This is a genomic window from Streptomyces corynorhini (assembly GCF_003346515.1).
Classification (GTDB): Bacteria; Actinomycetota; Actinomycetes; order Streptomycetales; family Streptomycetaceae; genus Streptomyces; species Streptomyces corynorhini.
This window is the reverse complement of the sequence record NZ_QQNA01000015.1, coordinates 1-44,808: the sequence shown is the minus strand read 5'-3', so window position 1 is coordinate 44,808 and position 44,808 is coordinate 1. Positions and strand designations below refer to the sequence as shown.

Here is a 44,808-nt window from a genome sequence, read left to right as displayed (position 1 = left end):
TGATCGCCGGTCACGAGACCACCTCGGGGGCGCTCTCCTTCGCCCTCCACCACCTCGTCAAGGACCCGACCGCGCTGCGCCTGGTCCGGCGCGAGGTGGACGAGCTGTGGGGGGACACCGCCGACCCCGAGCCCAGTTACGAGGACGTCGGCCGACTGCGCCACACCCGCCAGGTCCTCAACGAGGCGCTGCGGCTGTGGCCCACCGCGCCCGGGTTCCAGCGGCAGGCACGCCGGGACACCGTGCTCGGCGGCCGGATCCCGCTGCGCGCCGGACAGGGCGCGCTGGTCGTCACACCGATGCTGCACCGCGATCCGGTGTGGGGCGACAACCCCGAGCTGTTCGACCCGGCGCGCTTCGCGCCCGAGGCGGAGGCCGGCCGCTCCCCGCACGCGTACAAGCCCTTCGGGACCGGTGAACGGGCCTGCATCGGACGGCAGTTCGCCCTGCACGAGGCCACCATGCTGCTCGGCATGCTGGTCCACAGGTACCGGCTGATCGACCAGGACGACTACCGGCTGAAGCTGAAGCAGACCCTCACCATCAAGCCCGAAGGACTCACCCTCACCCCGGTACGCCGCACCCCCGCCGACCGGGCGGCCGACCGGGCCGCGCTGTCGGCCACCATCGCGAGGACCGAGGCTCCGAGCGCCCCCGCACCCCACGCGGGAGACGCCCGGGAGCTGCCCTCCCGGGTGCGGAGCGGCACCGGACTGCTGCTCCTGCACGGCTCCAACTACGGCACGTGCCGCGACTTCGCCGCGCAACTGGCGGACACCGCCGACTCCCTGGGCTGCGCGAGCGCCATCGCCTCCCTCGACGAACACGCCGGGCGGCTGCCCACCGACCGGACCGTCGTGATCGTCGCGGCCTCGTACAACGGGCAGCCCACCGACGACGCCGCGGCCTTCCTGCGCTGGCTGGAGACGGCGGAAGCCGATGCGGTCCAGGGGGTCACCTACGCCGTGCTGGGCGTCGGCGACCGCAACTGGTCCGCCACCTACCAGCGCGTGCCGACCCTCATCGACGAACGGCTCGCCGCGCTCGGCGCGACCCGGCTGGTGGACCGCGCGGCGGCCGACGCCTCCGGTGATCTGCCCGCCGCGGTGGGCGAGTTCACCGCCTCGCTGCGCACCGCGCTGCTGGAGCGGCACGGCGACCCGGACGCCGTCGCCGGTCCGGTGGACCCGGCCGAGGCCGACGGACCCGCCCCCACCGTCACCGTCACGGAGATCACCGGCGGACCGCTGGCCGCGCTCGCCGCCCGCCACGGCATGGCGGAGATGACCGTCACGCGGACCGCCTCGCTCACCGATCCGGCACATCCGCGCGCCAAGCGTCTGGTACGGCTCGCGCTGCCGGAGGGGACGACGTACCGCACCGCCGACCATCTGACGGTGCTCCCCGCCAATGACACCGCGCTCGTCGCGCGCGCCGCCGAGGCGTTCGGCGCCCGCCTCGACACCGTTCTGAGCATCGCCCCGGCCCGTCCCGGCGGCGCCCGCGGCGCTCGTGGCGCCTGGCTCACCGTCGACCGGCCGCTGACCGTACGGGAGTTGCTGACCCACCACGTGGATCTCCAGGACCGGCCCACCGAGGGGCAGTTCGCCACCCTGGCCGCCCTCGACTCCTGCCCGCCCGAGCGCGCGGCGCTGGCGGCGCTGGCCGAGGACGCCCAGGCGCGCGACGCCGACCACCGCACCCTGCTCGACCTGGTCGAGGACCACCCCGCCCTGCGCGCGGCGCTGACCTGGCCCGTACTGCTGGACCTGCTGCCGCCGCTGCGGCCCCGGCACTACTCGGTCTCCTCGGCGCCGGTCGCCGACCCGCGCCACGCCGACCTGATGGTCTCGCTGCTGGACGCCCCCGCGCGCTCAGGGCGGGGGCGCCGCCGGGGCACCGGATCGGGCCATCTGCACACCGTACGAACCGGGGACACGGTGCTCGCCCGCGTCCAGCCGTGCCGCGAGGCATTCCGCGTCACTGCCGAGGAGCACACCTCCACCCCGCTGATCATGATCGCCGCCGGTACCGGTCTCGCGCCCTTCAGGGGCGTCGTCGCCGACCGGCGCGCGCTGGCCGACGGCGGGGCCCGACTCGCCCAGGCGCTCTGCTACTTCGGCTGCGACGGCCCGGACACCGACTACCTGCACGCCGAGGAGCTGCGCGCCGCCGAGCGCGCCGGAGCGGTCTCCATGCGGCCCGCCTTCAGCGCCTCGCCCACCGGCGGCGTGCGCTACGTCCAGCACCGGATCGCCGCCGAGGGCGAGGAGGTGTGGGCGCTGCTGGAGGCGGGCGCCCGGATCCAGGTCTGCGGCGACGGCGCCCGGATGGCGCCCGGCGTGCGGGAGACCCTGCGCGACCTCCATCGGCGCATGACCCCGGGCGCGGGTGAGGCGGCGTCCCGCGACTGGCTCCAGGCGCTGGCCGACCGGGGCCGGTATGTCGAGGACGTCTACGCGGGCTGACCGCGGGGCTGGGGCGGGCTCATTCGAGAAGGCTGCCCAGCCGTCCTTCGAGCAGGACCAGCAGCTCGCCGAGACCACCGGCGAGCTGCTCCTGACTCTCCGCGCCCAGGCCCTCCAACAGGGCTGCTTCGTAAGCCAGTTGCGCGGGCAGCAGCCGGTCGAGCAGGGTGCGGCCGGCGGCCGTCAGCGACAGATGGGACACCCGGCGGTCCCGGTCGTCGGGGCGCCTGCCGATGAGCCCGGCACTCTCCAGCCGACGCAGCCGTTTGGTGACGGCCGCTCCGGAGGCGAAGGTCTCGCGCGCGATCCGGCCCGGGGTCAGTTCGTGGTCCGTGCGGCGCAGGGTGCCCAGGATGTCGAACTCGGAGCGGGTCAGCCCCTCCCGCCGCAGCGGGGCGTCGGCGGCCTGCTGCAGCAGGGCGGAGCAGCGGTTGAGCCGTCCGATCACCGCCATCGGGGCGGTGTCCAACGCGGGCATCACCTGCTGCCACTGCCGCATCACCCCGGCGACGATGTCCTCGGCCACGCGCACTCTCCTCCATGTGTGGTGGATCAAGTGTCTACGGTACGGGGGCCACGGGCGCGGTACGCCGTACGAGCAGGGCCAGCGTGCGGTGGCCCTCCGATTCGGCGGCGGCGACCCGCTCCACGGGCAGGGCGCGCTGCCACCACTCGCCCGAGGCCACCTCGAAGGCGTCGCGCAGTTCCACCAGGCAGTGCGCGAGCCGGTCACGGGCCCGTCCGGCCTCCTCGGTCCACCCCGCCCCGGCCCCGTCCGCCAGGCGCAGCGCCGCCTGCCGCGCAGCCTCGACCGCCGCCAGCGCCCGGTCGGTGCGGTCCGCGGCCCGGCGGTTGGTGACCAGCACGCAGCACGCCAGCCCCACCGCGGCGCCGACCAGTGTGTCCACCATGCGGTCGTGGACCAGGGTGTGGGCCGGCAGCCCGCCGCCGAACTCGGTGAGCAGCAGCGCCATCGGGGTGACACACACCGAACCCAGCCAGTAGTTACGGGTGATGAGCGCCTCCGCGCCGATCTGGAAGGCGAGCGCGAGCAGCACCATCGCGAGGTGCCCGGTGCGGATCAGGGGCAGCAGCGCGAGGAAGAGGACCAGACCGAGGACGTTGCCGAGAACGCGCTGGACGGCCCGCTGCCAGGAGAGTGTGGTGTTGGCCTGGTACAGGGAGGCCGCGGTGACCACCGCCCAGTAGGGGTGCCCGACCCCGGCGGCCAGCGAGACCCACCCCGCGAGCGCGCACCCGGCCGCCACCCGCGCGCCGACGGGCAGCAGCGGGGACCCCGGCCGCAGCCGGTCCCGTACGGCCCTGATGCCCCGCGGCCCGTCCGGCGCGGGGCGGCGCGGTTGCCCCCGCGCGTGGCGCTCGGCGGCGACCCCGGCGGCCTCCTCGCTCTCCCGGGGCGTCAGGACGACGGTGGGCAGGGCCCGGCCCCGGCGCAGGGCACGGGCCAGGGCGGCGCACCGGTCGGCCTCGGCCGCGTGCGGCGCCCCGGCGGCGAGGGCCGACTCCGCGTGGACCAGCAGCCGTTCCAGCCCGGCCCGCTCCGGGCCGTCGCCCGGGACCAGGAAGAGCGTGTGCCACGCGGAGCCGACCGCACCGGCCGCCGCCCGGCGCGCGGGGAACACCGCGGGCTCCCGGGCCCGCCACAGCGCGGCGGACGCCTCCAGCCCCCGGGCGACGGCCACCCGTTCCGGCCCGTGCGGCCGGAACGGACGGGGCGCCATGCAGATGAGCCAGGCGAGCGCCCCGCCGCCGAGGGCCAGCGCGAGATGGAACGGAACGTCCGCGAGCCGCTGGGGCACGAAGAAGGCGGAGGAGGAGATGAACGTGAGGATCAGATTGCCCGGCGGCCCGATCCGGGTCGCGTCGCAGAGCACCTTGTGCGCGGCCGCGAGCAGCGCGGCGAGCGCCACCAGCAGGGCGGGCGAGGAGACCGAAGCCGCGCACAGGAGCGCCACCCCGAGACTCGCCACCATGCCGAGGACCACCAGGGCCAGGGCGCGGGCCCGCGCCGCGTACGGCCGGCCGTGCGCGTACAGGGCGCACATCGCGCCGGCCGAGGTGTACAGGACGAGATCGAGCCGGCCCAGCGCGAGCAGGGTCAGATCGGGGACGGCGAGCGCGCCCGCCGCGCTGAACGCGGCTTTGTGCCAGATGTCGACCGGCCGCCGCAGCCGGACCGTGCTCCGGATCGGGAGCGGGAGCGCGGGCGGCCGGGGGCGCGCCGTCGTACCCCGTGTGGTGTGCTTGCCCATCTCAACAGATTAACAGGTGTTTTACTCGTGAAATATTAATCACGCATGTCGGATATATAAGGGAAATCGACCTACACAAAACATAAAAAAGCGCGCAGAATGGAACGTGGCACGGTTCGGTGCCGTGCCTCTCGGTCCGTGACGTGCGTGAAAGAACGTGAAAGAAGGAGGCGAGTCGTATGGCCGACGTCTCACATCAGAGGGAGACGGGACAGGATCTGTCCGGCCATCCCGACGTTCCCGAGATGCGCGAGCGTTATGCCCGCATGCTCGGTGGACGCGGTATCACGGCGATGGCGGGGCCGGTCTTCCTCGTCGGCCTGTTCTGCGCCCTGTCGCCCTGGATCATCCACTTCACCAGCAGTCAGCCCGCGCTGGCGACCCACAACCTGATCATGGGGGTCGCGCTCGCCGTACTGGCGCTCGGCTTCTCCTTCGCGCCGGGAAGGATGACCGGACTGAGCCCGGCCATGTGCGCCATGGGCATCTGGCTGATCGTGGCTCCCTGGATCGTGGGGAGCGGCCCCGACAAGGGCGTCATCTGGGCGAACGCCGTCATCGGCGGCCTCACCTTCCTGCTGGGCCTGGCCTGCGCGGGCATGGCGATGCGACACAGCCGAAGGGGCGTGCGACGAGCGGCGTGACACGAGACGAGTGAACCGGAGGAAACTCCCAAGAGCGTGACGAACCAAGGGATTTCGCGAACGGGGGAGCAGCGGAAACGATCAGGCGGGCCCGCCGACCGCGGGCCCGCCCGCGTGTGTCCTGCGCACGCGCGGGCGAAAGAGGCCGCTTCGGGGGTGGAGACCCGCGGCCGGAACTGAGGTACGGTGCCTGCCATGGGACCGTACGTAAGCCACCGTGCAGCGGAGCCGCGACACAGCGGCCCCCACGGTGTGTGCGCGCCCCGCGGCCAGAGCTTCCTGCGCCGCCGCGGCCGGGTGGGTTCTCCCCCGGCCCGCCCCTGTCGCTGACCCGCGGTACGCACGGAGCGCCCCGGGCCCCTTCCGGGGCGCTCCGGCGCCCCGCCGCGCGACCCTCCCTTCCTCACTCCGGCCCGCTCCTGGGCCGTCCGCCCGCGTCCGCGGCCCCGCCCGGACCCGTTCACCAGAGGAGATCCGTGACCACCGCCACCGCCACCGCCTCCACGCCCCCGGTCGCCGCCGCCGTGCCGCGTCCGTACCGCATCCCCGCCGACGGCCTGTACGAGGGCCACCGCGAGCTGCGCCGGGTGCCGGAGGGATGGGAGGACCGCCGCTACGAGCTGTTCGAACTGGTCCCGCAGGCCCGCACGATCGGCGCCGAGATCCGGGGGCTCGACCTGGCCCAACCGCCGTCGCCCGCCCTGCGCGAGGAGATCAACCGCGCCCTGCTGGAGTGGAAGGTGCTCTTCTTCCGCGGGCAGCACCTGACTTCGGAGGCGCAGCGCGCCTTCGCCCGCAACTGGGGCGAGCTGGAGACCAATCCGCTGCTCGCCACCGGTGACGCGCCCGAGGTGGTGCGCTTCGACCGGTCCGCCGTCCCCAGCTTCGAGAACGTCTGGCACACGGACGTCACGTTCCGGGAGCGGCCGGCGCTCGGCGCGGTACTGCAACTGCGCGAGGTGCCACCGTCCGGCGGTGACACCATGTGGGCCGACATGGCGGTGGCGTACGACAACCTGCCCCAGGACGTGAAGGACCGCATCGACGGCGCGCGCGCCGTGCACGACTTCCTGCCCGGCTTCGCCCGCTTCACCCCCGCCGGTCAACTCGCCGCGTTCCAGGACCGGTTCCCCCCGGTGGAGCACCCGGTGGTACGGCGGCATCCGGAGACGGGCCGGCGGATGCTCTTCGTGAACACCTCCTTCACCACCCATCTCGTGGGATTCGAGCGGGCGGAGAGCGACCGGCTGCTGAGGCTGCTGTTCCAGCAGGCCCATGTGCCCGAGTTCCAGGTGCGGTTCCGCTGGCAGGCGGGCGACATCGCCTTCTGGGACAACCGCGCCACCCAGCACTACGCCGTCAACGACTACAGCCCGCACCGACGGGTCGCGGAGCGCGTCGCGATCGAGGGCGACCGCCCCTTCTGACGTCCGTCCCGCCGCCGCGGACATCCCACAGCACAGCACGGCGCAGCACAACGCAGCGCAGCACCACACCGCACGGCGCAGCACAACGCGGCACGGCGCCGCGTCCCGCCGCACCACCGCCGGGGCGCGGCGCAGTGCTGTGCCGTGCCGGGGGCGGCCCGTCGCTGGTGAGCGCGGTGTGGCCGCCTGTTCGCGCCGCCTTCACATCCGCTTCGTATCCCGTTGTACCCCTTGACAGTGTTCCCCCGGTCCGTTCAGGATGCCCGGGTGAACCTGTCAGACAGCCAGACAGCTGGCGATGTGCCCAGACGGATCAGCGCCATGGAGGCGGTACTGAACCATCTGCGCGGCGCGATCGAGCGGAGCGAGTACGCGGTGGGGGAGAAACTCCCCTCCGAGGCCGAACTCTGCCGTCGCCTCGAAGTCAGCAGGCCCGTGCTCCGTGAGGCGCTGCGTGCCCTGCAGACGATGGGGCTGACCGTCTCCCGGACCGGAAAGGGCACCTTCATCGTGTCCAACGGCCCGGTGGAGGATCCGGTCTTCGGCGACTACACCGCCAGCGACCTCCTGGAGGTCCGGCGGCACGTGGAGATCCCGGTGGCCGGGTACGCCGCGCTGCGCCGTACCCCCGAGGACCTCGATCACCTCGCCCATCTGCTGGAGCGGATGGAGCGCGAGACCGACACCACCGCCTGGGTGGCGATGGACACACTGTTCCACCTCGCTGTCGCACAGGCGGCCCAGAACCCGGTCTTCCGCCGGGTCATAGAGGAGATCCGCGACGCGCTGGCCCGCCAGTCCGCGTTCCTCAACGAGCTGGGCGGCCGCCGCGAGCAGTCGAACCAGGAACACCGCGCCATCGTCGAGGCCCTCGTCGACCGGTCGGAACAGGACGCGGTGGAGGCGATGACCCACCACCTCGCCCGCGTCGAATCGACCCTGACCACCATCGTGCGGCCCCCGCACTGTACGAAACCCCCACAAGAAGGCGAAGCCCACGCGTGAGCGAGCAACTCCAGCAGGCGGAACAGTACGAGGCGCCACGGCACGGGCAGGACGACACCCATGTCGACGCCGGTGACGCCGGGTACAGCAAGACCCTGAAGTCCCGGCACGTCAACATGATCGCCATCGGCGGCGCCATCGGCACCGGGCTCTTCCTCGGCGCCGGCGGCCGGCTTGCCAGCGCCGGTCCCTCCCTGGCCATCGCGTACGCGGTCTGCGGCGTCTTCGCCTTCCTCGTGGTCCGTGCCCTCGGCGAGCTGGTCCTGCACCGGCCGTCCTCCGGCGCCTTCGTCTCGTACGCCCGCGAGTTCATGGGGGAGAAGGGCGCCTTCGTCGCGGGCTGGATGTACTTCCTGAACTGGGCGACCACCGGGATCGCGGACATCACGGCGGTCGCCACCTACACCCACTACTGGGGGATGTTCACCGACGTCCCGCAGTGGGTGATCGCCCTGATCGCCCTCGCGGTCGTGCTCACCGTCAACCTCGTCTCCGTCAGGTTCTTCGGCGAGATGGAGTTCTGGTTCGCGATCATCAAGGTCAGCGCGCTGGTGATCTTCATGCTGATCGGCATCTTCCTGCTGGTCACCCAGCAGCCGGTGGACGGGCACAGCCCCGGCCCCTCGCTGATCACGGACAACGGCGGCTTCTTCCCGGCCGGGATGCTCCCGATGCTGCTGGTCGTCCAGGGCGTCGTCTTCGCCTACGCCTCGGTCGAGCTGGTCGGGGTCACGGCGGGCGAGACCGCCGAGCCCGAGAAGATCATGCCGAGGGCCATCAACTCGATCATGTGGCGCGTGGCCCTCTTCTACGTCGGCTCGGTCATCCTGCTGACGATGCTGCTGCCGTGGGACAAGTACTCCGCGAGTGAGAGCCCCTTCGTGACCGTGCTGTCGAACATCGGGGTGCCCGCCGCGGGCGGTGTGATGAACCTGGTCGTCCTCACGGCCGCCATGTCGAGCCTCAACTCCGGCCTCTACTCCACCGGGCGCATCCTGCGCTCCATGGCGATGTCCGGCTCCGCCCCGAAGTTCACCGGGGTCATGAGCCGCAGCCAGGTCCCGTACGGCGGCATCCTGCTCACCTCGTCCATCTGCGTCCTGGGCGTCGGCCTCAACTTCGTCGTCCCCAAGGACGCCTTCGAGATCGTGCTGAACTTCGCGGCGATCGGCATCCTGTCCACCTGGGGCATGATCATGGTCTGCCACCTGCTCTTCTGGCGCAAGACGCGGCTCGGACGGCTCTCGCGGCCCGGCTACGCCCTGCCGTTCGCGCCGTGGACCCAGATCATCACCCTGGTCTTCCTCGCCTCCGTACTCGTCCTGATGTACGCGGACGGCGGCGCCGGCCGCACCACCGTGCTGTCGCTGCCCGTGATCATTGCCGCGCTGGTCGGCGGCTGGTTCCTGGTCCGGGCCCGGGTCGGGACCGTACGTGACGAGGCCGCGCTGGCCCGCGCCGGCCACGACGGCACCACCCGCACCACCGATCACACCGATCACACCGAAAGCTGAGCATGACCGAGATCATCACCACCCCGCGCCGTACCCCCGGCCCGCCTCCGCCCGTCCGCGAACCGGCCCACGTGCCGCTCGCCCATGTCGTACGGGGCGGTGTCGTCGAGGGCGTCCACCACGGCTCGGTCGTCGTCCTGGCCGCCGACGGCAGTGTCGAGTTCCTCGCCGGGGACATCGAAGCGGCGTTCTACCCGCGCTCCGCGATCAAACCCCTCCAGGCGGTCGGCCTGCTGCGCGCGGGGCTGCCGCCGCTGGACGACGAGTCGCTGGCCCTCGCCGCCGCCAGCCACTCCGGTGAGGAACGGCACCTGACCACGGCCCGGCGCATCTTGGACGCCGCCGGGCTGACCGAGGACGACCTGCGCAACGTCCCCGACCTGCCGTACGGCGCCGAGCGGCGCGAGGAGTGGCTGCGGCTGGGCCACGGCCGCACCCGCCTCGCCCAGAACTGCTCGGGCAAGCACGCCGCCATGCTGATGACGGCGCGGGCCAGGCAGTGGCCGCTGGACAGCTACACCGACGCCGCGCACCCGCTCCAGCAGGCGATCGCGGCGACCGTCGAGGACCTCACGGGACAGCGCGTCGCCCGGGTCACCGTCGACGGATGCGGCGCGCCCCTCTACGCCGTCTCCCTGCACGGCCTCACCCGGGCGGTCGCCCGGCTGGCGACGGCCGCGCCCGACACCCACGAGGGCCGGATCGCACACGCGATGCGCGCGTACCCGGAGATGGTCTCCGGCACCGGTCGCGATGTCGCCCGGCTGATGCGGGCGGTGCCCGGACTGCTCGCCAAGGACGGCTTCGAAGGAGTACAGGTCGCCGCGCTGCCCGACGGACGTGCCGTCGGTGTGAAGATCTCCGACGGCGGCGACCGCGCCCGGATGCCGGTGACCGCGGCGGCCCTCGCCCGCTGCGGGGTCGACCCCGGCGTCCTCGCCGAGTTCGCCCGTACGCCGGTCATCGGAGGAGGCGCGGAGGTGGGGAGCCTGCGGGCGGCGGGCGCGCTGGCTCCCCCGCCCGAGCCCGCTCCCGCCCCGTGAGCAGGGGACGGCGGGGCCGAAAGCCCCGGGCCCGCCGTCCCCTGCTCTCCGCCCCGCCCCGCCCGCCCCGCGCTCGCTCCTCCGCCCGGCCGATCCGTACCTATCCCCTCCACCACCCGAAGGACACCTTCGCCATGACCGCCGGCCTCCGCCGCGAACACGATCTGCTCGGCGACCGCGACATACCCGCCGACGCGTACTGGGGTGTGCACACGCTGCGCGCCTCGGAGAACTTCCCCATCACCGGTACGCCGATCTCCGCCTACCCGCACCTGATCAACGCGCTCGCCGCCGTCAAGGAGGCCGCCGCCCGCGCCAACGAGGACCTGGGGCTGCTCACCGCCGAGAAGGCCGGTGCCATCGCCGCCGCCTGCCGGGAGATCCGCGAGGACGGCGCCCTGCACGACCAGTTCGTCGTCGACGTGATCCAGGGCGGCGCGGGCACCTCGACCAACATGAACGCCAACGAGGTCATCGCCAACCGGGCACTGGAGCTGCTCGGCCACGGCAAGGGCGAGTACACCGCACTCCACCCCAACGAGGACGTCAACCTCAGCCAGTCCACCAACGACGTCTACCCGACCGCCGTCAACGTCGCCACGATCATCGCCGTGCGCGAACTGCTCGCCGCGATGGCGGTGCTGCGCCGGGCGTTCGCCGCCAAGGCCGAGGAGTTCCGCGAGATCCTCAAGATGGGGCGCACCCAGCTCCAGGACGCCGTCCCCATGACACTGGGGCAGGAGTTCTCCGCCTACGCGGTGATGCTGGAGGAGGACGAGAGCAGGCTCGCCGAGGCCGTACTGCTGGTGCACGAGATCAACCTCGGCGCCACCGCCATCGGCACCGGGCTCAACGCCCCGGCCGGCTACGCCGAGGCGGCCCGGAGCCATCTCGCGGCCCTCACCGGGCTGCCGCTGGTCACCGCCGCCAATCTCGTCGAGGCCACCCAGGACTGCGGCGCCTTCGTCCATCTCTCCGGTGTCCTCAAGCGCATCGCCGTCAAGCTCTCCAAGAGCTGCAACGACCTGCGGCTGCTCTCCTCCGGGCCGCGCGCGGGCTTCGCGGAGATCAATCTGCCGCCGGTCCAGGCGGGTTCGAGCATCATGCCCGGCAAGGTCAACCCGGTGATCCCCGAAGTGGTCAACCAGGTCGCCTTCGAGGTGATCGGCAACGACGTCACCATCACCATGGCCGCCGAGGCAGGTCAGCTCCAGCTCAACGCCTTCGAGCCGGTGATCCTGCACTCCCTCTCGGAGTCCATCACCCACCTGCGGGCCGCCTGCCTGACCCTCGCCGAACGGTGTGTCTCCGGTATCACCGCCAACACCGACACCCTGCGCGCGACCGTGGAGAACTCGATCGGGCTGGTCACCGCCCTCAACCCGCACATCGGCTACACCGCGGCGACCGAGATCGCCAAGGAGGCCCTCGCCACCGGCCGGGGCGTCGCCGAACTGGTCCTGGAGCGCGGGCTGCTGCCCGCCGACACCCTGGCCGCCCTGCTGCGTCCCGAGGTGATCGCGGGCACCGGAGCCGGAGTCGGAGTCGGAGTCGGAGCCGGAGTCGGCACCGGCACCGTCGGCTGAGCGGGGCCGCGCGCGCCGACGGGGCGCGCGCGGCACCCGGCTCAGACGGGCTGTACGCCCGGCCGTCCCGCCTCGGTGAGGAACGAGGTACGGGTCGAGACCGGGGCGCCCGGCCTCGTCACGTAGGGCAGCACCCGGAAGTCGGCGCGGCAGCTCTGCGCCGTGGCGGTGCACCGGACATAGCCGCGCTGGTAGTTGGTGAACTTGATGTGCTCGTTGGCCGCGAGCAGGCCGGCCCCCGAGGGGTCCAGGTCCACACCGTCCATCTTGGTGGAGACCGAGGTGCCGACGAACTCCACCCCGATGGTGGGCGAGTCCGGCCGGTCGAAGTCCCGCTTGAGATCCGCCACGAGATGGCGGTGCATGTCGCCGGTCAGGACCACGGGGTTGCGGACGTTCCGCTTGACGATCTCGTCGAACAGCCGCTGCCGGGAGGCCGCGTAGCCGTCCCAGAAGTCCATGACGAACGCCTGCCCCGGCCCCGGGTCGGTGTCGACCTGGTTCATCGCGATCTGCTGGGGGATCAGGTTCCAGGTCGCGTCGGAGCGGCCCAGACCGCTGTAGAGCCAGCGCTCCTGCTCGGCGCCGAGGATGGTGCGGTCGGGATCGAGCCGCTCGGCGCAGTTCGTCCTGGTCCCGTCGCCACACGCCTGGTCGTCGCGGAACAGCCGGGTGTCGAGGATGTGGAAGGTGCCCATCCGGCCGTAGCGCAGACTGCGGTACATCCGGACGTCGAAGCCGTCGGGCTTGTTGGGCAGGCGCAGCGGCAAGTGCTCGTAGTACGCCTGGAACGCGGCGGCGGCGCGCTTCCTGAACACCGCAGGGTCCACGTCGGTGTGCTTGGAGTGGTCGCCCGCCCAGTTGTCCTCGACCTCGTGGTCGTCCCAGACGACGGCGAACGGATGGGCCTGATGGGCGGCGATCAGATCCGGGTCGTAGCGGTGCAGGGCGTGCCGCAGGCGGTAGCCGGTGAGATCCATCGGCTCGGCCCGCACCTCGGCGGCGAGCGGGGTCTTGCGGACGCCGCCCATCGCGTCGATGGGGTTCTCGTAGATGTAGTCGCCGAGGTGCAGGACGAGGTCGACGTCCTCCTCTGCGATGTGGCGGTAGGCGGTGTAGAAGCCCTCGAACCACGCCTGGCAGGAAACGAACGCGAACTTCAGCGAGTTGGGGGTGCTGTGCGGCGCGGGGGCGGTACGGGTGCGGCCGACCGGGCTGACCACACCGCCGGCCTGGAAGCGGTAGTAGTAGGTGCGGTTCGACTGGAGCCGCGCGACCTCCACATGGACCGAGTGGGCGAGTTCGGCGACCGCGCGGGTCCAGCCCCGGGCCACGACACGCTGGAAGCGCTCGTCGTCCGCGACCTCCCAGAGGACCTTGACCGCGCGCGGCGGCATGCCGCCCGTACCGTCGGGGGCGAGGGGCTGGGGGGCGAGGCGCGTCCACAGGACGAAGCCGTCCGGCCAGGGATCGCCGGAGGCGACCCCCAGGGTGAAGGGATCCTCCTTGAGCCGCTCGGCGGCCCCGGCCCGTCCGGCCGACAGGTTCCCGGCGGCGACCGCCATCGCGAGCGTCCCGGTCGCGCCGAGCACCGCCCGTCTCCCGAGGCCCGAAGTTCCGCTGATCCCACAGTTCTTACGCATGAATCCTGGTCCGTTCGTCGTGCGGGGATCCCACCCGGCCCGGGGCGGAGTCGAGGCGAGATCGGCGCGTGATTTAACGTCAGTTCATGTGGTAATCACACGGTGAATATCACATCGGAATCGCGCGTCACAAGAGCACCCGCCGCCGAGCTGACAAGGCTTGTCACAGCTGACTCTACGGCGGCTGTGCGGGGAAGATCAGTTGCGCCATGAGGTGGCGAATCGGCACTTCTCCCGTGCCCACGTCACACCCTTGACACTCCTCGCGAGCCGCTCATAGTGTCCACGCCACAGAAATGGCGTTAGATTTCACATCCGAGAGTGGTCGTCTTCACGTCGGGTTCACGCCAGGTGGGCCCGGCCGGGCGGTCGAGGTGACGCGCCGTCTGTCCGGCGGCCAGGAAGGACGTGCCCGTGTCCGGTTCCCCGGCAGCGGAAGGCGCGTCGACGCACGGCGTGCCGGCGAACGGCGGCGGGTCGGCCAACGGCTCAGCGGCGGACGCCGGATCCGTGGACGCCGTGCCGGTGGAGGGCGCGTCCGTGGAGGGCGTGTCGACGGACGTCGTGCCGGTGGAGGGCGTGTCGGCGGGCGCCGTGTCGACGGATGCCGGGTCGCGGGGCCTTCGCCCCTACGCCCTGCGCTGCGACCACCGCACCACCCCGCTGGGCATCGACGAGGCCGCCCCGCTGCTCGGCTGGCGGCTGGCCTCAGGACACCGGGGCGACGACCCCACCGCCTACCGGGTCCGGGTCGCCGAGCGGCCCGAGGACCTCGACGAGGGCGGCCGTCCCCGCTGGGACACCGGCCGGGTCGAGGACCCCGACGCGATCGGAGTCGTCTACGCGGGCCCCGCCCTGACGCCCCGCACCCGCTACCACTGGCGGCTCTCCGTCTGGCCCGCCGGTCCCGCCGCGCCCGCCGAGGCGACGTCCTGGTTCGAGACCGCCTTCACCGGCACCCCGGACTGGCGCGCCTCCTGGATCGCGCACGACCCCGGCCCCCTCCCCGTCATGGACGCGCCCACCGAGGGCGCACACGCCCTCGACGACCACGGGCTCGCCCCCTGCCCCCTGCTCCGGCGCGCCTTCACCGCCCCGGCGCCCAGCCGCGCCCGGCTCTATGTGAGCGCGCGCGGACTGTACGAGATCCGGCTCGGCGGCGTCCGGGTCGGCGACGCGGAGCTGGCGCCGGGGTGGACCGACTACACCCGCCGCGTCCAGTACCAGACCTACGACGTCACCGCGCTGCTCCGCGACGGCGAGAACGTCCTCGCCGCGACCCTCGCCGACGGCTGGTGGAGCGGCTTCGTCGGCTTCGAGCCGCGCAGGGCGGGCGCCCACTACGGCGCCTTCCCCCAACTCCTCGCCGAACTCCACCTCACCGGCGCCGACGGCCGGACGACCGTGATCGTCACCGACGCCGCCTGGCGCACCGCCACCGGCGCCGTCCGCCACGCCGACCTGCTCATGGGCGAGTGCCACGACCTGCGCCTGGCCGCCGACGGCTGGGAGCTGCCCGGCTTCGACGACTCCGGCTGGTCGCCCGCCGTGGTCACCGACGCCGACCACGGACTGCTCGTGGCCGGTGTGGACGAGCCCGTACGGGCCATGGCCGAACTGCCCGCGCGCACCGTCACCCGGACCGGCGAGGCCGTCCACGTCGTGGACTTCGGCCAGAACCTCGCCGGGCGGGTACGGCTGAGCGTCGGCGCGCTGCCCAGCGGCGCCCGCGTGACCGTCCGCCACGCCGAGGCACTGGACGAGGCCGGCCGGCCGTACACCGCCAACCTGCGCACCGCTGCCGCCACCGACGTACTGATCGGCGACGGCCGCGAACACACCGTCTTCGAACCGGGCTTCACCTACCACGGCTTCCGCTACGCGGAGATCAGCGGCCTGCCAGAACTGCGCCCCCGCGACATCGTCGCCGTCGCGCTGCACAGCGACACCCCCTGGGCCGGCTCCTTCGACTGCTCCGACCCCGAGATCAACCGGCTGCACGCCTGCGTCGAGTGGGGCCAGCGGTCGAACTTCGTCAGCGTGCCCACGGACTGCCCGCAGCGCGACGAGCGGCTCGGCTGGCTCGCCGACGCGCAGGTGTTCCTGCCGACGGCCGCGCGCAACGCCGACGTCGCCGCGTTCTTCACCAAATGGCTGCGCGACGTCGAGGACGCCCGCACCCCCGACGGCGGCTTCACCAACGTCGCGCCCCGGCTCACCGGAGTCGCCGACGAGGGCGCCCCCGGCTGGGGCGACGCCGGAGTCGTCATCCCCTGGCACCTGTACCGCACGTACGGCGATCCGCGCTTCCTCTCCCGCGCCCTGCCCGCGATGCGGTCCTGGATCGACCTGATCCGCCGTCACAACCCCGACCTGGTCTGGCGGCGGAAGGTGGGCCCGCACTTCGCCGACTGGCTCGCGCCCGGCACCCCGACCCCGCGCGCCGTCGTCGCCACCGCGTACTTCGCGCACAGCACCCGGCTCACCGCACACGCCGCCGAGGCGCTGGGGGAGTGGGACACGGCCCGTACCCACCACCGGCTCGCCGACGACATCCGTACCGTCTTCACCGACCGGTTCGTGATCTTCGACGGACAGAGCCTGTCCATCGAGGGCGACACCCAGACCGGCTACCTCCTCGCGCTCGCCTTCGGACTGCTGCCCGAGGACCGCGTTCCCGCCGCCGCGCGCCGCCTCGCCGAACTCGTAGAGAGCGCCGGACCCGCCCTGCTCACCGGCTTCCTCGGGGTCGCCCTCGCCGCGCCCGTGCTGGACGCCTGCGGCAGGGCCGATCTCGCCCACGCCCTGCTGCGCCGCACCGAGACGCCCTCGTGGCTCTTCCCCCTGCGCCACGGCGCCACCACGATCTGGGAGCGCTGGGACGGCTGGACCCCGCAGACGGGATTCCGCGCGCCGTCGATGAACTCCTTCAACCACTACGCGCTCGGCTCCATCGGCGAATGGCTCCACCGGGGCGTCGCCGGACTCGACCAGCACCCGGACTCCACCGGATACCGGCGGCTGCGCGTGCGGCCCCGGCCCGGCGCGCTCACCCACGCGCACAGCCGCTACGAATCGGCGCGCGGCACCGCCGAGGCGCGCTGGGAGCGCCGGGGCGCCACCCTCTCGCTGTGGGTACGCGTCCCACCGGGGGCCGACGCCGAGGTGCACGTACCCACCGAAGAGCCCGGCTCCGTCCGCGAATCGGGCGGCGATCCCACAGCCCGCGGCCACATCGCACCGCTGCGGACCGAGCCCGGCCACGCCGTCTACCGGGTCGCCTCGGGCACGTACCACTTCACCGCGACGGCCCCCGGCCCGGCCCCGGCCGCCACAGGGCCCCGCGTCGCCGAGGCGCCCGCCACCGCTCCCGCCACCGCTCCCGCGCAGCTCACCCGCGTCGGACCATCCGAGGAGGGCACACCATGACCACCGGTCCGCACCGCCCGACCGCCCCCGCCGGGCCGCCGGTCAGCCGCCGGGGACTGCTCCGCGCCGGCGGCGCGGCGGCCCTCGCCCTGCCCCCGCTCCTCGGCGCGTGCTCCGGCTCCGGCCGCTCGGGGACGGTGCGCGTGGTCGGCGTCGCCGACCAGCAGAAACCCCTCGGCACACTCATCGAGCGCTACCGCGCGGACCACCCCGACGCCCGCTTCTCCACCTCCTTCGCCCCCACCGACCAGGTACAGACCGTCGTACGCACCCAACTCGCCGGCGGCAACGCCCCCGACGCGCACGTCCTGTTCCCCGGCAGCGGCAGCGCCATGTCCATGGTCGAACTCGCCAGGTCGGGGCTGCTCACCGACCTCTCGGACCAGGAGTGGACCCGGAACATCCCGAAGAACTTCGACGCCGCCTACCGCCACGACGGCAAGACCTACCTCTACTCGGCGGGCAGCAGTGTCATCGGCGCCGTCTACAACAAGAAGGCGTTCGCCAGGGCGGGGGTGGAGCCGCCCAGGACCTGGAGCGAACTCCTCGACGTCTGCGCCGAACTCAAGGCCGAGGGCATCGTCCCGATCGCGCTCGGCGCACAGACCCCCTGGGTCACCCAGCTGATCAGCTACGCCCTCGTGCCCAACGCCGTCTACGCCGAGAATCCCGGCTTCGACGCCGACATGGCCGCCGGACGCGCCACGTTCGCCGCCTCCGGCTGGGCCGACGCGCTGGGCCGGTACCAGGAACTCCAGCGCCGGGGCTTCTTCAACGCCAACCCCAACGGCACCACGTTCGAGCAGCAGACCGCACTCGTCGCCGGGGGCAGGGCGGCCATGGCCGTCCAGGTCTCGGCGGTCCTCGCCACCTTCCGCGAGGCCGCCGCCCACCCCGCCGATCTCGGCATGTTCCCCTTCCCCGGCGGTGACGACCCGGCGGACCAGTGGATCCCGGCGGGCATCGTCGTCGGCCTCGGCGTCGCCGCCCACGCCGAGAACCCCGCGCGCGCCAAGGAGTTCATCGCCTTCCTCGGACGGCAGGAGAACATCAACCGCTGGGCGACCGACGTCTCGGCGATCCCCTTCACCCGTGACGCCACCACCAGGATCGACCCCGTACTCACGGACTTCCTGCCCCTCGTCGACGCCCGTCGCGCCGTGCCCTTCATGGACCAGAGCTGGCCCAACGCCGAGGTGCAGCCCGCCCACTTCGCCGCGGTGCAGGACCTGCTCGCGGGCGAGACCGATGTCAAAGGAGCCCTGCGACAGATGGACACCGCCTACCGGAAGCAGCCGTGAACTCCCTTCCCGGGACGGCCACTTCGGACACCCCGCCGCGAGCGCCGGGGCAGGCCGCCACATCCGGTGCCCCGGACCGTACCCGCCGCGGCGACCGCCGCCGCGACCCCACCGTCCCGCCCTGGATCTTCGTCGTCCCCGCGCTCGTCGTGTACGCCGTCGTCGTCCTCTACCCGAGCCTGGCCGGGGTCGGTTACGCCTTCACCGACTGGTCGGGCGTGGGGGACTTCGGCTTCGTCGGCCTGGACAACTTCCGTACGCTGCTCGGCGACGACCGCGCCCTGCGGTCCGTCGGCAACACCCTGCTGCTCACCCTCGCCGTGGTCGTCGTCCAGAACACCGTCGGACTGCTCCTCGCGCTCGGCGTCAACACCGGCATCAGATCCCGTGCGCTGCTGCGCGTGATCTTCTTCGCGCCGGCCGTCGTCAGCCCGGTCATGGTCGCGTTCCTGTGGAAGTACGTCTACAACCCCGACGACGGCGCCGGGCTCAACGGCATCCTCGGCGCCCTCGGACTCGGCGGACTGCGCCAGGACTGGCTGGGCGACCCCTCGCTCGCGCTGTGGTCCGTGGCCGCGATGGTCGTGTGGCAGTACGCCGGCTACTCCATGGTCATCTTCCTCGCCGGGCTGCAGGGCGTCCCCGCCGACCTCCACGAGGCCGCCACCCTCGACGGCGCGGGCACCTGGCAGCGCTTCCGCTACGTCACCTGGCCGCTGCTGGCCCCCGCCCTCACCATCAACCTCATGCTGTCGACCATCGGCGGACTCAAACTCTTCGACCAGGTGTACGCGGCGACCAACGGCGGCCCCGGCACGGCGAGCGAGACGCTCTCCACCGTGCTCTACAAAGAGGCGTTCGTCTACGGGAAGTTCGGCTACAGCACCGCCGTCGCCCTGGTCCTGGCGCTGTTCGTCGCGGCGGTCTCCCTGGTCCAACTCCGCTTTCTGCGCGCCCGGGAGGTCACCGCGTGAGCCCCGCCACGTACCGCTCCTACGGACTCGAACTCCTCATGACCGCCGTCGCGGTGGTCTTCCTCTTCCCCGTGTACGCCCTGATCACCCTGTCCATGAAGAACCCCCGCCAGGTCGCCGACTCCCCACTGGCCCCGCCGCTGCCGCCCACCCTCGCCAACTTCGGCGACGCCTGGTCCTCCGCCTCGCTCGGCCCCGCCCTGGTCAACAGCGCCGTCATCACCGCCGTCAGCCTGCTGCTGCTCATCGTCCTCGGCTCGACCGGCGCCTACTACCTCGCGCGACGCGCGCGCGGACTGGGCTACGGGATGTACGTCCTGTTCCTGCTGGGCATCGTGCTGCCCTTCCAACTCGGCATGATCCCGCTGTACAAACTGGTCGACGGCCTCGGCTGGCTCGGCACGTACCAGGGCATGGTCCTCTTCTACACGGGCATCCAGCTCCCCTTCACCGTGTTCCTCTACACCGGCTTCATCCGCGCCCTGCCGCCCGACTACGCGCAGGCGGCGCTCATCGACGGCTGCGACCACCGGCAGGCGTTCACCCGGGTCGTCTTCCCGCTGCTGCGCCCCATCACCGGCACCGTGATCATCCTCAACGCGGTGTTCATCTGGAACGACTTCTTCACCCCGCTGCTGTACCTGGGCGGCTCCGGCAAGGAGACCGTCCCGGTCGGGGTGTTCTCCTTCGTCGGCCAGTACGTCTCCGACTACGGTCTGGTCTTCGCCGGGCTCGTCCTGGCGGCCCTGCCGATCCTCCTGGTGTTCCTGCTGCTCCAGCGCTACGTGATCAAGGGCTTCGCGGGCGGCCTCAAGGGCTGAGGCGCCGGGGCGCTTCGCGGCGGAAGCGTCGGCGCCGGTCCCCGCCAGCGGGCCCGCGCGGCGGCCACCCGCGACAGGTACTCCGCGTACGCCTGCGCGTAGAAGGCGACCCCCGCGGGGTCCGGCTCCACCACCGCCTCCGGAGCCGTCCACGCGGCGGTGTCCACACCGTGGCCCAGCTCCCCGCCCCGGGCCGCGATCGCCGCCAGCACGGCGCCGCGCGCGCCCGGTTCAGGACCGCGCGCCACCCGCAGCGGCCTGCCCAGCACATCGGCGAACAGCCGCAGCCAGGCGAGGCTGCGCACCCCGCCGCCGCACACCGCAAGCCCGCCGGTGAGCCCCGCGGCCTCCAGGCAGTGCCGGGCCGCGAACGCGATCGCCTCGCACATGGCCCGTACCAGATCGGCCCGCGACGCCCGCAGATCCAGCCCGGTGAACTCCGCCCGCGCGAAGGGCGCGACAAACGGCGCGCGCTCCCCGGACGGCGAGAGATACGGCAGCGCCGCGACACCCCGGGCGCCCCTCGGTGACTCGGCCAGCATCCCCGACACCTGCGCGTGCGAGGCGCCGGTGATGCCGAGCACCCAGTCCAGCGCGACCGTGCCGGTCATCGCGGGCAGCGCGCGCATATGGCGGTCGGGCCGCGCCGTGGCCAGATGGAACCCGACCGGATCCGCGTCGAACGCGACGCTCTCCACCACGACCTGACACGCCAGGGTCGTCCCCACGATCAGCAGCCCGTCGCCCGGCTCGGTGACGCCCGCGCCGATCGCGCTCGCGGGGAGGTCGTACGGGCCCGAGGTGACCGGGGTGCCCTCGGGCAGCCCCGGCAGCTCCCCGCGCGCGCGCCCGGCCGGCAGTGTCGCCGCGATCGGCGGCAGCAGCCCCGCCCGGTGTCCGACGCCCAGCGCGTCGAGCGCCTCGGGGGAGTAGGCGCGGGTGCGCGGATCGAGGAAGGGGACCGAGGCGTCGGACAGATCGGTGCCACGCTCACCGGTCAGGCGCAGCTGTACGACGTCCTTGCAGCAGGCGGCGGTCGCCGCGGCGTCCAGGGACCGGGGCTCGTGGCGGTCCAGCCAGGCCAGCAGCGGGCCGGGGGAACCGGGGAAGAGCACGTTGCCCGTACGGCGGTACATCAGCTCCGCTGTGCCGTCGGCCATCCACTCCGCGACCAGCGCACCGGCCCGGCCGTCCATCCACGACAGCGCGGGGCGCACCGCCCGGCCTGCCGCGTCGACCAGCCACAGGCCGTCGCCCTGACCGGTGATGGCGACCAGCGCGGGCGCCCGGCCCTCGCCCACCGCGGCGAGGACCTCGCGCGCCGCGCCGACCACCTCCTCGACGTCCTGCTCGACGTGGTCGCCGCTCCCGCCCAGCGAGATCGGTGTGGAGTGTGATCCCAGGGCCGAGCCGTCCTCGGCGAAGGCCACCGCCTTGACGATCGAGGTTCCCATGTCCAGTCCGACGAACACCCTGTCTCCTCCTGCCGTTGAGAGATGAGCGGTTGTGTGACGGAGCCTCAGGCCACCTGGTGGGCCAGCGGTTCACCGCGCAGATACCGGCCGACCTCGGCGGCGGCGATCCGCGCCGCGTTGTGCGCGACGGAGGTGCTGGCGCCCGCCAGATGGGGCGTCATGACCAGCCGGGGAGCGGTGCGCAGCCGGGAGCCGGGCGGCGGCGGCTCGACGGCGAACACATCGAGCCCGGCCGCCGCCAGCCGCCCCGACTCCAGCGCGTCGCACAGCGCGTCCTCGTCCAGGAGCGCGCCGCGCGCGCAGTTCACCACGACCGCGCCCTCGGGGAGCAGCGCCAGCTCGCGGGCGCCGAGCAACCCGCGGGTCTCGGGCGTCAGCCGGGCGTGCAGCGAGACGATGTCCGAGCGGCGCAGCAGCTCGTCCAGGCCCGCCACGGGCGTGCCCGCCGCGCGCAGCGTGGCGGGGTCCGCGTACGGGTCGTACAGGAAGACCCGCGCCCCCAGCGCGGTCAGCGCGCGGGCCACCCGGCTGCCGACCGCTCCGCAGCCGATCAGCCCGACGCTCGCGCCGTCCACGCCGGGCCCGCAGTTGTCGTACGTGTAGAACTCGCCCGCCCAGCGCCCGGACGCGAGCGCGGCCGAGGTCTCCGGGATGCGGCGCATCGTGGCCAGCAGCAGGCCGACCGTGTACTCGGCGGTGGCGGCGGCGTTGCGGCCCGGCGTGTTGCACACCCGTACGCCGTGTTCGCGCGCCGCGTCGAGGCTGACATTGACCGGCCCGCCCCGCCCGACGACCACCAGCCGCAGCCCGGGGGAGCCCTCGATGACCTTCCGGGTCAGCGGCGCCATCTGGGTGACGCAGACCTCCGCTCCGGCGAGCGCTTCGAGGACGGTCCTCTCGTCCCCCGAAGCCTCGTCGACCTCGGCGACCGGTCCGAACGGGGTCAGGGGCCACGGCAGGCACAGCCGGTCGACCGTATGACCGGCGCCGATCTCGGCCGTCAGCTCGCGGGCGAACAGTTCGGGGGCGACGAAGTGGTCGCCCGCGGCGAGGATTCTCATCGGCGGGGTCTCCTTGGCGGTGGAGGGGGAGGTGCCTCGTCAGGTCGGAGCGAGCCGGTAGGGGACGCCGCTCTCGTCCAGGGAGCGCAGCGTGTCCGGGGGGACGCGGTCGTCGATCAGTATCAGATCGAAGGCGGAGAGCGGGGTCAGCCGGTGCAGCGCGGTGCGGTCGAGTTTGGAATGGTCGATCAGCAGCACGCTGCGGTCGGCCGCCTTGAGCATGGCCCGCTTGACCGCGACTATGCGCTGTTCCTGGTGGAAGGCGAAGTCGCCGGAGACCGACGACACGGACACGAAACACAGATCGACGCGCAGCGCCTCGACGGCCTCCACGCACGGCACCCCGAGGAACGAGTCGTGCAGCGGATCGTAGTCGCCGCCGAGGGCCATCAGATGCAGCCCGCGCTCGTCCGCCAGCAGATTCAGCGCCTCCAGGAAGTTGGTCACCACGGTCAGCGGCTCGATGCCCGGCAGCAGCCTGGCCACTTCCAGCGCGGTCGTGGAGTCGTCGATCATCACGGACATGCCGGGCTCGATCAGGGCCACCGCCTCGGCGGCGATCGCCGCCTTCTCCCGCCGCATGGAGGTCTTGCGGTACGCGACATTGCTCTCGAACACACCGGAGGGCCGCGCGGTCACCCCACCGCGGAACTTGCGCAGGACGCCCTCGCGTTCGAGTTCGTCGATGTCGCGGTAGATCGTCATCACGCTCACGCCGAAGCGCTCCGCCAGATCCGACGCCGACACCGACCCCCGCGCCAGTACGTGGTCGGAGATCTCCCGGCGCCGGTGCGAGGGGCCTCGCCGGATCTCGTCCCGCGGGCCGCGGCGGTCCGATGTTCCTCGGTCCGACGTTCCTTGGTCTGACGTTCCTCGGTCTGGCATTCCCCGGTCCTGTCCGCACCTCAGTCACATCAAGTTCTGAGGATATAACATAGTTTTCTGATGTACCGTCGGCAGTGTTCCCCACCGAGGCGCACCGGTCAACCCCTCGGCCGAAGCGCGCGACAACCCGGTAACACGTTCCCCACCAGGCATGACAGCCGATCCGCCCTGCCGCGGCACTCCGGTCACGCACCCGGCCGAACGTGTGGGGGCGGGTGTGAAAAGCCGAGCCGGTGACAAGTCATCAGAAGGGGGGGCGAACGCGGTGCGCGCCGAACCAGGTGGGGACCGCCGGCCGACGGGAAGGCGGACCAGTGACGGACTTCAAGGCGGACCTCGAAGCGGCCCCGGGAACCACGGGCGCGGCGAAGGACCCACGCCACCAGGACGTGTGGATGGGCGTCGACCTTGGGACCCAGAGCGTGCGCGCCCTCGCGGTCACCGACGACGGCCTGGTCATGGGGCGCGGCCACGCCCCGCTCACCGGCCACCGCGAGGGCGACCGGCACGAACAGCACCCGCCCGACTGGTGGGACGCCGCCGTCACCGCGCTCTCCCGGGCCCTGCGCACACTCCCCGCCTCCCGGGTGCGCGGGGTGGCGGTCTGCTCCACCTCCGGCACCGTCCTGCTCACCGACCCCTCGGGAGCGCCGCTCACCCCCGCGCTGATGTACGACGACGGCCGAGCCGGAGCGCAGGCCGAGCGCGCCCAGGACGCGGGCGCCGAGGTGTGGCGGGCGCTCGGCCACCGGATCCAGCCGACCTGGGCGCTCGCCAAAGTGCTCTGGCTCGCCGGGAACCCGACGGACGGACACCCGCCGGGGTGGCCCGGCGCCCGCGTCTGCCACCAGGCGGACTTCGTCACCTCCCGGCTGGTGGGACACCCCGTGCCGACCGACACCAGCCACGCCCTCAAGACCGGTTACGACCTGGCCGCCGACGCCTGGCCCGAAGCCGTGCACGAGCGGCTGGGCCTGTCCGGCCTCGGCTTCCCGCCCGTCGTGACCCCCGGCACACCGCTCGGTACGGTGTGCGGCGCGGCGGCCGACCTGACCGGGCTCGCCGAGGGCACCCCCGTCGTCGCGGGCATGACCGACGGCTGCGCGGCCCAGCTCGGCTCCGGCGCCTGGGACGTCGGCCAGTGGAACACCGTCCTCGGCACCACCCTCGTCCTCAAGGGCGTCACCGCGACCCCGCTGCACGACCCCGCGGGAGTGCTCTACAACCACCTCGCGCCCAGCGGCGACTGGCTGCCGGGCGGCGCCTCCAGCGTCGGCGCCGGCGCCCTGACCCGGGCCTTCCCCGGCGCCGACCTCGGGCACCTCGACCGGCTCGCCGCACACCGGGAACCGGCGGGCGCCGTGGCCTACCCGCTGGTCTCGCACGGCGAACGCTTCCCGTTCCTGGCCGCCGACGCGGAAGCCTTCACCGTCGGCACGGCCGCCGACGACGCCGACCGCTACGCCGCGCTGCTCCAGGGCGTCGCGCTCGTCGAGCGGCTCGCGCTCTCCTACGTACGCCAGTTGGGCGCGTCCGTCGAGGGGCCTGTCACCTTCACCGGCGGCGCCACCCGCAGCGGCTACTGGAACCAGCTGCGCGCCGACATCCTCGGCAGGAACGCCAGGGTCCCGGCGCACACCGACTCCGCGCTGGGCATGGCGGTCCTCGCCGCGAGGGGGGTGCGGGGCGAGAGCCCGCCACGTGGCATGGTGCGTATCCGTACGGTCCTGGAACACCGGCCACGGGTCGGGGCGCGGTTCGCCGAGCCTTTCGTCACGCTGGTCGACGCACTGGAACAACGCGGCTGGCTGCCCCGGGAGACGGCCGCCCACGCACGGGAGCACGGATGACCGACACGACGCGCACCACTCTCTTCCTGGCACGCCACGGCGAGACCGTCTGGCACGAGGAGAACCGCTACGCCGGGGTCAGCGACATCGCCCTGACACCACGCGGCGCCGAACAGGCCCAGGACCTCGGCGCGTGGGCGGCGGGCGCCGGGCTGGACGCGATCGTGACCTCGCCCCTGTCACGGGCCCGGCGTACGGCGGCGCCCGCCGTCCTGGCGACGGGGCTGGCGGCCCGGGTGGAGTCGGATCTGGCCGAACTCGGCTTCGGGCTCGCCGAGGGGAAGACCCTCGGCGAGATGCGCCGGACGCATCCGGAGCGCTGCGCCGCGTTCCTGCGCGATCCGGCGGCCCACCCGCTGCCGGGCGGGGAGGACCCGGGCGCGGCGGCGACCCGGGGCACGGCCGCGCTGCTCCGGGAGGCGGAACGTCACCCGGGCGGCCGGGTGCTGGTGGTCGCGCACAGCACCTTGTTCCGCCTGGTGCTGTGCCGGCTGCTGTCCATCCCGCCGGGCGAGTACCGCAGGGTCTTCCCCCGGCCGCTGAACTGCGCGGTCACCGAGGTCCGGGTGGCGGGAGGCCGGGCCTCGCTGATGTCGTACAACGTCCCCACCACCCGGGTCGTACCCGGCTGAAACACGCGCGAATGGTCCGGACGGCGTGCCCTCGGGCGCTCCCGCTCGTTGTATGGATCATGAACGTGCAACGCATTCTCACCGCCGCAGCCGCCGGTTCCGCGCTCCTCGCCGCCGTCGCTCCCGCCGCCCTGGCCGCCCCCGGCGACCTCGGATCCACCCTGAACAGCACCGCGCAGACCGCCGTCGCCGTCGGCACGGAGGCCAAGCCGGTGCTCGACGCGGTCGCCGGGGACAAGGTCAACAAGAAGGTCGGCGCCGTCAAGAGCGCCGTCCAGGCGGGATCCGACGCGGTGAAGGCCGGGAACGACCTGCTCAACTAGTTCTATCCGCAAGGCCCGACGAGCCGGTAGGGCCTGTCGGCCAGCCGGAGTCCCTTCGACCTGTTCGGCCTTCTCGCACCGCTCGACGCGGCGGGGCACCGGGCGCGCGATCCCCACGATCCGCCCCGGTGTCCCGCTCTTCGCGTTGCCGACGCGTGGTTGCCCCCTGACGTACATGAGTCAACAATGCTCAATGCTCATGACAAGACACCGAATGATCTTCGGTCACAGAGGGGACCCACATTGAGAAAGCCTCTTCTCGGCGCGCTCCTCGGCGTCCTGCTCCTCGCCACGGGCGCGGCACCCGCGTTGGCCACCAGCCACGACGCGGACGCCGCCACCTCCACCGCCACCGCCACCTCCACCGTCACCCGAACCGCCGCGGCGGTGCTCCCGGCCCAGGAGGCCGTCGCCGCCGTCGACTTCGCCGGCACGGTGGCGCTCAGCAACTGTTCCGGCTCCGTCGTCCGCACGCCCGGATCCCTGTCCACCGACCCCGCCCTCGTCCTGTCCAACGGCCACTGCCTGGAGACCGGCTTCCCCGCCGCGGGACAGGTCATCCTCAACCGGGCGTCGACCCGCACCTTCACCCTGCTGAACTCCGCAGGGACCGGAGTCGCGACGCTGCGCGCCAGCAAGATCGCGTACGGGACGATGACCGACACCGACATCTCCCTGTACCAACTCACCAGCACCTACGCGCAGATACAGAGCGCGTACGGAATATCGGCGCTGGAGCTGAACTCCGTACGGCCCACCCAGGGCACCGCCATCAAGGTGGTCTCCGGCTACTGGAAGCGCATCTACAGCTGCTCCATCGACGGCTTCGCCTATCAGCTGAAGGAGGGAAGCTGGACCTGGAAGGACTCCGTCCGCTACACCTCCGCCTGCGACACGATCGGCGGCACCTCGGGATCGCCCGTGATCGACGACGCCACCGGGAAGGTCGTCGCCGTCAACAACACCGGCAATGAGGACGGCGCGCGCTGCACCGTCAACAACCCCTGCGAGGTGTCCGAGAACGGTACGGTCACCGTGCGCCAGGGCATCAACTACGCCCAGCAGACCTACGGCATCGTGGCCTGTGTCGGCGCGGGCAGCCAGATCGACCTGACCCGTACGGGGTGCACCCTGCCGAAACCGTAACGGGCAGCCCCCGCACGACGGCCCGAAGGGGCCGCGGTCCGCACCCGTACAGAGGCGCCGCCGGGTCACCCGGCGGCGCCTCCCGCGTATTGACGCTCCTCGCCACCGCTGGCTAGGGTCGCACCCGCCGCGATTTTACCGGTAAAAATCCCTTTGAGCACGCAGGAGCCGCCACCGTGCGACACCGGAGCACTGTCAACCGCGCCTGGCGCTTCGCCCTCGGTGAGCACCCGGGAGCCCAGCGCGAGGACTTCGACGACGCCCACTGGCAGGAGGTCGGCCTGCCGCACTCCTTCAGCCTTCCGTACTTCCAGGAACAGACCTTCTACATCGGCGCCGGCTGGTACCGCCGCACACTCACGCTCGACGAGCGGCAGCTGTCCGGTGTGGTCCGGCTGGACTTCGAGGGCGCGTTCCAGACCGCCGACATCTACGTCAACGGGGTGCTCGCCGGCCGCCACGAGGGCGGGTACACCGGATTCGCCGTCGACATCGGCGCCCTGGCGCGCCCGGGGGCCAACTCCGTGGCCGTCCGCGTGGACAACACCTGGCACCCCGAGATCGCTCCGCTGGCCGGCGAGCACGCCTTCTCCGGGGGCCTCTACCGGGACGTATGGCTCGACACCATGAGCCCGCTGCACGTGGACTGGTACGGAACCCGTGTCACCACACCCGGGCTGGACCGGGACGAGCCCTCGGTGTGTGTGGAGACGGAGGTCCGCAACGCGGGCGAGCGCCCGGTCCGTGCCCGGCTGATCACTCGTGTCCTGGCCCCCGACGACACCGTCGTCGCCACCCTGGAGTCGGAGGAGACCGAGTGGCCGAGCGGTGTCACCACGGTGACACGGACGAGCGGCGTCCTCCCCGGCGTGCGGCTCTGGAGCCCCGAGACGCCCGTGCTGTACCGGGCGGTCTCGCTGCTCGTCACACCGCGGGGGGAGACCGCCGACCGGTACGAGACGCTGTTCGGCTTCCGCCACTTCGCCTGGACCGCCGACCGGGGGTTCTTCCTCAACGGCGCGCACCGCTATCTGCTGGGCGCCAACGTCCATCAGGACCAGGCCGGTTGGGGCGACGCCGTCACGAACCGGTCGATCCGCAGGGACCTGGAGCTGATCGGGGAGGCCGGGTTCGACCTCGTCCGCGGTTCCCACTACCCGCACGACCCCGCGTTCGCGACCTACGCCGACGAACTGGGCCTGCTCGTCTGGTCGGAGGGCGTCTTCTGGGGTACGGGGCCCGGCGGCCACTCCCCGTGGAGCGGGGGCGCCTACCCGGTCGCCGGACAACACCGGGCCGGGTTCGAGAACAGTGTGAGGACACAGCTCGCCGAGATGATCCGGATCAACCGGAACAGCCCGTCCGTGGTGGCCTGGAGCATGGGCAACGAGGCGTTCTTCTGCGATCCGGAGGTCCTGCCGGAGGTGCGGCGGCTGCTCGGTGAACTCGTCGCGCTCTCGCACGCGCTGGATCCGACCCGGCCCGCCGCGGTCGGTGGCGCACAGCGCGGGGAGATCGACCGTATCGGCGATATCGCCGGGTACAACGGCGACGGCGCCTGGATGTACCCGGACCCCGGAGTGGCCTCCATCGTCTCCGAGTACGGCTCGGTGATGGAGGACCGGCCGGGTTCCTACGGTCCGGGCCGGGGCGAACTCACCGAGGGCGCCGGGCCGGCCGAGGACGACCCCTTCCCCTGGCGGTACCCGTGGCGCTCCGGTGAGGTGATCTGGTGCGGCTTCGACCACGGGAGCATCGCCGGACGCCGCTTCGGCTCGATGGGCATCGTCGACTACGCGCGGCTGCCGAAGCGGTCCTGGTACTGGTACCGCGACGCCTACCGGAACGTACCGCCGCCGGTCAGGCCCGAGCCCGGCGAGCCCCGGCTGCTGCTGCTCGACGCCGACCGTACGACGCTCGAAAGCTCCGACGGCACCGACGACCTGCACCTCACGGTCACCCTCGCGGACGCCGGGGGAGTCGCCGTGTCGAACTCGGCTCCGGTCACACTGACGATCGAGAGCGGCCCGGGGGAGTTCGCGACCGGCCGCAGGATCCGCTTCGGCTCCGCCACCGAGGCGGGAGACGACTCCCGGGGCGCGTGTGTGGTCCGGGACGGCCGGGCCGCGGCGTTCTTCCGCTCGTACCACGCCGGTACGACCCGGATCCGCGCCACCTCGCCGGGCCTCGGCGACGCGGTGCTCGATGTGGAGACCGTGGACGGCCCGGCCTTCGAAGGGCCGTCGGGGGTGCCGCTGGACCGGGCCGCGCCGCCCGGCGCGGCCCACACCGCGCCGTCGGACGCCGCGGCCGCGCCCAGCTGGTTCGGCCGGGACAACCCGACACGGGCCAGCAGCAGCGCGCCCGGGGTGCTCCCGCGCTGGGTCAACGACGGCTCCCCGGCCACCCACTGGGCCCCCGGCCCCGACGACCACGATCCATGGGTGGCGGTCGACCTGGAGCGGTTGGTGACGGTCGGCCGGGTGGACGTGGTCTTCCCCGAACCGGGCCCGCACCGGTTCGTCGTCGAGGCCAGCACGGACCGGACGACCTGGACGGTGATCGCCGACCGGACGGCGCGGGAGCGGCCGTCCACCTCGCGGAGCCGGACGGTGGAGGTCGCCGGGATCACCGCGCTCCAGGTCCGGGTCCGGCTCCTGCCCACCGAGGGGCTGATCACCGGCGTCACCGGGCTCTCGGTGCTCGGACGGCTGTGAGCACGGACTTCTGACGGTGCCAAGACCCGGGCGGCCAGGGCCGCCCGGGATTGGACCGGTAAAATTAACCCGGTCGAAACTCTTGATTGGACCGGTCAAAACAGCGATAGTGGCGCGGGCCAAGGGCGGTCCGGCCCCCTCCTGCTGAACAGGACCACGGGGCCGACGGGACTCCGGGAGTGAACAGATGCGGTACGACAGCACAGTGGAACCACCGCGCGCGCGGAGCGCGGGCGGGAGCCCCGGAGGGATCACACGGCCCGGCATGGGCCTCCGGGCGCGCCGGAGTTTCGCCCGGCACTGGACGCTGTACCTGCTGATGCTCGTGCCGCTCGTCCATCTGGCGGTCTTCAAGTACGTCCCGATGACGAACGCCGTCATCGCCTTCAAGGACTACAACATCGTCAAGGGCATCTGGGGCAGCGACTGGGTGGGCCTGCGCAACTTCCAGGCCGTCGTGGACAACCCGGCCTTCTGGCCGCTCGTCCGTAACACCTTCACCCTGTCGTTCTACGCGGTGATCGCGGGATTTCCGATCCCGATCCTGCTGGCCCTGGCGCTGAACGAGATCCGGCAGGGATTCTTCAAACGCACCGTGCAACTGGTGACGTACGCGCCGTACTTCATCTCCACGGTGGTCGTCGTCTCCATGACGATCATGATCCTCTCGCCCAAGATCGGGCTGGTCAGCCAGGGCCTCGGCTTCTTCGGTGTCAAACAGGTGGACTTCCTCGCGGATCCGGACTACTTCCGGCACATCTACGTCTGGTCGGACGTCTGGCAGACGGCCGGCTACTCGGCCGTGATCTATATGGCCACGCTCGCCGGAGTCGATCCGTCGTTGTACGAGGCGGCCCGGGTGGACGGGGCGTCGCGGCTCCAGAAGATCTGGCACATCGACCTGCCGAGTCTGCGGCCGACCGCGGTGATCATCCTCGTGCTGGCCGTCGGCAACATCATGGCGATCGGTTTCGAGAAGGCGTTCCTGCTCCAGAACCCACTGAATCTCAGCTCCTCGGAGATCATCGCGACCTACGTCTACAAGACCGGTCTGATCAACGCCGACTTCAGCCAGGCGACCGCCGTCGGACTCCTCAACTCCGTGGTCAATCTCGTCCTGCTCGTCTTCGTCAACTTCATCGCCAAGAGGCTTACCGGAAGCGGGGTCTGGTCATGAGCCAACCACTGATCACGGCGCCCGTCGCCGATACCGGCGACACCGAGCCCGCCGGACACACCGGCGACACGGCAGTACGTGGCCGTCGGCGCGCGGGCTCCGGCCTCCGGCTCCCGGGGCACCGCCGCCGGGCCGCGCGGACCCGGGAGACCGGCGTCGACCGGATGTTCCTCTTCTGCACCTACCTGCTGCTGTGCACCTTCCTGGCCGTCGTACTGCTTCCGCTGCTGCACATCGTCGCCAGCTCGTTCAGCAGCCCGATCGCCGTGTCGTCCGGGCAGGTGTTCCTCTGGCCGGTGGACTTCACCCTCCGCGGCTACAGGACCGCGCTGAGCGATCCGGCGATCATCACCGGATTCCTCAACTCGTTCTTCTACACCGGCGTCGGCACGCTCATCAGTGTGACGCTGACGATCGCCATCGCCTACCCGCTGTCCCGCAAGGAGCTGTTCGGGCGCGGTCCGATCATGGGCGCCGTCCTGCTCACGATGCTGTTCTCCGGCGGGCTGATCCCCACGTATCTCGTGGTCCAGCAACTCGGTCTGATCGACACGCGCTGGGCGATGGTCGTCCCGCAGGCGATCGGCGTCTGGCAGGTGGTGATCGCCAGCACCTACTTCAGGACCATGATTCCCGACGAGCTGTACGAGGCTGCCCAGTTGGACGGTTGCGGGGACCTGCGCTTCCTGTGGAAGGTCGTCCTGCCGCTGGCCAAGCCGATGATCGCGGTGGTGGCGCTGATGTACGCCATCACCCAGTGGAACTCCTACTTCGACGCCCTGCTCTACCTCAAGGACGCCGATCTCTACCCCCTTCAGCTGGTGCTGCGGAACATCCTCATCCTCAACACCAACACCAACGGCGCCACGGATGCCGCGGCCATGATCGAACGCCAGCAGCTCGCCGATCTGCTCAAGTACTCCCTGATCGTCATTGCGAGCGTGCCCGTGCTGGTCATCTACCCCTTCGTGGCACGCCACTTCACCAAGGGAATCATGATCGGCGCGGTCAAGGGCTGAGCACCCCGCCCGCGCATTCCGCGCTTCTCCTTCTCACGAGTCCGTCACCCGAAGGGACCGTACGCATGCCTCACCCACGCCCGTTCGCACGACTGGCGGCCACCGGGACACTGCTCGCCACACTGGCGGCCTGTACCAGCGGCTCGTCCGGCGGGACCGACCCCTCGAAGCCGCTGCCCACGATCACCGGCAACCCGCCGGTGACACTCAGTGTCTTCGCACCGCAGAACGTGGACATCGATCTCAAGACCAACAAGTTCACCCAGCTGGTGAAGAAGAAGTTCAACATCACCATCAACTGGCAGACGACCACCTGGGACGGCGGCTCCGCCAAGGAGAAACGCCAGATATCGCTGGCCGGCGGCGACTACCCGGACCTCTATCTGCTGATCCCGTGGGTCGACCAGTTCAGCCAGAGCGAACTGATCAAACTCTCCGGCCAGGGCGTCGTCCAGCCCCTGAACGCGCTGATCGACCAGTACGCGCCCAACGTCAAGAGGGCGTTCGGGGACCGGCCCGAGTACCGGGCCATGGCCACCGCCCCGGACGGGAAGATCTACGGGGTCCCGCAGTGGCTGGACTGCTTCCACTGCTCGTACCAGAGCAAGCTCTGGATCAACAGCGCCTGGATGAAGAAGCTGGGCCTGAAGACACCCAGGACCACGGAGGAATTCCGTGCTGTTCTGCGTGCCTTCAAGACGAAGGACCCCAACGGAAACGGCAAGGCCGACGAGATCCCGCTGAGCGGGGACACCACGGACACGGTCATCCCGTTCCTGATGAACGCGTTCGTCTACACCCCGCTCGGCACCACCCCTCCCGCCACCGACCCCACCCTCGTCCTCAACCAGGGCAAGGCCGACATCCAGGGGAACAAGGCGGGCTGGCGCGCCGGGCTGAAGTACATCAAGTCCCTGTACGACGAGGGCCTGATCGACAGCAGTGTGTTCACCCAGAACGCGGACGCCCTGCGCAAGCAGGGCGACAACGCGGGCGGGGTGATCCTGGGTTCGGCGACGGTCCAGCACCCCGGCATCGCCGTCACCCTCAACCAGAAGGACGGCCGCGACAAGGACTACGACGCGGTGCCGCCGCTCACCGGCCCGGACGGCGAGAGCAACACCACGCACAACCCCCCGTCGTCGGCGTCCGGAGTGTCGTTCGTCCTGACCACCAAGGCGTCACAGACGAAGCAGATCCAGGCCGTCAAGCTGCTGAACTACCTCTTCAGCGACGAGGGCGAACTGGGCGGCCTCTTCGGTGAGCAGGGCAAGGGCTGGGTCGAGGCCGGCAAGGACGACGTGGCCCTCGACAAGAGCCTGAAGGCGCGGTACCGGACACCGGTCAGGAGTGATCCCACCAACGACGCGTGGGGTCCGCTGGCGCAGTACGACAACACCGCCGAGTTCCGCAACACCCTGGCGGTGGCCGCCGACCCGAAGTCCCCCGACGGATACGAGCGGCGGCTGTTCGAAGCCACCAAGCTCTATGAGGGGCACGAGGGCAAGACGGAGACCTTCCCCTCCGGGAGGCTGTGGATCGCCCCCGCCGAGGCCAGTGAACTCGGCACGCTCCAGACCAACATCGGCAGCTACATCCAGCAGAACACGGTGCAGTTCATCACCGGGAAGAAGTCCCTCGACTCCGACTGGGACTCCTATCTGAGCGGACTGGACAAGCTGGGGCTCAAGCGCTACCTCCAGATCCAGCAGGAGGCGTACGACGCGTCCCGTTCGTAGCGGGCGGCGCATGGGGCGGGGGCCGGTGGCGTAGCGGGTACGCCACCGGCCCCCGCACGTTCGCGCCGTACGGGAGGACGGTGTCAGGCGGGCAGCGACACCACGATCTCGGTCCGCCGGCCGGCGGTCAGGGACAGCTCCCTCGCGTGCGGACCGAGGGCGCTGGGCGCGAGGGGCGCGCCGCCGGTCACGGACGTGATGCCGCGGCGGCTGATCAGCGCGAGATCCTGGTCCGTCTCCGAGGTGACGGTCAGGGTGGCCCTGCGGTCGGGCAGGCTCCAGCGAAGGCTGTGCACGCGGACCCTGTTCCGTCCCCGTACGCCGGTGATCCCGCCCTCGGCCAGCTGCTCGGGCAGCGCGGGGAGGATCTCCAGGACGCCTGGCCTGGTGCAGATCAGCGCCTCGGCCAGGACGGCGGGCAGCGCGTGGGCGGCATCCGCGTTGTAGATGTCCAGATCGGGGTTGTGGGAGGTCATCAGCGACCGGAAGACCATGTTGCCGCCGAGGATCTTCCGGAGGTTGTCGTAGACCTTGGCGCCGTCCTTGAGCCGGGCGGCGGCCAGGGCGCGGTGCAGGCTGCCGTGCGCGGAGACGTTCTCGTCGCCGCGCAGTTCGAGCGCCCGGAGCGCCGGACCCACGAGGTCGGGCCGCTCCTCGGGGGTGATCTCGGTCAGCGGCCAGGCGCCGTAGAGATGGTGGACATGGCGGTGGTCGTAGCGGTCGGTGAGGCCGGGCCAGGACCATTCGGCGAGGGCGCCGTCGGCGTTGACGGTGTACGGGGGCAGGTCAGCCAGCAGCGCGGTCCAGCGCTCGACGCCCTCGCCCGGACCCTGTTCGGCTCCGAGGGCGTGTGCCGCGTCGACTGCGGCCGTGAGCGCGTGCCGGGCCGCGCTGATGTCGCCGGTGGCGTTGACGGCGAAGTGCTGGCCGGTGCTGGCGGGCGCGTTCTCCATGGAGAAGGACGGCACGAACACCACCTTGCCGTCGGCGTCCCGGCGGCTGAGGAAGTCCTCGTAGAACAGGGCCAGTTCCAGCAGGGCCGGGCCCAGCCGCTCGCGCAGGAAGGTGTGGTCGCCGGTGACCTCGTGGTATTCGAGCAGCGGCTGCAAGAGCCAGTCGGCGCCGCCGGTCCAGCAGTGGCCGGGGAAGCCGCTGTTGTCGAAGTGCAGCATGTGCCCGTACTCGCCGTCGGTGCGGGAGGGGGCGAGGAAGCCGCGGGCGCCGTAGAGGTTCGTGGCGTTGGTCCGCCAGTGGGCGAGCTGTCCGAGGACGAGATCGACGTAGCCCTCCATGGCCTCGGCCAGGTCCAGGATGCTGCCGCCCGCGACCTGGAGGTTCACATTGGCGTCCGTGGTGAAGTCGGCGGCCCAGGCGCCGGTCCACGAGCCGGTCCAGATACCGGTCAGCCGGGGCGGCAGCACTCCGCTGGAGCTGAGGAAGAGGTAGCGGCCCGAGTCGTAGAGCCGCTCCAGGAGGGCGAGGTCGATCACACTCCGGTCGCGGTTCTGACGCTCCACCAACTCGGTGGTGGACAGGTGTCGTTCTTCCTCGGGGACGTTCAGGTCGAGACGGGACCGGTCGTACAGTTCGGTGTGGAGGGCGGTGTGCCGGGCCAGCAGCGCGGTGTAGTCGGCGGGCAGGGCGGCCAGCGCGGTGTGCAGGGGCAGAGCGTCCCGGGCGGTGGCGGTCTCGTAGCGGTCCAGCGCGGTGAGCAGGGTGAGCCGGTCCGCCCCGGTGACGACGAGCGCGGTGCCCTGGGCGCGTATCGCACCGCCGGTGGGTACGGCCCGGGTGACGCCCTCGTAGCCGTACGCGCCCAGGCCCGACGGGTAGGTGGCGCGGAGGTTCAGCAGGCCGGTGCCGTCGTCCGCCGTGGCCAGGGTGGTGAAGTCCATACCGGTGTGCAGGCCGTCGCGGGCGGTGTGGATGCCCTCGTCGGCGTCGAGCGCTGTGTGGACGCTCAGGACGACGTCGAGTGTGCGGCCGGGGGCCGGGGTCAGTTCGTGGACGACGACCCGGTCCGCGCGGGAGGCGAAGGCCCGGCGGGTCCAGGTGCCGTGGCCGTCCGTCCAGGTGGAGGACGTCTCGCCGGTGCGGAAGTCGGTGATCCTGATGTACCGGTCGTACTCCGCCATGTCCGGTGCGTGGAAGCGGAGTTCGTACGCGGGATGGTACGTCTGGGTCCAGCGCAGGTCCCAGCCCTCGGCGAAGTCGCGGTTGGCGCCCGCGTAGTCCCCGGCCAGCGCCTTGTCACGGACCGCCGCCAGGCGTCCGGCGAGTACGGGCGGGGTGATGTCGCGGGTGCCGTTCGGCAGGACGAGGCGGTGGTGGTTGAGGACGGTCCTCTCCAGGGCCGGATCGCCGTACGAGACGGCCCCGTACTCGCCGTTGCCCGTGAGGAAGCCGTCGGTCCACGACGCGGCGGGGACGGTGTCGTGGATTCCCCGGTCGGGGAGAGTGACATGGGGTGGGAGCTGTGCGGCATGCGTGCGGGCGCTGCTGTGCTTCATGGCTGAGGAATCCTTGCGCGTGGTCGCGGGGTGGGTGCGGTGTTCGGTCGGCGAGGAAGGAGATCTTCGCCGGATCCGACCGGAAGACATCGGATGAATTCAATGCGGCTACCCGTCGAGTTGTCCAGAGGGGGAGGAGTGCGGCTGCCAAAGCGCGCGATTGACGGGGGAGGGGTGGCGGTTCGCCCGCATGCTGCGGGGGCTGTCTGAGCTGCTTCTTTCCGAGACATGGGATGACTCGCACGATGGGTCCTGAGGCCCCCGGCCGACCGGCCCGAGTGGCGGCGTCGGAAGTGTCTTGACTGCGTTCGCGGCCCGCTGTTAGCGTGCGGCGCCGCAAGGGTTTTGACCGGTCAAAAGAGAGGTGGTGACGATCAGTGGTCACCATGCGTGACGTCGCCGTGCGCGCTGGTGTCACCAAACAGACCGTGTCGAACGTGGTCCGCGGCCGCGTGGTGGTCAGCGAGGGAACCAGGGCCAGGGTGGAGGCGGCCATCGCCGAACTGGGCTACACCCCGAACCTGATCGCCCGGAGCCTGGCCACCGGCACGACCATGACCGTCGGACTCATCGTGCCCACGGTCGGCAACCCCTTCTACTCGGAGGTGGTCGAGGAGGTGGAGGCCCAGCTCGAACGGCGTGGCTATCACCTGCTGATGGCCACGACCCGAGGCGACGAGAAGCGCGCCCGGCGGCATCTGTCGTCCCTCTCCAGCCGGTCCGTGGACGCGCTGCTGGTGGCCGACGACTTCGATCTGAGCGAGGACCTGCGGCTGCTGGGCGAATGCGGTCTGCCGGTCGTCCTGTGCGCCTGGGAGATCGACCCGCCGGACACCCTGCCCGTCGTCACCATCGACTACGAGCGGGCCGGATACCTGGCGGGCCGTCACCTCCGGGACCTGGGCCACCAGCGCCTGCTGACGGTCGCCGACCTCCCCGCGCACCGCGTCCGGGTGCAAGGCGTCAGGCGGGCCTTCGCCGAGGACGGCCTCGGCGTCCCCGACACGTCCGTACTCGCGGCCCCCGGGACGACGCCCGAGGACGGCTACGAGGTGACCCTGGCCGCCCTGCGGGCCGGCGCCCGCCCGACGGCCGTTGTCGCGTCCACCGACGCGCTGGCCCTCGGTGTGATGGCGTCGGTGCGGCGGTACGGACTGCGGGTGCCCGAGGACATCTCCGTCGTCGGGATCGACGACATCCCGCAGGCCGCGCACGCCCATCCGCCGCTGACCACGGTGGCCCTCCCGAAGCGGCGGATGGCCCAGGAGGCGACCGCGCTCCTGCTGCGCACGCTCACCGGGGGCGGGCCCGCGCCGCCCGGGGTGACCCTCCTGGACCCCGGGGTCCAGGTCCGCGCCAGCTCCGCGCCGGTCCGCTGATCAGCCGGCCGTCACCAGGACGAGCGGGATCCCGCCGTACGGGGTCAGCCGCAACGCCCCGTGCGCGACGGCGCGTTCGCCCCGTACCGCCCCGAAGTCCGGGCCCTTGACGAGGGATCCGCCCAGGCGGCGGGCGTCCGTCGAAACGGCCACCCGGCCGCGCGCGTTGACCAGGCAGGCCGGTCCCGGCAGGCGCTGCATCACCGGCAGGACCGCGGCCTCGAAGCGCGGCAGATAGACATCAGCGGCGGCCACCCCGGTGAAACGGCCCCCCACCGTCACCGGCACCGACAGGGTCATCGCGTACTCCTCGGAGCAGAGGTAGTCCACATACGGCCCCGCGACCGTCCGCCGGCCGGTGTCGCGGGCCAGCGCGTACCAGTCCCAGTGGGTGTAGTCGGAGCGCGCCGAGTGCGCGGGGTCGAGATCGAGCAGCAGCGGGCGCACCTCGCCGTCCGCGCCGCTCTGCCACCATTCGAGCCACGTCGGTACGTCCCCGAGCAGCCCGGGGGCCGCGACGAACCCCATGCCCGAGAGCAGTCCCGGCTGTTGGAGCCGGGTGCGCGACCCGGGCCGCAGCGCCGCCAGATCGGCCGTGGTGGGCGGTCGTCCCGACGCGGCGGCGGCAGTGAGGAGCGCCACGGCGTCCGCCCCGGTCTCCGCCACCGCCTCGAAGGTCCTCTCCAGGGTGTCGCGGACCCGGTCCGTCACCTGGGCGGCGGTGGCCTCGTCAAGAACGGCCGCTCCAGTGGCACCACCGCCACAACTTCCGGGTTCCGGAAGCGCGCTGAACCCCGATTCCCACAGCTTCACCCGCACGCCCTGTCTCAGCCCCCGTCCCCCCTCAGTGGAGATCTCCGTGCGCATATCCACCTCGATCAAGGCAACGGCAGCCGTCGGCGCCCTGCTCCTCGCCACCGCCTGCGGCTCGTCCGACTCCGGATCGACCTCGGCCGACGGCGTGCTGAACCCCCCCCTGACCTCACGGCACAGACCACACTCGGCACCTCCGAGGGCGCGGTGAACCTCATCGCCTGGGCCGGTTACGCCGAGGACGGCTCCAACGACCCGAGTGTCGACTGGGTCACCGGCTTCGAGAAGAAGACCGGCTGTCAGGTCAACACGAAGACCGCCGCTTCCTCGGACGAGATGGTCTCCCTGATGAAGACGGGCCAGTACGATGCCGTCTCCGCCTCCGGGGACGCCGCGCTGCGCCTCATCGCCGCAGGGGACGCCGCGCCCGTCACCACCCAACTCGTGCCGAACTACAAGGACGTGTTCGCCGGTCTGAAGGACCAGCCGTGGAACACCGTCAAGGGCGTCTCCTACGACTCCCCGATCTATATCGCGGACGCCGAGCTGTACCTGATGAAGACGCGGCCGGCGCTGGGCATCACGAACCCGTACGCCCTCGACCAGAAGCAGTTCGACGCCTCCGTCGGCCTGGTGAAGAAGCAGAACGCCAGCAGCGGCGAGTACTGGAGCGACTACCTCAAGGAGGTCTTGGCCTTCAAGAGCGGTGACTCGGTCATCGGCACCAGCCGGCAGGTCATCCTGAACACCGCACAGGCCGAGAAGATCCCCGTCGAGGCCGTCCTGCCAAAGGAGGGCGCCACCGGCTGGTCGGACACCTGGATGCTCTCCGCCAAGGCCAAGCACCCCAACTGCGCCTACCAGTGGATGGACTGGATCATCTCTCCGAAGGTGACCGCACAGGTCGCCGAGTACTTCGGCGAGGCGCCGTCCAACGTCAAGTCGTGCTACGTGACCGCGGACAAGAACCACTGCGCCACCTTCCACGCCGCCGACGAGGCGTACTGGAAGCAGGTCCACTTCTGGACCACGCCGATCGCGCAGTGCGTCGACGGCCGCACGGACACCCCGTGTGTGCCGTACGCCAAGTGGGTCCAGGCATGGACCGGGATCAAGGGCTGAGCGACAGATGACCGACACCGTGCCGGCCGCCGGATTCGTCCGGCGGCTCGCCGGGACCCTGCACCGCCGTCCCCGGCCGCAACTGTCCCTGCTGCTCACCGCTCCACTGCTCTGGCGCGTGCTGGCCTATCTCGGCTCGCTCGCCGCGCTGTTCGTCTCCGCGTTCTGGTGGTGATCATCGTGTGCTACCTGCTGGCGGTACGGCGCACCGGAGCCCTCAGCAGCCTCTGACCGTCCCGCGCGCGACCGTACGCCGCGACCGCCCCCCGGCCGACCGCCCCCCGCCGACCGTCCCCACAGCGAGCCAAGGACCCCTCGATGAATCTCTCCCGCTCCGCGCGCGTCACCCTGCGCATCGCCGCCGGGCTCGGCTTCGCGGTCATCTATGTCCCGCTGCTGCTGGTCCTGGTCAACTCCCTCAACCCGGACCGCAGTTCCGGATGGCCGCCGCCCGGACTCACCTTCCACTGGTGGGCCGACGCCTGGCACAGCACCGGCGCCCGCGAGGCGCTCCTCACCTCCCTCAAGGCGGGAGCGGGCGCCACCGCCATCGCGCTGGTGCTCGGCACACTCATCGCCTTCGCCGTCCAGCGCTACCGCTTCTTCGGCCGGGAAACCATCTCCTTCGTGGTCGTACTGCCGATCGCGCTGCCCGGCATCATCACCGGTGTGGCGCTCAACACCGCCTTCAACACGGTGCTCGAACCGCTCGGGGTGGGCCTCGGGATGTTCACGGTCATCGTCGGCCACGCCACCTTCTGCATCGTGGTGGTCTTCAACAACGTGATCGCCCGGCTGCGCCGGATGCCGGGATCGTACGAGGAGGCCGCCATGGACCTGGGCGCGCACACCTTCCGTACCTTCGTCGACATCACCTTCCCGCTGGTGCGGTCCGCCCTGGTGGCCGGTGGGCTGCTCGCCTTCGCGCTCTCCTTCGACGAGATCGTGGTGACCACGTTCACGGCGGGGCCGGGCATCCAGACCCTCCCGGTCTGGATCTTCTCCAACATGGCCCGGCCCCAGCAGGCGCCGGTGGTCAACGTGGTCGCCGCCGTCCTGGTCCTGCTCTCCGTGATCCCGATCTATCTGGCCCAGCGGATGTCGTCCGACACCGCGGCGAGCAGCCGTATCTGACGTTCAGCCGTATCTGACGTTCAGCCGTAGCTGACGTCACGTCAGTGCCGAGTGGCGGGCGCCCCGAGCGGTGCGACCGACTCCAGGGTCGGTACCACCGTCTCGATGTCCCCGTTCGCCGCGAACGTCATCCGGTCCACCGTGGTCTCCCGGTGCATGCCGTCCCCGCGCGGCTTGGCCGGGCCGGGAACCGCGAAGCGGTGGTACGCGATGTACCACTCGTCCTTGCCGGGGACCTGCACCACCGAGTGGTGTCCTGTGCCCTTGATGCCCTGGTCGAGGCGCTTGGAGAGGATCACCCCGTGCTTGGTCCACGGGCCGAGCGGGGACGGCCCCGTGGCGTACGCGACCTGGTAGTTCTCGCTGCGGGTGTCGTCCTCCGACCACATGAAGTAGTACGTGCCCGCGCGCTTGACGACGAAGGAGCCCTCACGGAAGTTGTCGGGAGTGATCTGCTTCACCTTCGCCGTGTCGAAGGAGACCATGTCCTCGTTCAGCGGCACCACATACGCCTGGCCGTTGCCCCAGTAGAGATATGACGTGCCGTCATCGTCGGTGAACACCGCCGGGTCGATCATCTGGCCGCCGAACTGGCCCTTGCCGACCAGCGGTTTGCCCAGGCCGTCCGTGAACGGGCCGGCCGGGCTGTCCGCCACCGCCACCCCGATCTGCTGCTCGGCGCAGAAGTAGAAGTAGTACTTCCCGTCCCGTTCCGCCGCCGCCGGTGCCCAGGCGTTGTTGTCGGCCCAGCTCACATCGGGCCCCAGGTCCAGAATCACCCCGTGGTCCCGCCAGTTCACCAGATCGGCCGAGGAGTAGGCGCTGAACCGGGTGCCGCCCCAGCCCTCGAAGCCGTCGGTGGTCGGATACAGGTAGTAGCGGCCGTCGAAGTAGTGGATGTCCGGGTCGGCGGTGAGACCCGGCAGCACCGGGCTGCGCATGTGCAGCGCCGTCACGGTCCAAGCCCTGCTGGTCCCGTCCGCCGCTGTCACGGTGTATGTCCGCGGGGTGCGGAAGTCGCGCCGGGTGCCCGAGGCCGGGCTGATCCTCGCCCCCGCCCTCAGGCTGAACGCCGGTGCCAGCGTGTCCAGTTCGGTGCCGGGATCCAGCGGCAGGGTGATCTTCGCCGCCGCCTCGTCGACCATCGCGTACGCCTTGAGGCCCGGCACCGTGGCATCGGCGATCGACGCCGTGGCCGCGTAGGCGCCGAGCAGCCGCTCGTACTCGGCGGCCGTCACCGGCAGTACGGTGCCGTGCCGGGGGTTCACCGGGAGTTCGAAGTTCTCCGACATGGTCCACTTGCCCGAGTCGAGGTCGGTGGTCTCGAAGGGGATGTAGCCGCGTCCGCCGAACTCGTCGATGAACAGGTACCACTTCTCCTCGGTGTTGGATTTGAAGACCGTCGGTCCCTCGCCCTGGCTGATCGAGCCCTTGCCGATGCAGTCGGCGACGAAGTCGTAGGACGTCGAGCGCAGGTCGGTGGACTTCTCCGCCGTGATGAACTTCGAGCAGGGGGTGGTCGAGGAGGCGTTCCGCTCGTCCTTCGTGAAGCGGTAGTAGCTGCCGTTGTGGCTGATCACGGTCGAGTCGATCACCGAGTAGCCGGGGTCGCTCCACACCTCGGGCTCGCTGAAGGTGCGGAAGTCCCTGGTGGTGGCGTACAGCATCTTGTTGTACGTGGAGCCGGTGTGCCGCGGGTCGTCGTCGGCGTAGATCTTCGACGCCCAGAAGACCACGTACGCGTTCAGCGACGCGTCGTAGTACGCCTCGGGGGCCCAGGTGTTGCCCGCCGTGTCGGGGGCGACCTTCACCAGCCGCTGGTCGGTCCAGTTCACCAGGTCCGTGGACTCCCACACCATGATCGACTTGCTGCCGGTGCGCTGCACCTGGTCCCAGTTTCCGTTGCCGTAGATCCTGAGATCGGTGGCGATCTGGTAGAACTTGTCGCCCTCGGGGGAGCGGATGATGAACGGATCGCGCAGCCCCTTGGTGCCCAGCTCCGAGCTGAGTACGGGCTTGCCGCCGTTCAACTCCCGCCAGTGCAGCGGGTCGTTGCCCCGGCTGAGCGCCATCCTGATCTGCTCGCTGTCGGCGGCGCTGTCCCCGGTGAAGTAGGTGAACGCGTAGCCGGTGTAGTCCTGCTTCACCGGCAGTTCGGTCACGGTGGCCGGGAACACCCGGGTGGTGCGCGCCTTGCCGCGGGTGACCGTCGCGGTGAGCTTGACGCGCGCCGGGCCCGCGCCGTGCCGGGGGCGGTGGACGAGCCCGGTCGCGCCGATGACCTTCGGCCGGTCGGACCGCCAGCTGACGGTGGTCGCGTGGTCGCCGGTGGTCGGCAGGGTCAGATGGCCGCGTACGTTGTCGAGACCGTGGAGTGTGATCCCCTCGGCGGCGAGCCGGGTGGCGGACCGGTCGTCGCTCCCGGCGGACTCGGCGTGTGCCGGTCCGCCGGGGACGGCGAGCAGACTCAGGAACAGTGACAACAGGGGAACGAAGGTTCTTCGTGCGGTGCGGGGGCGCATGGAGTTCCTCCCGGGAGGGATCCTGTGGGGTATTGCGCGTTCCTGTTGGAACTGCCGTCCCGAAGTGTTGTCAGTTGTTGGAGGTGGCGTCAACCATCCTGCGTGGACCGGCCCGTGCCGAAACTTTTCGACGCGTTCTCGCGGTCGCCCGCGGTCAGCCGTACGAGCAGGCAGGCCGGGGTGCGCGGCTCCAGTTCGACATGGAGTTCCGCGCCCTCGGCCCGCCACTCCACCGTGCCCGCCGCGGCAGCCGGGTGGAGGATCTCGGCGTGCACGTCACGGCCCGCCAGATGCGGTACGGGCAGGACCCGGCCCGCGGCCCCGTCCCGGCGCCAGAGGGAGACGTACGAGGTGTCGCCCGCCCGGAGCCCCAGCGCGCACCACGCGTCGGTCCACCCCGGCAGGCCCAGCGGCCAGAACGGGACGGCACCTGGCAGGTCGGCCCGTACGGACTTGTACACGGCGATCGCCTCCCGTACCAGGGCGAGTTGGGCCGGGGACATGTGGTCCAGATGGCCGGAGAGATGGATCCGGCCGAGCAGCGCGCCCCCCAGGGTGAACGCGATCTCGTCCGGGCCGAACTCCGGCTGCGGGTAGGCCCAGACCGCGCCCTGTTCTGGCGGGACCGCCGTCGGGGCGGAGGCGGCGATCGGCGGGTAGTGCAGCGGGTCCTGCTGGTCGCTGGTGGACTGGAGCTGGGCGACGGCGAGCGACGCCCCGTCCATGCGCATCCCGCCGGACGCGCAGTTCTCGACGACCAGGTCCGGGTAGCGGTCCAGCGCGGCGGACAGCCAGTCCAGATAGGCGCGGGCGTGACCGAGGAGGCCGCCGCCGGGCGACAGGTCGCCGGGGGCCAGGGTGCCCGGCGACACACTGATGTTGTAGTCGAGTTTGAGATAGCCGACGCCCCACTCGCCCACGATCCGCTCCAGCGTCGCGTCGAGATGAGCGCGGGCCGCCGGATGGCGCAGATCCAGCTGGTGCCTGCCCCGTTCGGTGATCCGGACGCCGTCGCGCTGGAAGAACGCCCCGGCGGGCAGGGTGGTGGCCAGGGGGCTGCGCACCCCGATGACCTCGGGCTCCAGCCAGAGCCCGGGGACCATGCCGCGCGAGCGGATGTGGTCGAGGACCGCCCGGATGCCGCCGCCGGGGAAGCGGCGGCATCCGGGCGGTCCT

The 44,808-nt window shown here is 71.5% G+C and carries 32 protein-coding genes and 1 pseudogene; 23 read left to right on the top strand and 10 right to left on the bottom strand.

The genetic code is table 11. The annotated features are described in order from the left end of the window. Positions 1–2,468 (top strand): cytochrome P450 (locus DVH02_RS02920; protein ID WP_114622074.1); only part of this gene is annotated, 2,468 nt, incomplete at its 5' end. 19 nt (positions 2,469–2,487) lie between these two features. Here DVH02_RS02920 and DVH02_RS02915 read toward each other — a convergent pair. Then, positions 2,488–2,994 carry a MarR family winged helix-turn-helix transcriptional regulator gene (locus DVH02_RS02915; protein ID WP_114622073.1) on the bottom strand — a complete coding sequence of 169 codons (507 nt, stop codon included), beginning with the start codon at positions 2,992–2,994 and terminating at the stop codon, positions 2,488–2,490. 34 nt (positions 2,995–3,028) lie between these two features. Continuing rightward, positions 3,029–4,741, bottom strand: coding sequence for an FUSC family protein (locus DVH02_RS02910; RefSeq protein WP_114622072.1), 1,713 nt, complete (start codon positions 4,739–4,741; stop codon positions 3,029–3,031). 179 nt (positions 4,742–4,920) lie between these two features. Between DVH02_RS02910 and DVH02_RS02905 the strand changes: the two genes are divergently transcribed. The 6 genes from DVH02_RS02905 (at position 4,921) to aspA (ending at position 11,960) form a co-directional block, all read left to right on the top strand. After that, on the top strand, positions 4,921–5,385 hold the full coding sequence (locus tag DVH02_RS02905) for an SPW repeat protein (RefSeq protein ID WP_114622071.1): 465 nt from the start codon (positions 4,921–4,923) through the stop codon (positions 5,383–5,385). 476 nt (positions 5,386–5,861) lie between these two features. Beyond that, positions 5,862–6,812, top strand: a complete 951-nt coding sequence (locus DVH02_RS02900; protein WP_114622070.1) for a TauD/TfdA dioxygenase family protein — start codon at positions 5,862–5,864, stop codon at positions 6,810–6,812. A 267-nt stretch (positions 6,813–7,079) separates the two neighbouring features. Next, positions 7,080–7,817, top strand: a complete 738-nt coding sequence (locus DVH02_RS02890) for a FadR/GntR family transcriptional regulator (protein ID WP_114622069.1) — start codon at positions 7,080–7,082, stop codon at positions 7,815–7,817. Continuing rightward, positions 7,814–9,331: an amino acid permease gene (locus tag DVH02_RS02885; RefSeq protein ID WP_233518007.1), complete on the top strand. Its 1,518-nt coding sequence runs from the start codon at positions 7,814–7,816 to the stop codon at positions 9,329–9,331. Before DVH02_RS02890 ends, DVH02_RS02885 begins: the two co-directional genes overlap by 4 nt. A gap of 2 nt (positions 9,332–9,333) precedes the next feature. Further along, entirely contained in the window at positions 9,334–10,374 is a 1,041-nt protein-coding gene (locus DVH02_RS02880) for an asparaginase (protein WP_114622068.1), read from the top strand. A gap of 134 nt (positions 10,375–10,508) precedes the next feature. After that, positions 10,509–11,960, top strand: coding sequence for an aspartate ammonia-lyase (gene aspA / locus DVH02_RS02875; RefSeq protein ID WP_114622067.1), 1,452 nt, complete (start codon positions 10,509–10,511; stop codon positions 11,958–11,960). A 41-nt stretch (positions 11,961–12,001) separates the two neighbouring features. Here the strand turns inward: aspA and DVH02_RS02870 are convergent, their stop codons facing one another. After that, the gene (locus DVH02_RS02870; RefSeq protein WP_114622066.1) at positions 12,002–13,603 is read right to left on the bottom strand and encodes an alkaline phosphatase D family protein; all 1,602 of its coding nucleotides are present in this window, start codon (positions 13,601–13,603) and stop codon (positions 12,002–12,004) included. A gap of 414 nt (positions 13,604–14,017) precedes the next feature. Between DVH02_RS02870 and DVH02_RS02860 the strand changes: the two genes are divergently transcribed. Genes DVH02_RS02860 through DVH02_RS36710 form a run of 4 tightly spaced genes read left to right on the top strand, consistent with a single transcriptional unit; the run spans position 14,018 to position 20,128 of the window. Further along, a complete protein-coding gene (locus DVH02_RS02860; RefSeq protein ID WP_147285991.1) occupies positions 14,018–17,032 on the top strand; it encodes an alpha-L-rhamnosidase in 3,015 nt (1,004 codons plus the stop codon). Next, the gene (locus tag DVH02_RS02855; protein WP_114622063.1) at positions 17,029–18,333 is read left to right on the top strand and encodes an ABC transporter substrate-binding protein; all 1,305 of its coding nucleotides are present in this window, start codon (positions 17,029–17,031) and stop codon (positions 18,331–18,333) included. The genes DVH02_RS02860 and DVH02_RS02855 overlap by 4 nt, the downstream gene beginning before the upstream one ends. Next, positions 18,330–19,307, top strand: a complete 978-nt coding sequence (locus DVH02_RS02850; protein WP_114622062.1) for a carbohydrate ABC transporter permease — start codon at positions 18,330–18,332, stop codon at positions 19,305–19,307. The genes DVH02_RS02855 and DVH02_RS02850 overlap by 4 nt, the downstream gene beginning before the upstream one ends. Then, positions 19,304–20,128 (top strand): carbohydrate ABC transporter permease, encoded by an 825-nt coding sequence (locus DVH02_RS36710; RefSeq protein ID WP_267899036.1) that lies wholly within the window; start codon positions 19,304–19,306, stop codon positions 20,126–20,128. The genes DVH02_RS02850 and DVH02_RS36710 overlap by 4 nt, the downstream gene beginning before the upstream one ends. On the opposite strand, the gene DVH02_RS02840 is transcribed toward DVH02_RS36710, so the two are convergent. The 3 genes from DVH02_RS02840 to DVH02_RS02830 are packed head-to-tail and all read right to left on the bottom strand — an operon-like array spanning position 20,089 to position 23,441. Continuing rightward, positions 20,089–21,600, bottom strand: a complete 1,512-nt coding sequence (locus tag DVH02_RS02840) for an FGGY-family carbohydrate kinase (protein ID WP_114622061.1) — start codon at positions 21,598–21,600, stop codon at positions 20,089–20,091. The two genes, DVH02_RS36710 and DVH02_RS02840, sit on opposite strands and share 40 nt — an antisense overlap. A 47-nt stretch (positions 21,601–21,647) precedes the next feature. Beyond that, a complete protein-coding gene (locus DVH02_RS02835) occupies positions 21,648–22,664 on the bottom strand; it encodes a 2-hydroxyacid dehydrogenase (protein ID WP_114622060.1) in 1,017 nt (338 codons plus the stop codon). A gap of 39 nt (positions 22,665–22,703) precedes the next feature. Then, entirely contained in the window at positions 22,704–23,441 is a 738-nt protein-coding gene (locus DVH02_RS02830) for a DeoR/GlpR family DNA-binding transcription regulator (RefSeq protein WP_233518008.1), read from the bottom strand. 503 nt (positions 23,442–23,944) lie between these two features. Here DVH02_RS02830 and DVH02_RS02825 point away from each other — a divergent pair. From DVH02_RS02825 to DVH02_RS02790, 8 genes are all read left to right on the top strand, one after another. Next, positions 23,945–25,399: an FGGY-family carbohydrate kinase gene (locus DVH02_RS02825; RefSeq protein WP_114622076.1), complete on the top strand. Its 1,455-nt coding sequence runs from the start codon at positions 23,945–23,947 to the stop codon at positions 25,397–25,399. Next, on the top strand, positions 25,396–26,031 hold the full coding sequence (locus DVH02_RS02820; protein ID WP_114622058.1) for a histidine phosphatase family protein: 636 nt from the start codon (positions 25,396–25,398) through the stop codon (positions 26,029–26,031). The genes DVH02_RS02825 and DVH02_RS02820 overlap by 4 nt, the downstream gene beginning before the upstream one ends. A gap of 65 nt (positions 26,032–26,096) precedes the next feature. Then, positions 26,097–26,354: a hypothetical protein gene (locus DVH02_RS02815; protein WP_147285990.1), complete on the top strand. Its 258-nt coding sequence runs from the start codon at positions 26,097–26,099 to the stop codon at positions 26,352–26,354. 243 nt (positions 26,355–26,597) lie between these two features. Then, positions 26,598–27,500 carry a trypsin-like serine peptidase gene (locus tag DVH02_RS02810; RefSeq protein WP_114622056.1) on the top strand — a complete coding sequence of 301 codons (903 nt, stop codon included), beginning with the start codon at positions 26,598–26,600 and terminating at the stop codon, positions 27,498–27,500. Positions 27,501–27,676: 176 nt separating this feature from the next. Beyond that, positions 27,677–30,217, top strand: coding sequence for a glycoside hydrolase family 2 protein (locus DVH02_RS02805; RefSeq protein ID WP_114622055.1), 2,541 nt, complete (start codon positions 27,677–27,679; stop codon positions 30,215–30,217). Between the two features lie 265 nt (positions 30,218–30,482). Then, complete coding sequence (locus DVH02_RS02800; protein ID WP_114622054.1) at positions 30,483–31,394, top strand: ABC transporter permease; 912 nt, start codon at positions 30,483–30,485, stop codon at positions 31,392–31,394. Further along, positions 31,391–32,413, top strand: coding sequence for a carbohydrate ABC transporter permease (locus tag DVH02_RS02795; protein ID WP_114622053.1), 1,023 nt, complete (start codon positions 31,391–31,393; stop codon positions 32,411–32,413). The genes DVH02_RS02800 and DVH02_RS02795 overlap by 4 nt, the downstream gene beginning before the upstream one ends. A 65-nt stretch (positions 32,414–32,478) precedes the next feature. Then, the gene (locus DVH02_RS02790) at positions 32,479–34,152 is read left to right on the top strand and encodes an extracellular solute-binding protein (RefSeq protein WP_233518005.1); all 1,674 of its coding nucleotides are present in this window, start codon (positions 32,479–32,481) and stop codon (positions 34,150–34,152) included. Positions 34,153–34,235: 83 nt separating this feature from the next. Here the strand turns inward: DVH02_RS02790 and DVH02_RS02785 are convergent, their stop codons facing one another. Then, on the bottom strand, positions 34,236–36,662 hold the full coding sequence (locus tag DVH02_RS02785; protein WP_114622052.1) for a glycosyl hydrolase family 95 catalytic domain-containing protein: 2,427 nt from the start codon (positions 36,660–36,662) through the stop codon (positions 34,236–34,238). A 386-nt stretch (positions 36,663–37,048) separates the two neighbouring features. On the opposite strand from DVH02_RS02785, the gene DVH02_RS02780 reads away from it, so the two are divergent. Beyond that, entirely contained in the window at positions 37,049–38,041 is a 993-nt protein-coding gene (locus DVH02_RS02780) for a LacI family DNA-binding transcriptional regulator (protein ID WP_233518004.1), read from the top strand. On the opposite strand, the gene DVH02_RS02775 is transcribed toward DVH02_RS02780, so the two are convergent. Next, complete coding sequence (locus tag DVH02_RS02775; protein ID WP_114622050.1) at positions 38,042–38,752, bottom strand: PDC sensor domain-containing protein; 711 nt, start codon at positions 38,750–38,752, stop codon at positions 38,042–38,044. 148 nt (positions 38,753–38,900) lie between these two features. Between DVH02_RS02775 and DVH02_RS02770 the strand changes: the two are divergent. The 3 genes and pseudogenes from DVH02_RS02770 (at position 38,901) to DVH02_RS02760 (ending at position 41,110) form a co-directional block, all read left to right on the top strand. Then, positions 38,901–39,976 (top strand): annotated as a pseudogene (locus DVH02_RS02770) (extracellular solute-binding protein). A 7-nt stretch (positions 39,977–39,983) separates the two neighbouring features. Beyond that, entirely contained in the window at positions 39,984–40,151 is a 168-nt protein-coding gene (locus DVH02_RS02765; RefSeq protein ID WP_267899035.1) for a hypothetical protein, read from the top strand. A 143-nt stretch (positions 40,152–40,294) separates the two neighbouring features. Next, on the top strand, positions 40,295–41,110 hold the full coding sequence (locus DVH02_RS02760) for an ABC transporter permease (protein ID WP_114622049.1): 816 nt from the start codon (positions 40,295–40,297) through the stop codon (positions 41,108–41,110). A 41-nt stretch (positions 41,111–41,151) separates the two neighbouring features. On the opposite strand, the gene DVH02_RS02755 is transcribed toward DVH02_RS02760, so the two are convergent. Both DVH02_RS02755 and DVH02_RS02750 read right to left on the bottom strand, forming a co-directional pair. Next, positions 41,152–43,593 (bottom strand): family 43 glycosylhydrolase, encoded by a 2,442-nt coding sequence (locus tag DVH02_RS02755; RefSeq protein WP_233518003.1) that lies wholly within the window; start codon positions 43,591–43,593, stop codon positions 41,152–41,154. Between the two features lie 128 nt (positions 43,594–43,721). Continuing rightward, a partial coding sequence (locus DVH02_RS02750; protein WP_147285989.1) for a glycoside hydrolase family 36 protein occupies positions 43,722–44,808 on the bottom strand: 1,087 nt, incomplete at its 5' end.

What these genes read in the sequence shown, in the direction of transcription:
- DVH02_RS02825 (WP_114622076.1), top strand. Translation starts at nt 23,945, where the DNA reads ATGGGCGTCGACCTTGGGACCCAGAGCGTGCGCGCCCTCGCGGTCACC.
- DVH02_RS02855 (WP_114622063.1), top strand. Translation starts at nt 17,029, where the DNA reads ATGACCACCGGTCCGCACCGCCCGACCGCCCCCGCCGGGCCGCCGGTC.
- DVH02_RS02870 (WP_114622066.1), bottom strand. Translation starts at nt 13,603, where the DNA reads ATGCGTAAGAACTGTGGGATCAGCGGAACTTCGGGCCTCGGGAGACGG.
- DVH02_RS02785 (WP_114622052.1), bottom strand. Translation starts at nt 36,662, where the DNA reads ATGAAGCACAGCAGCGCCCGCACGCATGCCGCACAGCTCCCACCCCAT.
- DVH02_RS02910 (WP_114622072.1), bottom strand. Translation starts at nt 4,741, where the DNA reads ATGGGCAAGCACACCACACGGGGTACGACGGCGCGCCCCCGGCCGCCC.
- DVH02_RS02800 (WP_114622054.1), top strand. Translation starts at nt 30,483, where the DNA reads ATGGGCCTCCGGGCGCGCCGGAGTTTCGCCCGGCACTGGACGCTGTAC.
- DVH02_RS02880 (WP_114622068.1), top strand. Translation starts at nt 9,334, where the DNA reads ATGACCGAGATCATCACCACCCCGCGCCGTACCCCCGGCCCGCCTCCG.
- aspA (WP_114622067.1), top strand. Translation starts at nt 10,509, where the DNA reads ATGACCGCCGGCCTCCGCCGCGAACACGATCTGCTCGGCGACCGCGAC.
- DVH02_RS02790 (WP_233518005.1), top strand. Translation starts at nt 32,479, where the DNA reads ATGCCTCACCCACGCCCGTTCGCACGACTGGCGGCCACCGGGACACTG.
- DVH02_RS02795 (WP_114622053.1), top strand. Translation starts at nt 31,391, where the DNA reads ATGAGCCAACCACTGATCACGGCGCCCGTCGCCGATACCGGCGACACC.
- DVH02_RS02765 (WP_267899035.1), top strand. Translation starts at nt 39,984, where the DNA reads ATGACCGACACCGTGCCGGCCGCCGGATTCGTCCGGCGGCTCGCCGGG.
- DVH02_RS02780 (WP_233518004.1), top strand. Translation starts at nt 37,049, where the DNA reads ATGCGTGACGTCGCCGTGCGCGCTGGTGTCACCAAACAGACCGTGTCG.
- DVH02_RS02820 (WP_114622058.1), top strand. Translation starts at nt 25,396, where the DNA reads ATGACCGACACGACGCGCACCACTCTCTTCCTGGCACGCCACGGCGAG.
- DVH02_RS02905 (WP_114622071.1), top strand. Translation starts at nt 4,921, where the DNA reads ATGGCCGACGTCTCACATCAGAGGGAGACGGGACAGGATCTGTCCGGC.
- DVH02_RS02835 (WP_114622060.1), bottom strand. Translation starts at nt 22,664, where the DNA reads ATGAGAATCCTCGCCGCGGGCGACCACTTCGTCGCCCCCGAACTGTTC.
- DVH02_RS02760 (WP_114622049.1), top strand. Translation starts at nt 40,295, where the DNA reads ATGAATCTCTCCCGCTCCGCGCGCGTCACCCTGCGCATCGCCGCCGGG.